General features: G+C 50.0%; 38 protein-coding genes. 1 reads left to right on the forward strand and 37 read right to left on the reverse strand.

Annotated features, from left to right (window positions below; all coding sequences use genetic code 11):
* Positions 1-158 precede the first annotated feature (158 nt).
* Entirely contained in the window at positions 159-1,181 is a 1,023-nt protein-coding gene (locus OXH16_20405) for a phosphotransferase (protein MCY3683767.1), read from the forward strand.
* A 23-nt stretch (positions 1,182-1,204) separates the two neighbouring features.
* On the opposite strand, the gene OXH16_20410 is transcribed toward OXH16_20405, so the two are convergent.
* The 37 genes from OXH16_20410 to OXH16_20590 form a co-directional block, all read right to left on the reverse strand.
* A complete protein-coding gene (locus OXH16_20410; protein MCY3683768.1) occupies positions 1,205-1,990 on the reverse strand; it encodes a class I SAM-dependent methyltransferase in 786 nt (261 codons plus the stop codon).
* A gap of 55 nt (positions 1,991-2,045) precedes the next feature.
* Positions 2,046-2,447, reverse strand: a complete 402-nt coding sequence (locus tag OXH16_20415; protein ID MCY3683769.1) for a GNAT family N-acetyltransferase — start codon at positions 2,445-2,447, stop codon at positions 2,046-2,048.
* 140 nt (positions 2,448-2,587) lie between these two features.
* Positions 2,588-2,992, reverse strand: coding sequence for an NUDIX domain-containing protein (locus tag OXH16_20420; protein MCY3683770.1), 405 nt, complete (start codon positions 2,990-2,992; stop codon positions 2,588-2,590).
* A 232-nt stretch (positions 2,993-3,224) separates the two neighbouring features.
* Complete coding sequence (locus OXH16_20425; GenBank protein MCY3683771.1) at positions 3,225-4,088, reverse strand: isochorismatase family protein; 864 nt, start codon at positions 4,086-4,088, stop codon at positions 3,225-3,227.
* A 152-nt stretch (positions 4,089-4,240) separates the two neighbouring features.
* A complete protein-coding gene (locus OXH16_20430; GenBank protein ID MCY3683772.1) occupies positions 4,241-6,310 on the reverse strand; it encodes a Stf0 family sulfotransferase in 2,070 nt (689 codons plus the stop codon).
* A gap of 22 nt (positions 6,311-6,332) precedes the next feature.
* Entirely contained in the window at positions 6,333-7,376 is a 1,044-nt protein-coding gene (locus OXH16_20435; protein MCY3683773.1) for a hypothetical protein, read from the reverse strand.
* A gap of 316 nt (positions 7,377-7,692) precedes the next feature.
* Positions 7,693-8,106 (reverse strand): NUDIX hydrolase, encoded by a 414-nt coding sequence (locus tag OXH16_20440; protein MCY3683774.1) that lies wholly within the window; start codon positions 8,104-8,106, stop codon positions 7,693-7,695.
* 330 nt (positions 8,107-8,436) lie between these two features.
* Positions 8,437-10,506, reverse strand: a complete 2,070-nt coding sequence (locus tag OXH16_20445) for a DUF5916 domain-containing protein (protein MCY3683775.1) — start codon at positions 10,504-10,506, stop codon at positions 8,437-8,439.
* 148 nt (positions 10,507-10,654) lie between these two features.
* Positions 10,655-11,674 carry an anthranilate phosphoribosyltransferase gene (gene trpD / locus OXH16_20450; protein ID MCY3683776.1) on the reverse strand — a complete coding sequence of 340 codons (1,020 nt, stop codon included), beginning with the start codon at positions 11,672-11,674 and terminating at the stop codon, positions 10,655-10,657.
* 112 nt (positions 11,675-11,786) lie between these two features.
* Positions 11,787-12,575, reverse strand: coding sequence for an aminoglycoside 3'-phosphotransferase (locus tag OXH16_20455; protein ID MCY3683777.1), 789 nt, complete (start codon positions 12,573-12,575; stop codon positions 11,787-11,789).
* 78 nt (positions 12,576-12,653) lie between these two features.
* Positions 12,654-13,646: an aldo/keto reductase gene (locus OXH16_20460; GenBank protein ID MCY3683778.1), complete on the reverse strand. Its 993-nt coding sequence runs from the start codon at positions 13,644-13,646 to the stop codon at positions 12,654-12,656.
* 13 nt (positions 13,647-13,659) lie between these two features.
* Positions 13,660-14,349: a hypothetical protein gene (locus OXH16_20465; protein MCY3683779.1), complete on the reverse strand. Its 690-nt coding sequence runs from the start codon at positions 14,347-14,349 to the stop codon at positions 13,660-13,662.
* A 168-nt stretch (positions 14,350-14,517) separates the two neighbouring features.
* Positions 14,518-14,826, reverse strand: coding sequence for a HigA family addiction module antitoxin (locus OXH16_20470; protein MCY3683780.1), 309 nt, complete (start codon positions 14,824-14,826; stop codon positions 14,518-14,520).
* 155 nt (positions 14,827-14,981) lie between these two features.
* Positions 14,982-16,340, reverse strand: a complete 1,359-nt coding sequence (locus tag OXH16_20475) for a glycoside hydrolase family 140 protein (protein ID MCY3683781.1) — start codon at positions 16,338-16,340, stop codon at positions 14,982-14,984.
* A gap of 141 nt (positions 16,341-16,481) precedes the next feature.
* Positions 16,482-16,631 carry a hypothetical protein gene (locus tag OXH16_20480; GenBank protein ID MCY3683782.1) on the reverse strand — a complete coding sequence of 50 codons (150 nt, stop codon included), beginning with the start codon at positions 16,629-16,631 and terminating at the stop codon, positions 16,482-16,484.
* Between the two features lie 13 nt (positions 16,632-16,644).
* Positions 16,645-17,406 carry a metallophosphoesterase family protein gene (locus OXH16_20485; protein MCY3683783.1) on the reverse strand — a complete coding sequence of 254 codons (762 nt, stop codon included), beginning with the start codon at positions 17,404-17,406 and terminating at the stop codon, positions 16,645-16,647.
* Between the two features lie 28 nt (positions 17,407-17,434).
* Positions 17,435-18,325: a phosphotransferase gene (locus tag OXH16_20490; protein MCY3683784.1), complete on the reverse strand. Its 891-nt coding sequence runs from the start codon at positions 18,323-18,325 to the stop codon at positions 17,435-17,437.
* Between the two features lie 161 nt (positions 18,326-18,486).
* Entirely contained in the window at positions 18,487-19,122 is a 636-nt protein-coding gene (locus tag OXH16_20495; GenBank protein ID MCY3683785.1) for an HAD family phosphatase, read from the reverse strand.
* Positions 19,115-19,561: a DUF5069 domain-containing protein gene (locus OXH16_20500; protein MCY3683786.1), complete on the reverse strand. Its 447-nt coding sequence runs from the start codon at positions 19,559-19,561 to the stop codon at positions 19,115-19,117. Before OXH16_20500 ends, OXH16_20495 begins: the two co-directional genes overlap by 8 nt.
* Positions 19,562-19,654: 93 nt before the next feature.
* The gene (locus OXH16_20505; protein MCY3683787.1) at positions 19,655-20,149 is read right to left on the reverse strand and encodes a GNAT family N-acetyltransferase; all 495 of its coding nucleotides are present in this window, start codon (positions 20,147-20,149) and stop codon (positions 19,655-19,657) included.
* Positions 20,150-20,194: 45 nt separating this feature from the next.
* Positions 20,195-21,010 (reverse strand): class I SAM-dependent methyltransferase, encoded by an 816-nt coding sequence (locus OXH16_20510; GenBank protein ID MCY3683788.1) that lies wholly within the window; start codon positions 21,008-21,010, stop codon positions 20,195-20,197.
* A 12-nt stretch (positions 21,011-21,022) separates the two neighbouring features.
* The gene (gene melA / locus OXH16_20515; GenBank protein ID MCY3683789.1) at positions 21,023-22,336 is read right to left on the reverse strand and encodes an alpha-galactosidase; all 1,314 of its coding nucleotides are present in this window, start codon (positions 22,334-22,336) and stop codon (positions 21,023-21,025) included.
* A gap of 44 nt (positions 22,337-22,380) precedes the next feature.
* Entirely contained in the window at positions 22,381-23,241 is an 861-nt protein-coding gene (locus OXH16_20520) for a phytanoyl-CoA dioxygenase family protein (protein MCY3683790.1), read from the reverse strand.
* 96 nt (positions 23,242-23,337) lie between these two features.
* Positions 23,338-24,762, reverse strand: a complete 1,425-nt coding sequence (locus tag OXH16_20525; protein ID MCY3683791.1) for a sulfatase-like hydrolase/transferase — start codon at positions 24,760-24,762, stop codon at positions 23,338-23,340.
* Between the two features lie 21 nt (positions 24,763-24,783).
* Positions 24,784-26,061 (reverse strand): FAD-dependent oxidoreductase, encoded by a 1,278-nt coding sequence (locus OXH16_20530; GenBank protein ID MCY3683792.1) that lies wholly within the window; start codon positions 26,059-26,061, stop codon positions 24,784-24,786.
* 28 nt (positions 26,062-26,089) lie between these two features.
* Positions 26,090-26,548 carry a nucleoside deaminase gene (locus OXH16_20535; GenBank protein MCY3683793.1) on the reverse strand — a complete coding sequence of 153 codons (459 nt, stop codon included), beginning with the start codon at positions 26,546-26,548 and terminating at the stop codon, positions 26,090-26,092.
* Between the two features lie 205 nt (positions 26,549-26,753).
* Positions 26,754-28,349, reverse strand: a complete 1,596-nt coding sequence (locus OXH16_20540) for a sialidase family protein (protein ID MCY3683794.1) — start codon at positions 28,347-28,349, stop codon at positions 26,754-26,756.
* Positions 28,350-28,439: 90 nt separating this feature from the next.
* The gene (locus OXH16_20545) at positions 28,440-30,239 is read right to left on the reverse strand and encodes an FAD-dependent oxidoreductase (protein ID MCY3683795.1); all 1,800 of its coding nucleotides are present in this window, start codon (positions 30,237-30,239) and stop codon (positions 28,440-28,442) included.
* Between the two features lie 13 nt (positions 30,240-30,252).
* The gene (locus OXH16_20550) at positions 30,253-31,197 is read right to left on the reverse strand and encodes a phosphotransferase (GenBank protein ID MCY3683796.1); all 945 of its coding nucleotides are present in this window, start codon (positions 31,195-31,197) and stop codon (positions 30,253-30,255) included.
* 27 nt (positions 31,198-31,224) lie between these two features.
* Positions 31,225-32,127: an LpqB family beta-propeller domain-containing protein gene (locus OXH16_20555; GenBank protein ID MCY3683797.1), complete on the reverse strand. Its 903-nt coding sequence runs from the start codon at positions 32,125-32,127 to the stop codon at positions 31,225-31,227.
* Positions 32,128-32,315: 188 nt separating this feature from the next.
* Positions 32,316-32,648, reverse strand: a complete 333-nt coding sequence (locus OXH16_20560; GenBank protein MCY3683798.1) for a GNAT family N-acetyltransferase — start codon at positions 32,646-32,648, stop codon at positions 32,316-32,318.
* Positions 32,649-32,726: 78 nt separating this feature from the next.
* Positions 32,727-34,349, reverse strand: coding sequence for an FAD-dependent oxidoreductase (locus tag OXH16_20565; GenBank protein ID MCY3683799.1), 1,623 nt, complete (start codon positions 34,347-34,349; stop codon positions 32,727-32,729).
* Between the two features lie 208 nt (positions 34,350-34,557).
* Positions 34,558-35,472 carry a GNAT family N-acetyltransferase gene (locus tag OXH16_20570; GenBank protein ID MCY3683800.1) on the reverse strand — a complete coding sequence of 305 codons (915 nt, stop codon included), beginning with the start codon at positions 35,470-35,472 and terminating at the stop codon, positions 34,558-34,560.
* 74 nt (positions 35,473-35,546) lie between these two features.
* Positions 35,547-36,257 carry a hypothetical protein gene (locus OXH16_20575; protein ID MCY3683801.1) on the reverse strand — a complete coding sequence of 237 codons (711 nt, stop codon included), beginning with the start codon at positions 36,255-36,257 and terminating at the stop codon, positions 35,547-35,549.
* Positions 36,258-36,348: 91 nt separating this feature from the next.
* Positions 36,349-37,476: a peptidase M14 gene (locus OXH16_20580; protein MCY3683802.1), complete on the reverse strand. Its 1,128-nt coding sequence runs from the start codon at positions 37,474-37,476 to the stop codon at positions 36,349-36,351.
* A 32-nt stretch (positions 37,477-37,508) separates the two neighbouring features.
* On the reverse strand, positions 37,509-38,003 hold the full coding sequence (locus OXH16_20585; protein MCY3683803.1) for a GNAT family N-acetyltransferase: 495 nt from the start codon (positions 38,001-38,003) through the stop codon (positions 37,509-37,511).
* A 350-nt stretch (positions 38,004-38,353) separates the two neighbouring features.
* Positions 38,354-40,601 (reverse strand): ABC transporter permease (locus OXH16_20590; GenBank protein ID MCY3683804.1); only part of this gene is annotated, 2,248 nt, incomplete at its 5' end.

Here is a 40,601-nt window from a genome sequence, read left to right on the forward strand (position 1 = left end):
CTTATGCTAAGCATGTTCCGTGACGATTCTACACGGAAGCAGAACCAAAACCATAGGCCCTTGCAAAACAACGCTCGCCAACTCGCGTCTGCTTCCCACGCCTAAAGCCTGTGGGTTTTACGGGCTATTTGATAATTCTATCGACAAGCAGACAGCGTATGCAAACATCTGAACAGACGAAGACCAACCTGAGGCGTTACGATACCCTCACCCGAATAGGCCAGGCTCGGCGTCTGCGTGAACTCGCGAAGTCCGCACTGCGTCAATTCGGCATTCGCGTCCATCGCCTCGAACTCATCAAGCACCTGGTCAACACGACATTCAGACTCCGTTCAGATGAAGGAGAATTTCTGGTTCGCATTCACCGGGAAAAAAACCACACCGTTCGCCTGGTCGAATCAGAACTGGCGTGGCTCCTGGCGCTATCCAAAGAAGCCGATGTTACAGTCCAGGCACCCTATATCGCACCAGATGGCAGAGTCGTTGTTTTGGCGGAAGCCGCCGGTGTGCCCAAAGCTTACCCTGTCACTGTGCTTTCATGGATCAAAGGAAGGATCGTGCCTCAGGTGCGTCGGACAACCAGGCATTACGAAAGCCTCGGGCGCCTTGTTGCCACACTACACAAACACGCGATGCAGTGGGATCCTCCTGACGATTTCGAACGCCCTGTCTATGATGCTATTCATCAACTGGGAAAGTTTTCAGTCCGACCCTTGCCTGAGTTAGGACCTCGATACCTGCCCGCGCACGTCTTGAGGGACATGGAAGCCGTTTATGAACGGCGTCGAGAAGCCGAAAGGGTGTTGGGTACTGGTTGCGAGCATTTTGGCCTGATTCACTTTGATCTCAGTTTCAGTAACATCCTGTTCTATGGCGGGGAAGCACTACCGATTGATTTCGATGCGTGTGGCTTCGGTTTTTATGCCTACGATCTCGGTGTTGCTCTGACAGGTCCCTTTGCGTACGAGAACTTTATGGATCGATGTGAGGCTGTCTTCCGAGGCTATCGCCAGATCCTGCCTCTCAGGCGCGAATGGATCGAGTACCTCCCGACCTTCATGGCATCTCGCACTGCTTCCTATATCTTGCATGTCGTAGCGGACCCGAAAGCTGTAGAGTCACAGTGGCGCTCTCTCCTGCGTCCCCTTCTTAAGGCCTCTCTTGATCAGTTTCCCTCCTGATGTCCTTCGCCGGTACGGGAAGATCAGTGCCGGTTTTCGTTCCCCTTTCCAAAGCCTCCGTAGAGAGCGAAGAGACCTTTCTTCCAAAGTACATCAACTCTCTCAAACCCGACTTTTGATAGCAAAAAGAGATGATGAGGAATATCCAACGGAGAATCTTCTATCAAAGAGTTCTTCAGGATCGACTCAACTCTATCTTCTGGAAAGTTTCGTCGAAGCAACTCAGCCCAATCCTCGAATCCAAGCATGGTCAGTTCTGCTTTTGAGCCGTGAACGTGGTCAAGACACAGAAAGCATCCGCCTGGCTTGATCCAATTGCGAATCCGTGCGTATAGACCTTCGTATTCCGATTCTAGCCTGCCATGACACAGCGCATACGATGAGACCACACAATCGAACGAATCGGCTTCAAGTTGTACGTCATCATCTGCGAACAAATCTCCGACAACGGTTCTGAACTCGGCACCGATCTCCTCCAGTTGTCTCGCTGCTTCCGTCAGAAGCTTTTCCGATACATCCAAGAGCGTAACCTGGCTCTGGGGAAACCGACTCAAAACAAGCTTCGAGAGCCTGCCCGTTCCAGCTCCCAGATCCAGAACGGAAGGGGCGGGGGGGACAAGGGTGGCCATAGTTCGGAACATGAGTTCGTGCGTGTACTGGAAGTCGGGTGAGACCTTGCTCGCATTTGGAAAAAAATTGAAAGCGTCGGCCACATCCCGAAAACCCTGGTTAACCTGCTCCCGCGTCTCCTTGATGGCAATCCCCTGATCCAGCATATCCCGAATCTCTAAAAACACACGATCGTCCATTTTGGATCTCCAAATGTCTCTACGGTTTTGCTGTGTCTCCGCCTTTCCTGCATGATCAGTCACACGCTTGCTGCTCAAAGTTCCTCACGATCATTCCAGGAGCTTTCTCGAATCCAAGTCTCTCGTAGAATCTCTGGACCTGCTGGTCACAGATCAGGTCAATCATGTAGAGATCTTTGAGCTTTCGAACCATGCGTCTGACCAGCTCAGATCCGATGCCTTTCCCTTGCCATTCCGGCAGCATCTCAAGATGTGGGATATAGGCGCACGAAACACCGTCCGATATGGCACTGATGAAGCCAATCACCTTCCCCTCAGAAGAAACTGCAAGAACCACGTAGTCGCTTCCCTGTAGGATTCTTAGATGCGTCTCGGGAGAGGGAGGGTTAGGCCATCCGACAAAGAACCCCTTTAGGTTGCCTGATCCAATCCCTTCGGTAGTGTCTTGATATGTAATCTGCATATAGCATTTATCCTCTGGTGTATCACTTCGCTAATCCTTGCCGGTTCGTGGTTCACCTCCAAAACGGAGCAGGTTGCCGTCCAAATCTACGACATGCAACTCGTACGCCCAGGGATTTCGGTCTCGTGAGACCTTCACAAGTTCGTGGCTTTCAGTCGTTCAATTATCTTCCTATCTGCCTCGAATGCCATATCTGCTGGCGGCTCATCGAGAGGAAATAGCTGGACTTCAGAGGCATCGTCTCCTGCGACCAGATTACCTCCCTTTTCTTTGACAAGAAACCATATGCCTACGACGCTCTGCTCTGGCGAGTGATGTGTTGAGAGCACATCTACAATATCACCGACTTCTACATCCAGGCCAGTCTCTTCCTTAATCTCTCGGCTCACAGCTACTCGGACGTCTTCACCAACTCCAATGTTTCCGCAAGGGATACACCACTTTCCTTTGTGTGCCCCGTATTTGCGGCGAACCATTACAATTTGGTTGCCTCTGAGAATCACTCCGGCAACACCTGCTTTTACGTAATATGATGACATCTTTGAACGGTCCGTCGTAAACGCAACATTAGGTTGATGACCGTCGCCTTGACGACCGGCATTGCGGCTAACGTTTGAAATGGCCGATACGGCTGCGTAGCAGGAAACAAATCAAGAGTTTAAACTCAGTCCACCAATCAGGCGCAGCCGTTTTGGAGGTGTTGGGTTTGGTGCGGTGTGGGCATTTTTTGTTAGGCCCCGGAGGGCAGGAGACACAAGCTCGGGGTCTTTATTATTTCATAGTTTTCACAGATTTTAAAAGGGTTTCAGATGTTACTGAATAGCCCTGGTGGGCTTCAATATTGAGAATTGTAACTCGCGTTTTCCACAGTCCATCCAGAGTTTCAGCCGCTTCATATGTTGTCGTACAGTCGGTTACAACTATAGGCATGTAACCCAAGCGACTCATATTTCTTATGCCATGAGGCTTATTCAGCAAACATTCATCGGTCTCAAAGCCCATGTAGAACAGAATCTTGATACGCTTTTCGGCAAGCAGCCGATGAAACTGGTCTCCTGAATAAACCAGTAAATCGCCATCCTGGGGTTTAACGGGTTCAGGTATCGATATTTGGTAATAGAGTTTCCCCTGAATATTCGCCCAATCCTCCATTCGCCAAATCAATTCGCGATGCTGATTTTTCCAGCTATCCACCCACTCTTGTGAAGGCCATTGACTGTTTCGTTCTTCTTTTAAATTTTCAGAAGAAGCAGGATTCGCAGATAGGCTCTGGCGTTCTGCATCGGTTGTTGACTGATTCCATTGAGGGTAGTGTTTCAGAAAATCTGCTTGATTGCAGTGAAAAATCTGGAAATCCATATCGCGAAGTGTATTTACTAATGGCCCGACTTTTGTCTCAATAATTCGGCGTTTTCGTTCTGCATGGGAGCGACCTCGTTCAAAACTGCGATCACCAAGTTCTTCGTCAAAGGGGCCATCATCCCAGCCAAAATTCCAAAAATCAACCAAAGCAATCCCCACTTCTTTGACGTCAAAGGTAAATGGGACACTACGCCGACAGAATGTTTTCTCTGTGAACGGCAATCCATCTTGGGGGCTGCGCGGAGTATATTCAAGATCAATCGTAAAATTCATGAGACGTCCTTATTTTCGGGCGCAGGACACGCCATCTGGTTTTTAGGACCGTATTGCACATAACATCTCCGGCGTGCCCGATGCATACTTGATAGGACGGCAAGCACGCTCGCTCACCTGAGTCACTGTAACTTCCCGCTCACTGCACAAGGTTACGTCTTGTCGGCAACATTCAATCCTTTCACAGAGACCGAATGCTCCTTGACAATCATCCTATCCTCATGAAAGGTGACAAAGTTGAAGCACGGCGGGTGCTCTTCATCAAAGTTCACTTCCTGTTCATTAGGCCAATAGTTGAGTTGGCAAAAGGTGCTGCCTACACTGATATAGGCAATGCCATCCTTGTGGATATGGGTCCCCCGATGAACATGACCGAAGAAAACACCTCGGAGACGCTCTCTTGCAGGCAACAGTGCTTCATGCAATTCAGTACCATTAAGCATGCCCACGTCTCTAGAATACCACTTGGAATCCAAATCGAGGGGCGAGTGATGCATAAAAACAGTCAACGAGCCGTTCTGCTGGCTAACCTCCGCGCGAACAAAATCAAGCTGATCTTCTGTTACTTTACCAAAGTGACCGGCCTCTTCGTATGGCTGCTGGGTATCTAACACCAGAAACCGTTCGCCCTGATATGAGAAGCGATAGCAGTTCAGGTCTGAATTGGATAGTACATCCTCTTTAGGACCCATTGTTAGATGCACGCGCATATAATCACGCGTGTCATGATTGCCTGTTACAAAGTAGATCGGGATGTTGATTTGAGAAAATGCTTCTGCCGCCAGTTCGTAGGCGACCTCAGTATTATGATTCGCTACATCCCCTGTATGAATCACAAATTGGGGTCGCGTCGGCAGGCTGTTTATAGCTTCAAGGACCCGCAATAGATTATGGAATGGATTGTTGCCTAACGCGACCCAATCTCTCAAATGTCCTAAGTGTGTGTCACTGATATGGACGAAATGCAGGGAATCTGCCATGTTTTCCTCCTTTATCAGGGAGATGGGATCCAATGACTCATATTTGCCCTTTTCAGATTCCGAAGACACACTCAAGCGTTCTGCTTGCTCAGCTCGGTAGCGATTGATCCATTGGGCGTTGAGGTCGTCAGCCCTGTGGCGTGTCTGAATCTCGCGCTCGGGTGGTAGCTCTAGCTTGAGAAAGTCAAGGATGCCACAGGTCACACCGACGGGATTGGTGGCAAGGTCTTCGTACCGCACAAGGTAAGGCTGAATACCAACCGAAGCAAACCACGCCCGCCATGCTGCATTGTGCTCATTGATCATCTGAACCAACTTGCAGATCTGGTCGAAGTCGAACCTGAGTTCTTGTTCAGGCTGTTCCAATTCCGACTGATCAGTCTCGAACCAGACGTTGGTTTGCTCGGTGCGGCGCCAGGACACGGCCTGCGCCAGAACATCATCGCGCTGGAGATAGACAAAGCGCGTATGCCCGAACACTCGGTTCAATAGGTCGATATCGCCACCAGTGATAGCTGGATAGACCGCGCCCAACTTGTCGACCACATAGTCCAAAGTTCCCCACATAATCCTTGCGGCAAACACGCCATTTTGGGTCCTGCCTGCGGCAATGGCTGCTCGCACGAATTCGGAATATTCAAAGACCTCATCAGACGAGCGTACAATGTCCCATCGGGCGGCCCACATTTGCTCGTCGGGCTGGCGGAAGTATGACTCAGGACGCCCCGCGACTTCCGTGGACGTCAGCAATCCACACAACAAGGTACTGCCTGTGCGTGGAGTGGCACAGATCAAGTACGAATCGGTGCGTCCCATCCGACGTACTCTTTCCTGCTTGCCTCTTGATCTCTCTGACTCTTTCATTGATTCTTCTTTTCTCGCAGCGAAGAGCATCAACCGGATTCGCTCGCGCTTTCTTCCAGGCTTGAATCCCACCGTCGTCAGCGCAATCGCAAATGTGAATAGCCCGCCCATCACAAAAGGCATCACTCCCACGTCAATACGATATACAAAATTTGCCAACCACTGGTTCATCATCCAATAAGCCAGGGGACACGCAACCAGATTGGCAAGGAGCACCAGCCATATAAACTCGCCTGAAATCATGAGCACCAGTCCGGATTCAGAAGCACCCAGAACCTTACGAATGCCAATCTCCTTTGTGCGCTGTTCTACGCTAAAAGAGGTCAAGCCAAAGAGTCCCAGACAGGCCACGAAAATAGCGGGGTAAATTTCGTCCAATCTGTCTTCAGCTATGAAGGGATCAAGAATCTTCGATGGTTGGATGGGCTTCCAGGATCAATTGCGCAATCGCCATGGCATGTGGGATTGAAGCCTTGACTTGCTCGGTACGCGGGCCAAGGTCGCTGAGCGATTTGATGCCAAGATCGTCAAGTATATGTTCGAATCCAGGCCGAAATCGGTCCAGATGGGACAAAGCACCGATATGCTCAAAGGCTCTCAGGCAGCGAGCATATGTAGCGACGATCCAGAAGACCGATTCCCTGTGAAAGCTCTTGGTGATCAGTTCCTGCGTTCCGTTGATCAACTTGGGCCGTGAGGCCAGTTTGATTTCTGACGAATAAGGAAAGGGCTTGTGGCAGACTTCACAGGCTACGTCAAAGACTTCAATGGCATTATGGAAGTGTGTCTGAGTTGTTGCCGAGTCAAAGTGATGCGATCCTTGCAACGTCAGTAGGAACTCGTAGAAATCGAGGTGTCCGTATTGGGACAATACTTCTCGTGCAGCCAAATACCGTTTCCTGATTGTTGGATTTCTGAGCGCCGCTGCCAAGATGATGTGGGTGGTGATACCGGCCGCCCACAGCCAAGCGAGTACCTTGTCGAACTCACTGTCAAATTCGCTGACGAAATTCACATATTTCAGACAGTTTGCTCGCGCATCTTCAATCCGCTTCATCACCCAATGTCGTTTTGGAAAATTTCGGGATACTGCGGCAGCCATCTCGCACAATTTATCTGATGCCCCAGGCAAGACATGTGGTAGCCGGAAACTATATCCGATACGGTAATCACTCAGCACACGCTCTAAAGGTTGTAGCCGAGTTACTGGCCAGAATCCACCCCCAATAATCACACCATAGTAATGGACCTCTTTGAGGGGACTTTCTGGCAAGGCACCCTCGAAAACCAGGGTCAGATCCAGGTCAGAACTGATCGGAAACTCAGTATCATCATGTGCCTCGGTGAGGGACCCGCGGAAAAATCCCCCCATGAATCCCGGCAACTGGCTCGCATTCTCAGATACCCATTTCCCTGCCAGTGCCTTTACTTCGCGAACCAACATAGACATTTCTCCTCATTGGTTTCATCTCTATTTGTAACAGACCAAAGGCGTAAGTCCCACTGTTATACAGTAATGATCAGTCAGAATATAGAGCGGCTTTTCCGTCCATATACGACTGGCGGTCATTGTCGTGCTCTTCAGCGAGTTGCCGTTTCAGGTTACTCAGTCTACGAGCATATTCGGGACTTTATCTAAAGAAAATCCCCGTCAGATAACCTAATTTTCTCTATGCCCAAGGACATCAAAAAAAGAATGAGATCCTAAAGGCTATCCATCGACACCAGCATTTGTCAGAGCTCGACCTTCCGCGTCATAATCAAAGCTGTTGCTGTTGCTTAAGTTGGGGGACAATGTACTTCCGCAAGATAGGATTCAGTGGATATTTTCCTGATTCGAGATCCTCCATAGATGCCCAGACGATCTCAAGTACCTCGTCGCCGTCTGGAACAGGTTCTCCCTCAAAACCTGTTACGTAAGCTCGAATTCTAACTATGTACCTCTCATCTGTTCTTGGAGGGGAGGTTATGCGCTCGTATTCGCCGAAGAATTCAGGATCTGTGGGGGTGATGTTGAGTTCTTCCATCAGTTCTCTACGTAAGGCATCCAGATCCGACTCACCGTTCTCGACTTTTCCGCCAGGCAAGAGGTAGTCGTCAATGCCATCACACTTGACGAGTAAGAGTCCCTCTTGCGTGATCAGAATCCCTGAGATACGATCGATAGTCTTCATTCTTTTCCTCACAAAAGCCAATTTACCACTCATCCAGATTCAGTCAGTTTTCTTGAGAATAGACCGGGTGAGATCTGAAAGACATACTCGCTGCTTACCCTGCTTGTCAAAATTGTCTGGGGCTAACCATGTGACGAAGGCTTTCTCGAGTTGAGGCCACTCTGAATCAATTGCTGCGTACCATGCGGTGTCGCGATTTCGCCCGTATAGACCTTTGCCTGGCAAAAAATTCCTTCAATCGCATAAGAAACGGTAAGGGAAGATCAGTGCCGGGTTTCGTCCGCCTTTCCGAAGCCTCCGTCAAGAGCGAACCGATTTGGTGTTAACCGATCAATAAAATCGACCAAAATCTGGGAAACTGGCTTCAAAAAGATACGCGAACTTTGTAAACACAGCGCGCCCACCAGGGAGTCTGTCAACAAACACAAAGTAAAAATGACTTTCTGGGGTGAACTCGTAGTCGAAGATTGCGTTGAAATTGTAGCTGATCTCATCTTGCAACCGTTCATCTACGCGTTCAAAAAAAATGCGCCAACCGATCTTTTGGGTCAATTGATAGTTACTGCGGAGCCGGAAAATTAGCGTATTTCGATGTGTACGCCAAAAGAAATTATCCAGGTCGAGATCAGCGGTCAGCTTGCCAAAGAGGTTGACACCCGCAGAGAAGCTGGTAAATCGGTTGAATTCATCTCGACGGGTGCCGAAACGATTTGAAACCTCCAGGTGCCACCACGGTGCCTGATAATCAATCACTGAGCCGATAAACCTGGTATCGAAAAGTTGACCGACTTCGCGAAGGGCGCCAAACCCACCATAGGTGAAGAAATCAAATCGGCCAATATCAATATCAAAACGGAACTCACTCCGTCGTTCCCGCAGCAATTTTTGTGCATTGGTTTGATAAAAATGGCGCATATCAGCACCCAATGACTGCACGAGATTCGCCTCTGGAAACTCGTGTCTGTACCTCACGCGAGCACGCCCCCGACGGAATGCCTCATCTTCAAGCCCCATCTCATTTGGCCGAAAGCCATCCTGAATCTCTTCAAACGCGATTTCGGTCAGCCAACCTTCATGAAGCCATTCCATCGCGGTGTGATACGCCCGATGCGTTTCGCCATCGATGAAATCGACAGCATACTGCGACGTTACCGTCCAGTCTCGATGAAGTCCAAATCGACCATTGAGCGATAGGAGTGCCACATCTCGATCTGCCTGGTGTTTATGGATTCCCATTGCGCCGATGACAGTGCGCTCGCCGATATCGTAATTAACTCGCCCGGCCAAAAGATTTGCCTGCTTTTTTTTATCCGCATCGTACCGATCGATCATTTTGCCGTAAGTATTGATGACCGCGAAATTAGAACCGCCAATTTTACCTGCTGTTTTTACACCAAAATCGATTTCTTGAACGCGACGGGTGTAGAATAAATTGAGCGGCAGCCTAAACAGTTCAGCACCTTCCCGGAAGAATGGACGGCGTTCTGGGAGAGACAATTCCCGGTCACTTGATATGTTAATTTGCGTCGGATCACTTTCCAATTGTGAAAAATCGGGATTGAAAGTCACATTCGAGGTGAGGTGCGTCGAGATCGGGAGAATCAGGTCCAAACCACCATCGTGGTCATTGGAACGATTTTCTATTGCACGATAGGTCCCGTAGGGGAGAATACCGATCTTCTGCTCTGTTTTGATCTTTCCGAAATCCAATCCGATCAAATCGCCAAACTCCGATACGCGCCCGAAAAAATCGGTGCGTGCCCACGAATAGGATTGACCATTTATCGGATGTGTCCGCCAAAAGTTGATTCCCCACGTCGTATTGTGTCGATTAAAACGGAGCATGCGAAACGGGATCGCAAATTCTGCGGTCCAGTGATTTCGGTGTTTTTTTATTTTCGATTTCCATTTTGCATCCCAACTCAGGTCGAAAACACTCTCATTACTGACCCGTTCGTCCATCTGTGTGCCGAGTGTATTGATTCCAAAAACGTAGCAGTTGCGACGGTCGCGATAGGTATCAATCATCACTTCGATACAGTCATTCTGCCAGATCGCGGAATCCCGGCGAATTTTCGTCTCGCGCAAACTCTTCATGTCCGGCTCATCGCAATATACGCCGATATAGAGCATGTGCTCATCGTACAAAATCCTGACTTCCGTATTCAATTGCGCCGGGTGGATGCTTCCTTCCTTTGCGCGAAAGAAATTGGTCGCAATTTGGGCGCGTTGCCAGGCACTGTCTGTAAGCTCGCCATCAATAATGGGGGGATTATCCGTCCATGTGGCACTGATGGTGCGCGTCGAACTTTGCGTTTCAGCGAAAAGCGGTAGCGCCAGCAGCACAATTGGGACCCAAATTATCGCGCATGACCACCGTACCTGTTTGACTTTCTCCACCGTTTTTGCCTCCTGATCTGGACATTACAAGTCATAAGGGTGAGGAAGACAAGGTTCATGTGGTTTAGACAAATGGAATGGGGTTTAGGTTTTCCGACCGAGCTATTGAGGGAAGTTAGCAATTGAGGATATTGCTTTTGTGCGCGATTTAGCGGGGTGGGATTCTGGACAGTCGTTTATATTCAAGAAATTTCTCTTGAACCAACCCTTTTGCGAAGAGATCCTTGCTCAGATCAAAGCCTTCCTCAATCGAATCTGTTCGTCCAAAACAGTAGAAAGCTGCACCGGCATTCAAACAGACCAGGTCCAGAATTGGTTCGGGGGTCTGGTGCTGTAAAAGAGATAGGAAGATTTCTGCATTCTCATCACTATCACCACCCGGAATCTCACTGTAATCCCGTTTCGCTATCCCAAAATCTGAAGGCGAAATCTGGTATTCTCTGGTCACTCCTTCGGCCACTTCAAAGATATGCGTGTGTCCAGAAATGGAGATCTCATCAATCCCCGGCTCTCCGACAACAATCAAGAAGCGTTTGCGCCCAAGATGGCGGAGTACTTCTACGAGTTGTCTGCCCATATCGACATCAATTGTTCCGAGTATCTGATATTGAGGATTGGCAGGGTTGCATAATGGTGCGCTGAGATTGAAAATCGTCCTTCTATCAACCATTTGTCTGGCGGACACAACTTTTTTCATTACTGGATGGTATGTGCGGGCAAATAGAAAACACACATTCGTTCTCCTGAAAATGTCTTCCAATCGGTCGTCTTCGAAATCAAATTCGCAGTCGAGTTTCTCCAGCAAATCAAAGCTGCCATTCGGTCGCTTTGAGCCTTTATTGCCGTGTTTCACAACCGGAACGCAGCCAGCAGATAAAACGAACGCGGCGGTTGTCGATACGTTGAATCGATTTAAACCGCTTCCACCTGTTCCACACGAATCAATGACGTCGGAAGGGAGGGGTACAGGTCTTGCTTTGGCCAATAAAGCTCTTGAAAATCCGAGAATTTCATCAGCAGTCTCGCCCTTCTCAGAAAACGCTATGAGCAGTTCTGCAATCTGTTCGTCTGGCAGGTTACTTTCCAGGATTGCACTCAAGCATTGTTCAGCCTCATCGGCCTGGAGAGATTCACCCTCTCTGAGTTTATCAATATATTTCGAGATCATAGGTGGTGCTTCCTATTCAGATTTATTAAAAATTAAACCTCTGTCTATAGTCAAAACAATGCTTTTTTTGAAGATTTTAGGGTCTGAATCAAGCAACGTATCCGAATCTTTCTCAGTCGGCAAAGTCATGGATTCTTTGATATACGCTCAATTTGGCCTGATCTAATTCCTGCCCATATTCCTGAAAAAACAAAGGAATCCACTCATTCCCAAGATTTCTGCGAATGGTGTAGTGAACTGCGACAAAATCGAGATATCGATCTCCGACGCCCGCATAGCCCAAATCAATGTAGCCACTTAAACGGCCATCGTGGATCATTACGTTGGGTAGGCAATAATCCCCATGGGTGAACACCAGGTCCTCTGGTGGCAGGTCGGCCCGTATGCTGTCCAGCTCATCCCGGAGAACATTCCTCGTTTCACCATCTGGTATCTGACCGTCCAGTACACCTGAGTTAATCAAGTCTGTCGCCCACGCAAAATAGCGTTCCATGCGCCAATCCAGGGGGCACGAATCGACCGCTATTGCGTGAATTTCGCGAAGACCACGAGCGAACAGGCGTACGAGACCCGGAACATCACTTTTGGCATCCTGGTGGATGCCAGATACACCAGTGATTTGGGTCATGAGCAGATACTGGGTATCACCTTTTTCGTGAAAGCAGACCACGCGAGGAACGTTCAATTTTCCCTGGAGCCAGGACATTGCCGTTTTCTCGGCCAGAAGATCGGATTCTTGTGGTGCCGCATGCGTATCTCGTGCTTTGAGGAACAAACTCTGTTTATGTGGGTGAGTGTACCGGAACACGTCGGCACACGATGCTGTCCGGAGATTTTCCCCATCTGACTTAAAACCCTCAAGATGGGCTTGAACAGCAGTTGGAAGATTTTCGACTTTCAATGCGCAACTCCCGATCAGGCTACTCTCATCACATAACTATGGGATTAACGAACAGTTAAGGTAATCTCAGCAGGTCGTTTAAGTCGCTAAGATATTGTCGATTGTCTGTAGTTCGTCTTCGGTGAAATTCAGGTTGTCGAGGACACCGACACTGTCCTCAATTTGTTCGGGGCGGCTGGCCCCGCAAAGTGCGGTAGTGACCGCCTTTTGTCGGAGGACCCAGGCGATGGCCATCTGGGCGAGGGTCTGGCCTCGGGCGCAGGCGTGGTTGTTGAGCTTGCTTATTTTGTCGAGGGTTTTTTTGTTGAGGCGATTTTTGAGCGGGTGACTTGGGCGAGCGGCACGAGAGTCTGCGGGGATGCCGTCCAGGTATTTGTCGGTGAGCATGCCGCTGTTGAGGATGGAGAAGGCGATGCAGCCGATGCCTTCCTCCTGCAGGACGTCGAAGAGGCCATTGTTTTCGGGTTGTCGGGTAAGCAGATTGTATTTGGGCTGATGGATCAGGCAGGGCGTACCCAGGTCGCGCAGGATTTGCGCTGCCTCTCTGGTTCTGTCGGGCGGATAATTGGAGATGCCAACATAGAGGGCGCGACCTGAACGGACGGCGAAATCGAGGGCACCCATGGTTTCTGCAAGCGGCGTGTCGGGATCGGGGCGATGGTGGTAGAAGATATCGACATAATCTACCCCCAGGCGTTTGAGGCTTTGATCGAGGCTGGCAACGAGGTACTTCCGCGAGCCAAAATTGCCATAGGGTCCGGGCCACATATCAAATCCGGCCTTGGTGGAGATGATCAGTTCGTCCCGGTAGGGCGTCAGGTCGAGTTGGAGGATGCGGCCCAGGGTCTCTTCGGCAGAGCCATAGGGCGGTCCATAGTTGTTGGCCAGATCCAGGTGTGTGATGCCGTGGTCGAAGGCGGTGCGCACAATAGCACGCCCATTTTCAAACACATCGACGCCGCCAAAATTATGCCACAGGCCGAGAGAGAGTAGGGGGAGTTGAATACCGCTGTTGCCGCACCGTCTATATGTCATGCTGTCGTAACGCGATTGGGATGGGAAGTCGGACATGAAGGCTCCTTTGTTATATATCGAGCATCTTGAAATGCCTGTAGAAGTGCTGAATGTCGCATTCAGGCCGCAGAACCTCGTAGGTAAAGCAACGTTCGCATTCTTCAGGTGAGTCGGCTATGGCAATTGCAGTTTGGAATCGAGTAATCGCATCAATATCCGGGCGGAATCCGCCGCGCAGAAATTGACCCCACAGTGCCCAGAACTCAAGCTCATATCCAACAGGCTTGGTCGAAGCGAAGTACTCCGGTGGAAACAGACGGCGATAGGCATTGATGTTGTAGAGCCACGAGCCTCCGCGCACAGTTTCTGCCTCCGGATGCTTCTCCCTTACATCTCGAAGAAGACAGGTTAGCTCACGACGTCTGACACCGACACGTTCAAGGCTCAGTGCGCCCTTCCCAGAAGTGTCGGCGTTACGAAAGTGAAGACGGACCCTGGGTTCATTCCGGAAGGGGTAGCTATACCAGAAGCACCCAAAGCCGTCCAGGACATTGATTGGCGGTTCGTCTTTCTCGCGTTCGAGATAGTGGTCGTAAGCCCAGCGATCCGGCTCACTCGTATTTCGTAGCCCTCTCAGAAAGCTCTGCCAGGCCTCACTTTCTTGCGCTGTCTCCTTTGTGACCCGAATGTTCAAAAGTGTCCGAAGCATTGTGCAGTCGATCAGGGTGTCTTCCAGGGGGCTGAGAGACAATTCGGACATACGTCTGGCAAAGGCCAGTTGGACCGAGATGAATTCATATGGTAGGTTGAGTTTGGGCATTCACTATGTACCTGAAAATATCGGGATAGCACTTAACGTGTTAGTGCCCCCGAACCGCACAGCAGTTGGGGGCACTGTGTTAGCAGACGTTGTCCTTCCAGGAACGAGTTACCCATCTCTATCCAGGTGCGGTCGCACCTCTCGCTCCAGGCGGTCCGATAGCTCGTCCTCTGCTACATCCAGGGCATAGTCCATCTGAATGCCCATCCAGAATTTGGGTGACATGTTGAAGTAGCGAGCGAGTCTCAGGGCCGTATCAGCAGTAATGCCTCGTTTTCCCAACACAATCTCGTTTATACGTCGGGGCGCCACCCCGATGGAAAGCGCGAGGTGGTTTTGACTCAGATTCATCGGCTTGAGGAACTCTTCCAGCAACACTTCCCCGGGATGAATAGGAGCCAATTTTTGAGCACACATAGATCTATATCCTTAGAATCGTTTGCTCACGCCTCATTGAGTAGCGCCAGATGAAAGGCCATGCCAGTCGTCGAGATCGTTGAGGTCGGTCCCAAGCCACTCTTTGTTGGAATGACTTTGCTCAATCTGAGACTGGCGTATTACTTTGCTAACCCTTACCGATTAGAGACTGCGCCTGGAGCCGGATAGCCTCTGGCCGCGTCGTCTATAACGAGAATCCAGTCATTGTCTGCGCCTGGATTTCTTGGCGGGTCAAAGGATTGGCGCGTATCATTTTGGAAGATATCGAAAGGTCTCCTGACGGCCTCCGATTGGGTGGTATAGGTAAGCCCGTCGCGTGGATTGAACCACCATGCATTCGTTGACAAGCCCGAAACTTTCGATAGATCCAAATCTACTGAATGGCCATTTGTAATATAGATAATCCAATAGCTGTTATCAGTTGCCCGTGCAGCCTGCACACGATCATCAACGGTTCCTTCCGAAGAAAGAATAATGCTCTGATCTGGTATATGAAAAGGACGAGATTCAAAGAGTTGTCGAACAAATTTCATCTGACCTGCTCCCTCAAAGTTAAGGGCGTCATACCAGAAGAATTTGTGATGGGAACGTTTATGGATTCGATTGGGCTTATCCATCTGGTATATGCCATTTGCCCCATAAGTGAAACCAAAGGCACCGGCTAGAATGGACCAGTAGGCGCGACGGCGAAGGTGCCAAGCTGAAAACTCTCCATTCTTGAAATTATGCTTAACTGGGTGGTGTTCGTAGCAAGGTTCGGCGTCAAGAGTCGGTTTTGGCGGCGTGCGATAGTAGTCCTCCATAATCCTTTCATAGTTTTTGTTCCCGATTCTGTGCCCTGACTGAATCATATTGAAATCCAGCCAGGGTTTATTATGATAAAATTCACCCGTTGATGTCGCTGGGGGTCTATAGGTTCCTCCCGGGGGATGGTATGACATCAGGACGTTATCAGACTTTCCCTGTCCCGCACCCTCTGTAATACCCCGAGCCAATGCGTCGTACACTTTGTGCCTGGTGGGCTTGATATCGCCACCAAGTACCCAAATGATATTCTTATGACTTCTATACCTGTGACCAATAAATAGGCCGTAGCGATAAGCTCGTTCGGGATTGGAGAGCAGAATGTCTTTAGAACTATTGCGTTTCTTCTCCACATGCCCCCATGCTGGTAAAAGAGCTATATAGAGTTCCAATGATTTCGCTTTCTCAATGATAAAGTCACAGTGTTTCCAATAGTCTTCATTTGGCTTGCCACTATCTCCATCATGGAAGGCCTTGTGCCCATACGCATTTGGCCGTTCAATGTTCAAATTAAGTGCACGAGCTTGAATAACATTAAAATGTTTGCCTTTGCGGTCTTCCAAATATCTCAGAACTTCATTCCTATCAAGTTTCGCGAACAATTCCCAGGCAGTGTCTCCAAGCCAAAAGAAAGGTTCGCCATCTTCTCTAATAAGGAAGTGTCCGCTCTTATCAATTTTCAAATTCATTGATTTCTCCCGTTCTTGTCCTTTAATCTGTTCAGAAAATATCATTAGTGATAGGAACAGAAAAAAAACTGATAAAAGACAGTGAGAATATCGGTTATAGTGATTCTGCATAAAGGCCCCTTTGATTATAGAATCGTTTGCTCACGCCTCATTGAGTAACGCCAGATGAAAGCCGTGCCAGTCATCGAGATCGTTGAGGTCGGTCCCAAGCCACTTTTTGTCAGACTGGGGCAAACCCCGAGGCGTCATTACGGCGAAGCCTATCACGGGCAGCCATACAGCGCGTACCATCAGGCTTCTGATTCTACATAGTCGGCCTGAACCTGGTTTGAAGAATTCTTTGAGCTGACAACTCACCAAAAGGCGCACCACAACACCTGACATCCTCCACAACCTTGTGGTAATCGTAACTCAATCTGTGATTCTCCACATGCCATTCCTGCCCATCCCACCACACTCTGGCATATCCGATTCGATGATCCCCATCAAACGGAAACCCAACTGAATCAATGATACTATATCGCTGACCGCACGGAACGCCATAGGACGCGTAGTGAAGGTGTCCTGCCACAATCAGATTGGCCTTCGCATCCCCCAGCAGTGTCCTGGCCTCCTCTTCTGGCGTAACGGTCAGAAGTCTGAACGGATCCTGATCAGGTTGAAGAACCAAAAAACCGGCCACATCAGTAGGCGTTGCGTGGACAATGAGAAGATCATCCTCCGGAGACTGCCCTCCTGGTGGGGTTATCCGGTGCTCAAAGGGCAGATTCTTTAGATAGCTCAATCCATCTGTTCCCAGTTTCTCTCTTACCCAGTCCAGTCTTTCCTCGGAATACTGTTCATCAAAGACCAACAGGTCTGCGTTTCCGTAAATCGTGGGAGCACCCAGATTTCGTATCGTGTCAAGACTCTCGACCGGGCGGGGTCCGTTCAGCACCAAGTCGCCAGCGACCACCAGACGATCATAGGGTTGGCTTTGTAGATCCTCAATAACAGCTTTGAGTGCAGCGACGTTGCCGTGAATATCTGCAATTACCGCAACTGAATATGACAGGGAATCATTCATTTCACATCTCCAAACTTGGGACCTGTCCTCACCGCACCGGCCCCATAGGCCATTCCGAGGTCGGCCTACCTTCCCAGGTTGATCGTCGAAAGAATCGCCCGCCTGGGGGACGACTAAACCAGCTACTAATTGCGATTCCCCAAAAGTGCTCAAAGGATCTGTCTTTTAGATTCGCGTCACAGTATGCGTAGTGCGACAAGACCTCGTCGAGAAATGACTCTCCGTATATCCAGAATCCATAGAAATCCTTAGCGGGATCCGTGATTTCGATGTCCCCCCAGTCTATGATCCCAGTAAGTCTTCCGGTCGAGGGGGCATGATAGATGTGTTTGTACCAGAGGTCGTTGTGAGCCAGCACAGGCTCGTATGAATGATTGATGCTTTCACTTCTTTCGATCCATGCTTCGAAAACATTGCGGACCTCACATTGAAGCTCGTCTGCCCGTTCAGCGAATAACTCCTTCCACATCCTGCGACGCCTAACCGATGCGTCACCCTCTTCTACGCCGAGGCTTCTTGCCTTCGCGATCGGGTAGCTGTGGAGTTCGCTGATGAAAACACCCAGCCTCTGAGCGGCCTCGCTGCGGTTCGCCTTGGAAAGTCTCCAAAACCGCCACGGAGAAAGTCGAGTCCCCGGAATTGTGTGGTATCCCGCAAAATCTGACGCCTTCGGCACGAATGCATAGTCGGGTATGGGAATGGCATTCAGCCTGCTTCTAAGGGCATCCAGGACGATCCGCTCCCTCGTCAGATTCGTATCCTGATCATTCTCGAACCGGAAAGCGATGCCATTGTCCAACAGAATCATTACATGATCGGGATCGGCAATAGTCTGAACTCTTCGGTAATTTGTCCACATGAGATCTGGAAAGGCATCTCTGATTCTCTCCAGGTAGTAGCTGGAAGCCAATGGGGGCATAGGGACCTGCCAAAGAGGATTAACTGCCGCGATTTCCTCTAACTGTTGGGGTTGCTGACGGGCTTGCAGCCTATCAGACAATTCATCAATAAAAAAAGACAATCACAGCCGTTTAGGAGTTGGTATGTAGAGGAAGCCTCAGATTTCCTTTAGTGCTTGCATTACTTTGGTAATCGGTTCTTCGTTTTTGCGTTTGACGTAATTTGCTTGATTCGTTCTTGGATATCGATTTCTGGCGTATAGTGAATACTATGTATGCCAACTTGCTCAGCACCTTGCACATTGTTAATTCTGTCATCCACAAAAATGGCTTCTTCAGCAGTCACTTCCAAACGGGATAGCATACGCTGAAAAATCTTTGGGTCAGGTTTACGCAAACCTTCTTCAGCTGAGAACATTATCGCGTCAAAAAGGTCATCGTGAATCTCTTCCTGTACAATTTTGCGTGTCGTGATCCAAGCATCGCTGAGTACGCCGAGTTTATATTTACCTTTTAATGAGGTAATATAGTCTAACAGATCATAATTCCAGATGGGTTCGCCCCAGAAATCCTCACCTAATTTCTGTGCTTCATCATTTGATATATTCAGTTCACCTCCAATAACTTTCCATAACTTTTCTGGATGTTCTTCTCCCACGAAAAGTTTCGGCGTTAGAGGGTGATAGAATACCATTTGGGCCAGTTCAGCTATTGACATACCAATTTGAGGAATTTGAGTGTAGTCCACTGTTAGGTTTTCTTCTATCAGTACTCCACCCATATCCCAGATGATGGCTTTGATCACTTCACTACTCATTGAGTAGCACCAGATGAAAGCCATGCCAGTCGTCGAGATCGTTGAGGTCGGTCCCAAGCCACTCTTTGTCAGACTGGGACAACCCAAGAATCTCAAGCATTTCGCTTCGGCCGGGCTCTGGCTTGGGGAACGAGAGGATGCGTTCGTTGAATTGGTCTATCGCCTCCGGCGTCAGGCTTTCCGGTTTCGCATTTTTCTTCACCCAGGTCTCGAACGCCAGGTAGCCCGGCTGCGACGCGCTTACGAAAGCGACAGCGGCGGTCGAATCAATTCCCAGAGCTTCGAGTAGCATGCCATCGAACCCACCTTCGCCCGCTCTGTATTCATCTGCCAACTTGCCCTTTGCCGACAGACGCATTTTCAACCATAGCCTGGGAAGATGAACCAATCCCAACGGGCCCTTTGTCCGGGTGCTGATGAGAGGAACATGTGTCTCCATTGCGAGTCTCCTTATTAGTGATTATTGTGCATGGTTTGCGGGGGTGGAATGATTGGGTAATCCAACGCTACTTTCGTGTTTCGATTGGACATTCTACACAAAATCAGAGGAAAGTGCTCCCAAAAATCCAACTCGCTTTTTGGGATCCCGGTATTGAATCAGTTCGTAGTGCCCAATCATAAATCCTTGTGCTTCCCAGAATTTCAAGGCCTCTGGATTGTCCCGTCGGACATTTAAATCGATCCTATCAATTCCCAGGCTATCGGTAATTTCTATGGCTGATTTCACCAAGAACGTCCCAATGCCCCTCCTGCGCTTGGCAGGAACAACGTAGAAGTCGTTTATCTCTGCTCTGGTGCCAGAGATGGAGAATGAAATAAATCCCACTGGGGATCCTTCGCTTAGCCCCCAAAATACCCTTGGTTCAGTGCTGGACAGGGGAAAACGATCTGCGAAATACGAATCCCGACTATCAGATGTACATACCGTATCGGCATGTGGCATGATCTCCAGCCAGTAAGCTTCGACGAGTGGACGAAATCGATTCTGGTCGGCTGGAATTACCCGTTTGAAATTGATGCGTTCCATAATAAATCAGACTCGTCTATGCCATGCTGTTAGATGAAGTGCGATCTATCGCTTTCTTGATGTCACGAATAAGACATCGTCGCTAGCAAAGTCGTTCGCTTCGACTATATCGCTTTGCATTGAACTTATGTCGAAGCCATTCGTTGCCAATAGGCTCTCGATCTCGCTTTCGGTGAAATAGTGGTCCCATGTGATGAACTCCTTTGGATCTTGCCTGTCCTCCAGTACTAATGTTCGTATTCCCCAAGCTCTGTGGTCTGGAAAGTGTTTGCTCTCATTCAACAAGAAGTGAGAAGAGTTCGCCCAAAATCCGCTACCGGAAACGTAGTTCCAGTCTCGTGATTCGCATTTGCTGTCGCTCAAGCGTGGCCCAAATATGTCGAAGAGAAACAATCCGTCCTTTACGAGATGTGCATGAACGCGACTCAGAAACGTCATTTGTTCACGCGGCAAGAGAGCACCGAAGTCGCAATAGATGCAGATAGCCGCGTCATACATGCCTTCAATAGGATCAGAGAGATAGTCTCCGCATTCATAGTGGATCCGAAGATCGCTCTCTCGGGCACTCTTCCTGGCGTACTCAATAGAAACCGGATTAATGTCCAGGCCGGTTACGCTGAACCCTTTGGCTGCCAGCCTGGTTGAGTATAAGCCTGGGCCACACCCCAGATCCAGGATGCGTTTCGCTCCTTTACATTGTACCGCCACCCAGTCAATCGTTTTGCTGATGATATGAGGTTTTCGACTGGCCCCATCCGAATCTGGATCCAAGTGAGCAGAGAGCATCGCTTTAGATACATGCGGATCTGTCCAGATATTCGCGTTCCCCTGGCGGCTATATACAAGCGTGCTCGGAAACATGCGTGCTCCTTATCAGGCATCAAAATAACTGAGTCGATCGCCTTCTGCTTCCCAGAGTTCTTCAAACATTTTTCGGATGTCGGGTAAAGATACGACGGATGCAGTAAGTGGGTCCAATGCACAAGCATGGAATGCCGCTTCTTTATCTTTTTCCATTGCCGCTTTGACGGAGAGTTCTTGTACGGCGATGTTGGTCATGTTTAATGCGGCGCACTGAGGCGGGAGTTCACCAACGTAACAGGGATGAATGCCTTCTCTATCGACCATGCAGGGTACTTCAACACAGCATTCGTCGGGAAGATTGGTGATAGATCCGTTGTTCATGACGTTGCCGTTGAAGACAAATGGGACACCTGTGATTTTTGCTTCTATGATTGAAGAAGCGTATTCGTGGGATGCTTGTAGTTTTGGGACTTCGGCTTCGGTATCGTCATCTGTGATACCCGTGTCTTTCATCCAGGATCGTTTGCGGCTTTCGGGCAATTCCATGAAGACGGGATCGCGTTCTGGCAGGTTGTAGATGTCCCGCAATTCCCGAGTGCGCTGGAAGTAGGGGAGGTATTCTGAATTGTGTCGGGTGCTTTCGGTGACAAAATAGCCAAATTGCTTCATTAACTCGACCCGCACCAGGTCGTCTTTGAAACTGGGATGGGTGTCAACGGCTTTGAAGATGCGAGGGTAGAGGTCTTCGCCGTCTTTGTTGAATTTTAGAATCCAGGCCTGGTGGTTAATCCCCGCAACGAGGTAACTCACATCTTCGTAGGGAACGTCAATGCCATTTGCCAGTTTTTTTGTCGTGCCCTGTACGCTGTGGCAGAGGCCGACGTTTTGGATGGATGAACCGATAGAATGCATCCAGGTGAGCATGGCCATGGGGTTGGTATAATTTAACATGAGTGCATCGGGGCAGTGTTTTTCCATGCTTTTGCAAAATGATAGGTGCTCGTGTGCGGTGCGAAGATAACGGAACACACCTCCTACGCCTACTGTGTCGGCGACAGTTTGGTTAATGCCGTACTTCTTGGGGATGTTGATTTCAGATGCATAGGGTTCGCCCCAGTAGGCTGCGCCCCCAATGGATACGGCAGTGACGACAAAATCTGCGCCGGGCAATAATTCTTCGCGATCCGTGCTGGCGATGCATTTGCCAGGGAGTCCATGGCCATCAATGGCGCGGTTCACGTAATCGTGCACCTGAGTCAATCGCTCTTCGTTGATATCACAGAGTGCGATTGTGGAATCGTTTAATAATTCACGAGATAAAATATCGAGGGACAGTCGGCTTCCGAATCCACTGCCAGCACCAATGATTACAATTTTTGCCATTAAAACCTCCAGTATGAAAAGTAATAAACTCAGCGAGTGAGGAATCAGGAAAACACCGGTGCCTGGAACACATCCTCGAATTCACCGCGGTCCTTCGCCCGCTGATACTCCCACTCGTAGGGCGATTCCCTGAGCCTGTTGGGCCCGTTCCTCACATCGTGCCCGATGTTGCTTTGCCTGGGGTAATGGCTGTAGATCATGAGCCTCCGCGGACGACCGGAAACATTTGGCCTGGAGTTGTGGATCAGCACCGAATGGAAGAGCATGACGGAGCCGGGCGGCGCCAACAGGTCGATTCCCCCATCGAAATCGATCAAATCCGGTAGCACTTCCCACCCCCTTTTGTTGGGCGGTCGGTGGTGTTCCAGGTGCTGTTTGTGACTCCCCGGCCAGACGTGGAGCGGTCCGGACGATTCGTCGTATGGATCTATGGTCACAGCCGAAGAGATGATCTCTTGCGGGTAATTCTGGGCAAGATAATACGCCCAATCGTTGTGGACCGGAAACCGGTCTTCGAGATCGACCAATGGGATGCCCTCAATCGCTTCGGGCAGTGGCTCTTTGTAGTTCAGCTTCTCCTCCATGAGAATCGGCTCGTCACCCATGAGTTGACGCATGGGTCCGATGAGTCGTTCGTCGGCAGACACTCCGGCCAGGAACAGCGACAGGTCGTTTATGGGCTGGATCTTGCGCACCATCGGCCCGGTAGATGTCTGCAGAATGTCGAGTCGCCCGCTTTTTCGCCCGTTGGCCAGAGAAGAGTTGATGATGAGCTCGAGTATCCGGTCCGCTTCATGTTGCATGCGAGCAACTTCCTCGGCGTTGAATGCCTGTGGGAGCACCAGGTAACCGTTCTCGCGGAAGTGCTCCAGGTCTTCGCCTGTGAGTTCCGTTTTCATCGCCATTCTTTCCTCCTATTGAGGTGCTTGATGATGGCCATCTCAAGTTCCGGGGTGAATGATTTCTCGGGCTTCATTCTCGCTCTCCTTCCAAAGCATCTTCTATCTCTGCAAACGTGATGGATCTACTTCCACAGAATTTGCTGTGTGTTTGTCCAGTTGATCAGACAATTGGTGGACAACATCTGCATATTCTGGATCTCGTGCTATATTTGTGAATTCTTCTGGATCAGCGTACACATCTGCGAGGAAGATGTCTTCATCTTCAGGTTTCGGTTTTTCGCCATTGAGCAACACATTTTTATCAAGGCGATACTGGCTCGTGCGTATGCAGCTTCGCCGTGGCCAACCGCGATCACCATACCAGTCGCCACGGCCACCATTGGGTGCCATCTTGCTGAATGGCTGGCCATATCCGATTGTAGAGTAGATACAGTCGGGTGGTGGATCAGTGAAAAGATCGCGGCCTTTGAATTGCGAAGGTGTCTCGATGTTGGCAAAAGAAAAGAGTGTTCGTGCAATGTCCAGACTGTCGCAGATGTCATCCCGCACTTGCCCTGCAGGTATGGTGCCTGGCCAGGAGATTAGAAGTGGCACGCGATGCACTGTGGGCGTGTAAGTCAGTTTTTCGAAGGCGCCTGTCTCGCCAAGTGGATTGCCGTGGTCAGAACCAAATACGATGAGGGTTTGTTCCTGGCGATCAGTTTTCTCAAGAAAATCTAAGACCCGTCCGACTTGAGCGTCAATCCAGGCGACCTGTGCGTAGTAGTGAAGGCGTCCCGCACGGAGTTTTTCGGGATCCATTCTGGCCACACCAAAAACTTCGGCAACGCGTTTTTCAAATGCAGAGAGGGTGTCAGGCAGCGGACCGGGCAGACCGGGATCTTGATCGTCGAGAAGCTTTACATATTGTGCTGGCGGTAATACCGGTGTGTGGGGCTGAAGAAGGGAAATGCGCACGAGATAAGGGGAGGTTGCCGTTTGGAGCCAGTATAGGGCATTTTCAACGACTGAGTCGGGAGGATAGGGTTCGCCGTCTGGGAAAATACCGCCGTTCATGCCGCCGTAGGGCGAGCGGATCATCTGCACAGCGTCTGCGCCAAGATGTTCCCAGATTTTCATTTCACCACCTGTTCCGTCGTGGTATTGGAAGATTTCATGCTCTGGATTGGCACCTGGACGTATTTCGGGGGCAACGTGGATCTTTCCAAAATTGGCAGTTGAATAGCCGTTCTGTGAAAATACGTTAGGGAAAGTTTGCAGGATACGGGGCAACCGGAAATTTGGCCATGCACCTTCGTTGTTGTACACGCCTGTGTCTTCGGGATATAGACCCGTTAGCGTGCAATATCTGGAGGCAACGCAAACAGGCGCATTGCAAAAGTTATTTGTGAATCGCACACCGCTGCTCGCCAAACGGTCGAGATTTGGCGTGCGCAATTGCAATCTGGGATGCCCATAACAGGCCAGCGCATCGGTGCGCAGTTCATCACAGTAAATCCAGATAATATCAGGTTTTTCAGGCATAAAAAGTTCGGCTTTTGTTTTTTAGATGTCTTTTTCGGGGACAACTGCGCCGTGTAGCGCGAGTAGATCGTGTAAATCAGAAAGCGGAACGTCGCGGGGTGTTGTTTCCAAACGCACAGATACTGCTGCTGCTGCACCCGCTGCCTGTCCCATAGCCATTGAGGATGCCTGTACTCGCAAAGCAGAATTTGCAAGTCGGTCACTGCTCACACTGCGTCCAGCGACGAGTAAATTATGACTGTTTTTAGGGATCAGTGCGCGTAGTGGAACTGTTGCAACTGTGCCTTCAGACAGAGGTTGGGGCTTTACACCGTCTTTGTCATGGAGGTCAATTGGATAAAAAGAGTACGATACAGCGTCCTCAAAATGTCGGCCTCTGGTATAATCATCGTGGGTTATTTGCACCTCTCCAACAATGCGATAGGTTTCGCGCACAGCGGTTTCTGCCTGCGCTTTTAAAACGCGGGCATTTTCGCATCCAGGCAGTGAACGTACAAACCGCAAAATCCGCAACAAAGATTGTCGCCCTGAAATGTTGGTTTTTGTATGCCTGTCAGAGGTCGATGCATCAGCGCCAAATACGTGCTGGGCATTTTCTCCGCCTTTTCCAAGGTAGCCGATGAACCGTGCGCGCGGATTGCTTACATCGCCGTGTTGTAATCGGCCATCTTTCACGGCTGCGATAAACTGTCTCTGTATGACATCTTCGTCCAGCGTATCAACATCATAACCACCCAGTTTAAAAATCAGTGTGCCCGGTTGTGTTTCTTCTTCGCGCAAACGAGGAAAACCGATCTGGCCCACAATATTTGCTCCGCCGGTGCAGTCAATTAACTGTTTGGTCAGGATGGTGCGCCGCAGGTTTTTTCCGACAGTCTCGATTTTCCAACCTCTGTCTGTTTCTAAAATTTGCGTCGGTATTTCATAAAAGTGCAATTGCACACCTGCCTGGGTACAGGCTTCTTCTGCAAGTGCCGCATATACAGGGCCATTGATGCGTATCTGGTGCATCCAATGGCGCTCAGGAGAGAAGACTGAAAAATCCGGCAGTTGGCCACTGTCAAGTGCGACTGCTTTTATAACCAGTTCCCATCCAATGCCCGCGACAATCTGCTTTCCCCAGGCATGAAATAGCCCGGGGAAGGAAACACCGCCTGTTGTGGTGACACCACCGAGTTGACTGCCAGATTCAACCAGAGCCGTGCGAAGTCCCGCGCGGCCCGCTTGTATGGCAGCAATCGTACCCGCTGTGCCTCCGCCAACTACGAGCACATCTACATCGTCTTTCATATGCTCCATATTTTCTTACCCCAAACTATATATAGACTCACTTCTTGGAATCACTTTTGTGGGCGGCCTCAAACAGGGCATTACACTCGAACTCGAGAATACCGCCGATTACTTTGGTTTGCCGAAATGGAGTACGGCGAGCCACCTCTTTGGCGCGGATATCGATTTGCCGCCAACCGAGGCTTTGCAGATAAGGGATCGAAGTCCCATAGTAAACAGTAGAAATTCCCGCCCACTCGATGGCACTTTGACACATGGGGCACGGCTCAGCTGTTGTATACAAATCGAGTTCTGTCCAGTCGATCTGTGAATGGGCTGCCGCACAACGATTGATGGCGTCAATCTCGCCGTGGCGTGTCGGATCTTCCGAAGAACGGTTAACCCCTTTTGCGATGATCTCGCCTGTTGTCTGTCGAACGATCACCGCGCCGAACGGAGACTTGGGTGCCTTCTGCGCCATTGCAATGGCCTGTCGCATATAATCGTTGTGGCTCATGCTCTGTCGGATCCATTTGTTATGTGAGTTTGCATATCATGGCTTGAAAACAACGATCAGGTTTTGCTCAGCCGACTTGCTGGACTTTGGTCTTCCTCTGCAATGTAACTCTGTATAGCTTCACAGTTGAAAAAAATCTCCCAGTCCAGACGAACGGAAAATATGTGGGATGCTTGATGGATTGGCAATCTCTTTATGTTATCGCCTATGCAATGTCTTCTGGGGTAATGAATACGCCTACGATGTGGCTTTTGTCAGGTTCGTCGCCATAATTGGTGTAATCGACCAGGATGATGCGGCCATCGGGTAAGGTGAGCCAGGATGAGTATCCGTGATCAGGACGGGGTTCTTGATCAGGATGGTTGGCATGGATTTGAACGAAGCGGTCGCGCTGATATTGATCGGGGTATTCACCGGAGGAGGCAGACCAGTTCCACGACCAGTCATCGAAGGTTCGATTTTGCGATGAAAAGCTGACGGATGTCCAGGTGCTACTGCCTGTGTCACTCCATTGGCCAAACATGGTGCGCATATCGGGGCGGGATGAGGTATGGTCTGAGATGTGTGTTTCTCCGCGGAAGACGTTTCGGTAAATCATATCTTCACCATCAACCTGTATGCGCAAGAGGCCGCCCTTGTGGCGATAAGCGACTTTTCGTGGTTGTGAAAAGTCGATTTTTTTATGCAAATCGGTGCGTTCGAGCCTACCGAGAGAAATGAAGTCAGAGCCGATGTAGAGGATATCGCCAATGCTGCCACAAGACATAAAGGCAATAGGTTCTCCCGGTGGGCCTTCGACCTGCACTTCAGCTTCGAAGTCGATGGTACTGAAGCGATCCTGTGGCGGGAGGAGGCTGTAACGGCATTCGTGCTCGGGTTTGTGATGGATGGTGAGACCATTTTCATTGCGTGTTGCACTGTATTTTCTGCGGGGACCACCGATGGCATATGTCCCCGCTTCTTTTTTGAGGTCACCAATCCAGGCATAACAGCCAAGACCGCCGTTGACGTGGCGACCTGTGACCATGCAGCGGCCATCTTCGAGTTGTCTGACATACGGACGATGGAGGGCAAAAGGACACATCTGGGGGGCACTCCAAGTGCGCCCATTGTCCTGAGAGAAAGCTACAAAATTGGGCACACCTCCAGAGCGGTTTTCGCGCATGACACAGGCGATTTCTTTGCCGCCGTCGAGGATGACAATTGCGCCTTCGCAAAATCGGTTATAACCATCGTGGGCAACAGTGACCTCATTGCCCCAGGTTTTGCCACCGTCAGATGAAAAGGTTGCGATTTCAGCAAATTCTTGAGCTTCGCGAAACATGATATGGCTACCGACGGCAAGACGTCCGTCGGGCAGTTCCATGATGCGATCGGGTTCAAAGCCTCTGATGTTGGGTTTGTAAGGCCCGTCCCAGGTCTTGCCCTCATCTGTGCTCCACCAGAGCCAGTTGCCGGGGGGCTGGTCTTCGTGAAAATGGCTGAAGTCGTCGTGGTCGCAGATGACAACAATGCGATCATCACTTAAGAGGCTGATGCGCGGTGTTACGAGACGCTCATCGCCTTTGCTGCGATCAGCAGTTGCGACTTCGCTCAGTTTGTCCCAGGTTTGACCATCGTTTTCGCTGTAGAGGATGGTGAGGATTTGGGTGGTTTCACCCCAGTGGGCTTCGGTATCGGAATAAACGAGCAGAAGGCGACCGGATTTGAGGCGAATGATGTCGGGGTTTTTGGTAAAGCGGCCGGGACTGCGCCAGGCGTCAAACACTTTGTCGTTGATAGAGCGTGGATGGATATACATCGAATTCCTTTCTAAAATCTGCCGATACGTGTTGATCCTGGATCGTGAATAATGTTTGGTTGATCAGTAGATATGGAAAACGCCTGGCCTCTATTGTTGTTGAAAATAGGAATCGTAAAGGATTTGGCAGGCTTCACCTCGGGTTAAATGTGCGAGTGTATTGGTGTCGAGTTTTTCTCCACACAACTGGACAAAACCATCGATCCAACGATGCGCTGTGTGCTGGTCGAGTTTATCCTGCGGTCTGGCATCGTATGTATCGAAGAATCCCTTTGTACCTGCCCATTGTATAGCGGCGTTGTGTGCATAGTCGTCGTTAAGGTCAATATCATTGAGAAATGTGAGCATGGAATTTTGTTCGGCCAGGGTTTGTTGAAGCTGATCAATATCAATGTCGGCCGGTGTCTGTTTGTTTTTGATGGCCTGGACGGCCGCATAACCAGCAGACTCGGCAATTTGCATCCAGGTGGGCTCCAGACGAATCGCGCTTTGGCCGAGGTGGCTGGCAGAAAGGCAGACTGGGACGAGGAAATTGTCTAATTCATTGGCGAGCAGGCTTCGATAAGGGATCTGGCCTGGGACGGTTTGCTTGTGGAGCATGACTTTGCCTTCATCGCGACTGTCTTTGACGCGTTCGGGATGGCAGGCGTGAACGTCTGTGTACCATTCACAAATAGCTATCGTATCTGAGTGAATGGGTGCTCTGTCTATGCCTTCGGCCAGGCGAACATCGTGCTCGGTGAGCATATAACGCCCTTCGAGACGGCGGGCTTCGCGCACATAGATCTCCCAGGGCATGTGATTGTTGTCGGGAAATTCGTCTTTGGCCAGCCCCCACTGAGCAAAGGCTTCGCGCATATTTTCGGGCGCATCGGGTTCGTTTTGAAAGAAATACAAAATGCCAATAACGATGTTCCAGAAGTCTTTCAAGATGCGCTGACGGGTTGGCCAGTCGCCGTGGACATAGTCGGTCGCACCTTCAATAAGTTGTGGTCGGTTCCAGTCGCTTTTGTTGTTGGGAAATTGTCCGCCATCTTGCCCGCGGTCAGGTCTGTTGACTTCGAGGGATTGGAGTAGGGTTTTGATGCGTGCGGGATCGTAGTCTTCTGGTGGCTCTGGTTTGACCTGATTGTTGGGGTCGCTGCTGAGGGCTGTGCGAAAGTTCATGGCTTGCACAACACCATCGCCTTCGCCCGTGCTATCGGGCATGATGGTTTCCATCGCACCACCAAATTGCCTCAGGTTTAGCGATGCAACAATGTCGGCCATGTGTTGTTCTGACTCGGGAAGTTCCTTTGCAAATCGCATAAAGATGCGACCCGCGTGAGGTTCGTTAAATTCGTCTTTGGATTCACGTCCGACTCTGAAAGCGACATTGGCTAAGGGTAGAAGATCGCCTTCGTAAGAAGTATCGACAAAGACATCTCCGGTAGCTCGGAAGCTTGCATCGCGATTCATTTCTGTGAATGTGATAGCTGTAATTAAGCGGTCAGCTTGTTCGATAGCGGTAGGGTAATGGCTTTTGATCAGGGTAATGTTTGATTCTGCCTGTATCATTTCTTCCGACAATTGTTCGAAGACACGCGCTTCGTATTTGCCATTGGAGTGGCCCGTTTCGCCGGGGAGGCAGGCTGCATATTGCGGTGAATCTTTTCCATAGGTATTGCGGTAATGATCGAAGATCGCCTGACGCATCTCATTGTAGATGGGCGATCGACAGCCTTCGTAAAGTGTATCCCAGAGTCCCATCCCATTGGCTGGCAGTCCACCGATGTGGGGTGTATGATTGACGAGCAAGACGGTCAATCCTTCACGCGCAGCTCGAACTGCACAGGCAAGGCCTGCGGGATTGCCGCCGTAGATGACGAGGTTGTAGTGCGTACCTTCCATGTGTTGGTCGTCTCTATAGCAGTGATCTGATCTCACCCACCGATAGCGGTAGTCTCCGAATCTGCCCTTCGAAGTCAAAGCGTGAGCGCACGGCGTCTTTCACCGTTCCCGGTTTCTCAATATAGTGCGATAGCTGATCAGCATAGTAGGTCGCCCAGACGACGCCAAATGTTTCCCGGTCTCCGACTGAGAGTGGTCGCTCAGAAAGATAGCCTCGTAGGAAATCCAGCATCTCTTTCTCCAATAGAGATCGTCCCCCAGTCAGATCATTCATTAGCCATCTGTGTTGGACCATTACAAGATCTACAGTTGCTGGCGCAAAAGAGTTGCAGAGATCGGTGAAACCGACTTTCTCTCCATCCGTGTGGACGTTGGGACCCCAGACATCTCCATGCGTTGTCATCCACTGCACGGGTGTTCGTATTAGGTGCTTGTAGGTGGTTTGCAACTCGGTCTGAAGGGTCTTGATGGCGTCGCGGAGATCGCCAGGAAGAGAACGGGAAAGCGCTCGCCGAAGTCTGACCTCCACAAAGCCAGTGAGCTCTTTCTTCCGCATCCTGGATTTTTCGAACTTCTCCGATGCCAGATGAATCTTGGCAAGTCCACGTCCCACCGCACCCAATCGGTGGAGGTGACGAGAGCTGCAAGGTTTCCCACCGAGATCCGTTTCCACGGAGAGCACAACAGCATCTCCGATCATGATACACAAATCTCCGGAGAGAGTGGGGACAATCTGGGGGACAGGGGCATCATTTGTTGATAGATGATTGAGGAACTCGACAACTTCCTCCGGACAGAACTGACCCCGTGCCCAGTTCAATCGTGCGAAGAACGTCGCCCCATTCTTCTTGAATGAGAAAAGGCGCTCCGTGCCTGGTACCGGTATGAGAGAACCATCGAACTGCCAAGCTGACCGAAGGGCCTCCTGAATTTTTTCCTTTGGTGGAATCTGATCCACTAACTGCTCCTCCGATAAAGAGTTCCATCACGGCTTCCAGGCGAATCGACCATATCGAGGCGTTTTTGGAGGCACGATCGGTAACTCCTCCCACCCGGACCTGGTTTCAACCATGATTTTCAAGCCACCCTTTTTAGGATCTGGAAAAGCCCGAGTCACAAATCCATCGGGAGACCATGTGGGATCATCACCACGCCCTGCTTTTCGCTTATTATTTCCATCACTATCGACAACCCATACATTCCGGGTTTCACCGATCAGCTTGTCTCTTTCGCGATCTTGTCTCCCTGTGAATTTACTCATATGGATCATCTCCACACCTTCCCAATGGGCGATCCACTTGCCATCCGGTGACCATGCAGGGACTTTTTGTTCGATGGGTAGCTTGAGAATCCCGTCATGTTCAGCAGACGTTGGTGAAATTGGTTTGGCATCACTGCCATCGAGATTGCTCAACCAAACCCTATAGTTGCCGCTTCGATTTGAAACAAAGGCCACCTTTGTTCCTTTAGGCGAGACAAAGGCCATTGAATTGCTGAACTTAATTTGCTGAGGATCGCTGAACAATCGCCTTGATTCCCTGGTCTCCGTGTTCATGATGTGCAACTGGCTGTTTTCAGCGGGGTGTTTTCCTGGTTTGAATATCATCCATACGATGTGTTTAGAATCTGGAAACCAGGAAGGTATCAAATTTCTCCCCGATTCTGTGAGTACTTTCTGGTTTCTGCCATCAAAGTTGGAGATCCAAAGAGCCATTCCTTTTCCACTCTGTTGCACAAATACAATTTTACTGCCGTCAGGAGACACGGCAGGCATCATACATTCATGATTGGAATTTGTAATTTTGCGCCTGGATGAACCGTCCTCCTTGATGTGATAGAGTTGTAGTATGTTATTTTCATCAGGGCAACTGACAATAATCTCACGCATTTGAGGCTCTCCAGCAAACAAACCATCTGACACGCAAGCAATCGTAAAAATAGCCAGGATCAATATTAAGAATGATTTCATCATACGTGAAAGGATCAACCTACAGGTTGAAAATCAGAGATTTCTTCACGTTCTAACTTCGATCTAATCTCCTCGAAACGTCTGATAATCTCTGGCGTATAAAGGCATTACTCACGTTCCACGAAATATTTCTTAAATCCACGACTCGTCCCATCTTGCATTCCAAGGCTTCTATAGAATCCCACCTGATCTTCGTTTGGACCGCTGAGTAACTGTAGCTTGTAGCAGCCCTTATCTTCGGCAAGGTTAATCGCAAATGTCATCAGTTTTTTCCCAAATCCTTTGCCTCTTTGTTCGCGTGCAACAACGACATTCTCGATGATAGCCCAGGGGCGCCCTTCGTAAGTAAAATAACGAACAGTTTCGGTAATACATACCAATTTATGTTCCATGTGAATCTTGTAGTCAGCAGCAGGAACTGTCAGCCATGGATTGATCATAGTTAAGTTCAAATTTGTTACTGCCGAAGATGTGAGCCCACTCACTAAGAAACATAAGCGACCTTCGGGCTCTTCCCTCTACCGGGTATCGGGCAACTCGAGGATCTGCGCTGCCTTCAACAACTCGGGGCGTAACTCATCGTACGGCAGATCCTGCGTGTCGCAATCGACATCCAAACACAGCCTTGCTGCCAGCCCAGCAGACTCTCCCAGGACCATGAATACCGGCTCCATGCGCGCGCTACCGTAGGATATGTGAGAGGCCGAGAAACATACGGGGATGAACAGATTTGCTGTCTCCCCCCTCTTTGGCACGATACTCCGGTAGCTTACAGGATAAGGGTCGGTCGGGGGGATCCGCACATCCCCTTCGTTGAGGACACGTGCCACGCCTCCTTCGACATGTACGAATCGGGAGCAATTATGCGAGTCCATGGTGTAGCTACCCATTCCGATCGAGTCCTCTGCGACTGACTTCTGGTAGCAGTCGTGCTCAGTGATGACGTAGTCGCCGATCATCCGGCGACACTCGCGGATATACAATTGATGCGGCCAGTGCTCGGTATCGGTGAACTCGTCACTGGATAGACCCCAGCGGCTGTAGGCGTCACGCACGCGCCGGGGAATCGCCGGTTCGTTGGCCAGATGCCAGTAGAGACCGCGCTGGTAATTGACGTGCGCCTGGAATATGGCCTCCCGCTCCTCATAGCTGGCGGCGGGCCATCCCCACGATCTCCCGATGAAGTCACTGCTGATGGGGCCGTTGTTGTTGGTATCGGTTTTACAGTAGCCACCGGGTGTTCTGTTCGGGAAGATGTCGAACTTCCCGGGTACTCCGCTGTCGCGTATGTGGGCAACCGGGTCGGCGCTGTGATTCGGATTCTGGCTGTCTCCGCCCACAGTGTTGAACCAGCGCGTCGCAAGGACATACTGGGCAGGATCGAACGCGTCCGGCTTAGTCCAGTCGATCTTGAGCGCAGGATCATCGGTCATGCATACGCGGAAGCAATAGGCTTGCACACGGTGATCGCCCTCGCCTTGTCGTGCCGCCAGATCGGTTTCCTCGATCTGAGGCAGCAGCCCGCTGTCCGGGTCACCCGGTTCCACGTAGGGATCTACGGTAAGACCGAACTGATGTTTTTCTCGCACCTGGATGCCGTTGAGCGTCTCACCGTAGATCTCATTCGCCTCACGCCCCACGTGGAAGGAGACGCTGGCCTTCGCCATCAGGTCCCCCTCGTAGGAGCAGTCCATAAAGATCCTGGCGCGGACCCGGAGCCCGCCAAGGAGCGTGATGGAAACGATACGTTGATCAATAGATTCGACGGCGTCCAGATACTGACCGTACCGGACATCGATACCATTTTTCGAAATCCACGCATCGAAGACAGCGTCGGCGACGTGGGGCTCGAATTGCCACTCTTCATTCTGTCCGTAGTGCCGTCCAACCTGGTTGTAGAAGGATCGGCTCAGTCCACCGATAACGTACTTGCGGCCGAAGTCCGTCCACCCGAGTCCGCCGGTTGTCATGCCACCGATGTGTTGGCCCGGCTGGAGGATGACGACACGTAAACCTGCCCGTGCGACTGTGACGGCTGCAGCGATACCCCCTGACGAGCCGCCGTAGATGCAGACATCCGTTTCGATGATCTCAGTTGTAGGTTCAATCCAGTCGCGATGGTAGTATTTGAGATTCGACATCGGCTGTGATCTCCGTGCGTTCGTCCGCGGTGAAGGGTGTGTGACATGACGAAGCGACCAGCCTCACCTTTACACACGAAGGCAATGGTGAAGTTGGCGATGAAAGTAATAGGGAAAAAACCTATCGCATTACGTGAAAGGATCGACCTACAAGACTTTTTCAACCTGCATTGAGTTACCGTCAATGTAGTGGACGCAGTTTGTTGTGTTATCGACCATCACTGGTTCGAGGAGCCGACAGACCCTTCGAAAACTCAGACAACGTCTCTACCATTGAGAACCCGTAGTTTGCATAGAAAGCCTGGGCTCTGTGATTTTTTTCGTTTGTGCTGATAAGCACGGTAGTAAAACCCCGCTGCTTGATCTCGTTGAGTGCAGTTAGGAATATGAACCGTCCCCACCCCAACCCTCTCAGAGCGTCCCTCACGTTCAGCCAAGCGACAAAACACACGCGCTCAGCAGCTTTATTGAGTTGAAAGTGACTGCCCGCACGAGTGTAGCACACACCGATCACCTTGTCGGCGTGGTCATAGACCCTGAGGTTCAGCCCTGAGGTTCGTCCCCGGCTCTCAGTCGTCTCCCATTCGATTCTTCCTACCTTCTCGGGCGGATCTAGCTGGCTGGGTGCAATCCCACCCTCCTGAACCAGTAGTATCTCACGTCGCGAAACACTATAGCCGTTCAGACCCAGAATCGAAGTAACGTGTAGCCACTTGTCGGGTAAGCCGTAGCAATTGAAGAAGAATCTGTACAGATAATCTGGGCAGAACGCCCTGATGGTCTCCACATCCGTCAGCCGAGCTTCGGCAGAGACAAGAAGCTCCTGCCCGATCCGACGGTGACCAGGAACGAAGTCCAAATAACGAATTTGTCCGATCCGCCCGGCTTCCTCCTCGGCAACCGAGACATGCGCGATACCCAGGATTTCCTCACCCTCAACTGCGCAGAGAAATTGCTCCGTTCCGAGGTTTGTATATGGCTGTTCATCAAACGGCTTGTGAATACAACCCCATTCGAACTCGTGTCGTGAAACAGGGTAGCGGTGGGGCAGAGTTCCTATGCGTGAGTTGTAAAATGCACGGAAGTCGCCTGCTCCTACCATGTCACTTTCGACGATCTTCAATCAGTATCTCTTGTGGTTGCTGGTGTTGAGATTTTTGGTTTTGCCCCGCCATAAACAGGGCAGTCGGATTCATTTTATTCGCTTGAGTCGCGCCTCCTGGCGAGCATTTCTTCTCGCACCTTCCTCTTCAAGCGCTCCCGTTCTGTCTTTTCTGCTTTCTTCCGATTGCGTTCCGTGGCCGCTGAAGCATATTGCTCTCTACTCGTCCTCACCTTGTCCAGCCATTCTTGTCGTGTAGATAGGATCTCTGGGCTACTCTTGGAACCATAGCTGAGATTGTTCAGGAAGTCGATTATCTCGTTAGGCTTTCCGCCGATGAGATCGCGTGCTCCCGGTCTCGACAGTCCGCCTTCGAGTTCCCAGTGATACCTGTGAATCAGAGTATCAATCAGGATCATTTTTTCTTGAACTGATCGCGCGACCCTATACTTTTGCACGTATTCTTTAAAGAACGCTGTCATGCCGGATGCAATAAGGTGTTTGCCTCGAAACGTCTTCTGGTATTCGGACCACGTCAATTCCCAGTTACACGATTCACAGCGAAGTAAGAACTCCTTGTCGAAGTTGTGCTCAAGCCCGCGTTGGCAGTGGGGACATCTCGCGAGCCTGTTGTTCGCATCCCTTGCTTGGAAAATACTCTCGATTCTCACAAGCAGGCCAATCCCTACTTCGTTGATTAGCTCTTCATCCCGGATTCCTTGAGCGTCCTTAGCATAGAGCTCCGCGATTTTCTGCCGAGGGATTCTACCCGCCCAAATTGGCCTGTCGTATCTGACTTCAGTCACTAGCTTTTTCTCCAGATTGCCCAACAGGTGCCCTACGCGAATCCAATCCCGGCTGCGCCTTGCACCCAAAATCGCGCACACCATCGCACCATCACACCGTCGTCTCCAAATATACCTTCAACGCTGCAGCCAGATCGCGTCCAAATACACGCGCCAGTTCTGGACTCGTATCCAGATCGCCCACATTGGCATAGGGAAACTCAATTGCCGTTGCCAATTGAACGCCCGGCAATTCACCCGCCCACCGCCCAAAGCTCTTGCCAGCTGCATAATTCTCTGTCGTATTCCACTCCACGCCAAAGGGCAAATTATCCGCTGCACAAAAGGGCAAGCCGCCCGTTCGTTCCGCTTCCAAAATATGCGAAAACCGCATCTGTTCCTGCCAGGGGGCATCTGACTCTGACCCCACCAGATAAATCGTCTCATTGCGATTACTACGAATCCACGGACAGTGCAGATCAATCGCTACCTTCAGTTTGCCCGCGCTCCAATCCGGCACCCTTTCTCGAATCACAGCCGTTTCAATATGCACACTCTCCCCGACATAATCCCGGTTGTGATCCCTCGGCTTCCGATTCTTCCCCTGGTCGCCATCCTCCACACCGTCTTTATCCACAAACGGAATCACCAGACATTCAACCCGTCCCTGAAACCAACGCCCCAAATCATCCTCACCAAGTATCGCCGCCATCATGCCTTCCAGCACGTACGACTGCATCATCTCACAGCAGTGGTGTCGCGCCGCAATCAACACGCGCAGATTCGCCCCACCGTCCAGCCGCCCCACATACAACATCTCAACATCACGTCCTTTGCGCGTCTCGCACAACGTCTCAGCCACCAGATAATCCGAATCCACATACGACGCCAAAAACCGGTCCAGATTGGCCTGCACATACGGCATCCCAAAACTGAACCGCACATCATCCGCGTCATTCGCAAACGCATACACAAACGACTGTCCATCCACCGCATCATTACCCAACCAGCGCCACGTCAACCCACCGTCTTCACTCATCCCAGGACCACGCGTGCCAATCACATTGCTGCCGGTAAAGTGAAACCGCACGGTTCGGCCTGCTGCGCCACGCACCCGAAAATACCAGTAGAACCAGTCGCGATCCGTATCGCGCAGATCCTGCCGAACAAACACATCATCACCGTCAATTCGCTCAGCGATGATATTCCCACCCGGAAAATCACAATCTATCATAATCATTGAACACGCTTCTTTATGATGTCGATTTGCATTTACTCCTCCACTATCCATTGGAGCGGTAATCTATAGATAGACAATGGGCGGCGGAGCCGGATTTGGCGTCCGTTGTCTCGAACACCGCCATCACGTTTCCACCCCATCGCCTCGTAGAAGGCGATCCCGCGTTCATAACCCTTAACAGTCCAAACTATCGCTTCATTATAACCGTCGGCAACGAGATGACGAAACGCGAGCGAGGCCAACGCCTTGCCGATGCCGATGCGCCAATACGAGGGGTCAATGGCGATGGTATCGAGTTCCCCTAATGTGGCGTCAACGGGATCGCGGCTGGGACCGATGCCGACAAAACCGACAACCTTACCCGTATGCTCTGCGACCCACCACCGGTGCGGGGCAGACTTCGCAAGATCGCCGCGCCAACGCTCAACGAGTTCTGATGTGACGATGCGATTGGACTGCTCGATGAGTTCGCCGAATCCTGCATTCCACGAATCGATATATATACGTGTGACGACTTCGGCGTCCACCGCAGCGGCCGATCGGATCGTTGGCCAAGGTTTTCGTGGATGTGCGTATTCCAACTCGCCTATTCCTATACGAACTTGTAGAGGCTACCATCCGTGGTTGGACGGATGTCAGGACACGGCGCGCCGTGATCGGCAAGGTGTCGAACAAACTCCACAATGGTTTTGGGATGAGTCGAGCCGTCCCATCCCCACGTCTTCAATAAGCTCTTCGTCTACTATGCCCTGTGCATCAGTTGCATAAAGGCGGGCTATTTTTTCTCTTGGAACTCGACTTGCCCAAGTTGGCCTGTCGTGTCTTGGTTTCGGGTTGCTCATGTATTCCTTAGAGATTTTTCAGGAGCATGTTTTTTTTATTCATTCCGCAAGGCATCTACAGGATTTGATCGAGCTGCCTTCATTGTCTGGAAACTCACTGTGATCATGGCAATAAGGAAAGCCAAGATACCACTTAACATAAAGAACTCAAATCCAAGATCTATCCGATACGCATAATTCTGAAGCCACTGCCACAGGGCATAGTAGCCAATCGGCCAGGCCAAGAGATTTGCAAGTGCGACCAACTTTGCAAAATCACTGGATAGCAACATAACAATATTGGATACAGACGCTCCCAATACCTTGCGAATGCCGATTTCTTTTGTACGGTATTGCGCACTCAATGTGGCCAACCCAAGTAACCCCAAGCAGGCAATCAAAATACCAAGGGTTGAAAAGAAACCAAAAATATAGCTCAGTTTTCTTTCATTTTTATAGATTCGATCCAAATTCTCATCAAGAAAAGAAAATGTGAATGGACGATTGGGTATATACCTTTCCCAGACTTTTTGTACAAATGCCAGTGTTTGAGATAAATCTTCAGATTTGACCTCTATGTATAGTAGCCTTGCCTCATGAAATTCTGCAACCAATACGAGTCGTCCGATTTTTTCGTCAAGAGGTTTGTAATGAAAATCTTTGACAACACCGACGACTGTGCCGGAGCGTAGTCCATCTGGGTAGAACGTGCCTCCAACCTTCCAAGCAAATCGTTTCCCTATTGGATTTGTCCAACCCAATTGCTCGACCGCTGTTTCATTCAAGATAAACTGCTCGTCTAATTTTTCCCTCAGTCTTTGCGGGTTTGTTGTTTCGGCATATGATCGCGTGAAATTCCGGCCTGATACGCATTTAATGCCATAGAAATCTAGAAAATCTTCATCCACGATTATCACATCCATACTGTACGTGGATTTTCCTTCGGGATGGAATGTCTCTACTGTTGCTCCTTCTCCAACAGGGCCACGGGTGGTTGTTGCTCTGAGAATATTGGGATGCGTCGTGAATGCCTGCTTGATGGCGTTGTATTGGCTCTTGAAAAGCGTGGGATTGATCATCTGGTTGCTATTCGCTGCCTCAAAAATTGGAACTTCAATAATCTGCTCGCGGTCGAATCCCAGATTCTTATTTCGAAGAAATTTCTGTTGACTGTAAACACCCCAAGTGACAACCATCAATAAAATGGCAAGAGCAAATTGTCCTACAACCAAACTCTTGCGAAGCCGAGTAGAGACGTTTGTAGCGGATTTACCTCTCAACATTGAAACAGGGCGAAATGTCGATAAGACAAATGCCGGATAACTCCCTGCCAGAATACCGACGATGAATATAAGACCGAAAAGGCTGAGCAATAACTGGGTTGTGTTGACATTGAGTGTAATAGCGCAATCAAAAAACGAATTGAAAGTTGGCAATGCCAATTCTACCAACACCAAAGCCAAGATAAGCGCCATACAAGCAAAAAATATAGATTCGCCCAAAAATTGTGTGATGAGCTGCAATCGGTTTGCACCGACAACCTTACGAAGCCCGACCTCTCGCCTCCGTCCAATTGCACGAGCAGTTGTTAGGTTTATAAAATTCACACAGGCAATTACTAAAATAAAAATAGCAAGCAAAGAAAACAAATACACATTTTGAATGTCACCATGAGGTTTACTGGTCTCTGGAGTGCCACGATTCTCAATTTTGATGCCATAATCATGATTGGAGTATAGATGGATGCGGTTTAGGGGCTGCAAATGATATTGAATGTTATTTGCAGCTGCTTCGCCCAGGTATTTCGGAATCAGATCTGAAAGTTTGCCTTCAAGTTGATTCGCATCATAACCTTCTTTAAGCAAAATATAGCTTTCTACAGGACGCCCTCCTCTCGGTTTCCAAGCCATCCATTTTTCTTCCCATCGCCCATTTTTAGTCGCCGATAAAATATCGAACCGAATGGCCGTCTGCGCAGGCATATTTTTTAAGACGCCTGTAACGTGATGCGCATAATCTTTGTCGTCTTCCTCGATCAGAATGGTTTTGCCAATCGGATTTTCAGTGCCAAACAGTTTGTGTGCAAGTCTTTGAGTGATTAAAACGGAACCTGGTTCTGAGAGAACCATTTCGGGATCGCCTTGAATCAGTGGAAAGTCAAAAACCTGTAGAACATTCTCGTCTGTAAGGCAAAAGGCTTGCTTGTATATTCTCTTATTGTCAGCAATTATTGTTCTTTGCCAGCGATGGATACGCAAAGCCTCAGAAATTTCAGGATATACATCCTGATTCAAGACTTCTACG

Source organism: Gemmatimonadota bacterium, assembly GCA_026705765.1.
Classification (GTDB): domain Bacteria; phylum Latescibacterota; class UBA2968; order UBA2968; family UBA2968; genus VXRD01.

What these genes read in the sequence shown, in the direction of transcription:
- OXH16_20405 (MCY3683767.1), top strand. Translation starts at nt 159, where the DNA reads ATGCAAACATCTGAACAGACGAAGACCAACCTGAGGCGTTACGATACC.
- OXH16_20410 (MCY3683768.1), bottom strand. Translation starts at nt 1,990, where the DNA reads ATGGACGATCGTGTGTTTTTAGAGATTCGGGATATGCTGGATCAGGGG.
- OXH16_20420 (MCY3683770.1), bottom strand. Translation starts at nt 2,992, where the DNA reads ATGTCATCATATTACGTAAAAGCAGGTGTTGCCGGAGTGATTCTCAGA.
- OXH16_20425 (MCY3683771.1), bottom strand. Translation starts at nt 4,088, where the DNA reads ATGAATTTTACGATTGATCTTGAATATACTCCGCGCAGCCCCCAAGAT.
- OXH16_20435 (MCY3683773.1), bottom strand. Translation starts at nt 7,376, where the DNA reads ATGTTGGTTCGCGAAGTAAAGGCACTGGCAGGGAAATGGGTATCTGAG.
- OXH16_20440 (MCY3683774.1), bottom strand. Translation starts at nt 8,106, where the DNA reads ATGAAGACTATCGATCGTATCTCAGGGATTCTGATCACGCAAGAGGGA.
- trpD (MCY3683776.1), bottom strand. Translation starts at nt 11,674, where the DNA reads ATGATCTCGAAATATATTGATAAACTCAGAGAGGGTGAATCTCTCCAG.
- OXH16_20460 (MCY3683778.1), bottom strand. Translation starts at nt 13,646, where the DNA reads ATGTCCGACTTCCCATCCCAATCGCGTTACGACAGCATGACATATAGA.
- OXH16_20465 (MCY3683779.1), bottom strand. Translation starts at nt 14,349, where the DNA reads ATGTCCGAATTGTCTCTCAGCCCCCTGGAAGACACCCTGATCGACTGC.
- OXH16_20470 (MCY3683780.1), bottom strand. Translation starts at nt 14,826, where the DNA reads ATGTGTGCTCAAAAATTGGCTCCTATTCATCCCGGGGAAGTGTTGCTG.
- OXH16_20475 (MCY3683781.1), bottom strand. Translation starts at nt 16,340, where the DNA reads ATGAATTTGAAAATTGATAAGAGCGGACACTTCCTTATTAGAGAAGAT.
- OXH16_20480 (MCY3683782.1), bottom strand. Translation starts at nt 16,631, where the DNA reads ATGGTACGCGCTGTATGGCTGCCCGTGATAGGCTTCGCCGTAATGACG.
- OXH16_20485 (MCY3683783.1), bottom strand. Translation starts at nt 17,406, where the DNA reads ATGAATGATTCCCTGTCATATTCAGTTGCGGTAATTGCAGATATTCAC.
- OXH16_20490 (MCY3683784.1), bottom strand. Translation starts at nt 18,325, where the DNA reads ATGCCCCCATTGGCTTCCAGCTACTACCTGGAGAGAATCAGAGATGCC.
- OXH16_20495 (MCY3683785.1), bottom strand. Translation starts at nt 19,122, where the DNA reads ATGAGTAGTGAAGTGATCAAAGCCATCATCTGGGATATGGGTGGAGTA.
- OXH16_20500 (MCY3683786.1), bottom strand. Translation starts at nt 19,561, where the DNA reads ATGGAGACACATGTTCCTCTCATCAGCACCCGGACAAAGGGCCCGTTG.
- OXH16_20505 (MCY3683787.1), bottom strand. Translation starts at nt 20,149, where the DNA reads ATGGAACGCATCAATTTCAAACGGGTAATTCCAGCCGACCAGAATCGA.
- OXH16_20510 (MCY3683788.1), bottom strand. Translation starts at nt 21,010, where the DNA reads ATGTTTCCGAGCACGCTTGTATATAGCCGCCAGGGGAACGCGAATATC.
- melA (MCY3683789.1), bottom strand. Translation starts at nt 22,336, where the DNA reads ATGGCAAAAATTGTAATCATTGGTGCTGGCAGTGGATTCGGAAGCCGA.
- OXH16_20520 (MCY3683790.1), bottom strand. Translation starts at nt 23,241, where the DNA reads ATGGCGATGAAAACGGAACTCACAGGCGAAGACCTGGAGCACTTCCGC.
- OXH16_20525 (MCY3683791.1), bottom strand. Translation starts at nt 24,762, where the DNA reads ATGCCTGAAAAACCTGATATTATCTGGATTTACTGTGATGAACTGCGC.
- OXH16_20530 (MCY3683792.1), bottom strand. Translation starts at nt 26,061, where the DNA reads ATGGAGCATATGAAAGACGATGTAGATGTGCTCGTAGTTGGCGGAGGC.
- OXH16_20535 (MCY3683793.1), bottom strand. Translation starts at nt 26,548, where the DNA reads ATGAGCCACAACGATTATATGCGACAGGCCATTGCAATGGCGCAGAAG.
- OXH16_20540 (MCY3683794.1), bottom strand. Translation starts at nt 28,349, where the DNA reads ATGTATATCCATCCACGCTCTATCAACGACAAAGTGTTTGACGCCTGG.
- OXH16_20545 (MCY3683795.1), bottom strand. Translation starts at nt 30,239, where the DNA reads ATGGAAGGTACGCACTACAACCTCGTCATCTACGGCGGCAATCCCGCA.
- OXH16_20555 (MCY3683797.1), bottom strand. Translation starts at nt 32,127, where the DNA reads ATGCGTGAGATTATTGTCAGTTGCCCTGATGAAAATAACATACTACAA.
- OXH16_20560 (MCY3683798.1), bottom strand. Translation starts at nt 32,648, where the DNA reads ATGATCAATCCATGGCTGACAGTTCCTGCTGCTGACTACAAGATTCAC.
- OXH16_20565 (MCY3683799.1), bottom strand. Translation starts at nt 34,349, where the DNA reads ATGTCGAATCTCAAATACTACCATCGCGACTGGATTGAACCTACAACT.
- OXH16_20580 (MCY3683802.1), bottom strand. Translation starts at nt 37,476, where the DNA reads ATGATTATGATAGATTGTGATTTTCCGGGTGGGAATATCATCGCTGAG.